The sequence below is a fragment of the Marinobacter sp. R17 genome, assembly GCF_003789045.1.
In the GTDB taxonomy this organism is placed as follows: domain Bacteria; phylum Pseudomonadota; class Gammaproteobacteria; order Pseudomonadales; family Oleiphilaceae; genus Marinobacter_A; species Marinobacter_A mangrovi.
Genome location: NZ_RHGZ01000015.1, coordinates 1 through 57,671 on the forward strand (window position 1 = coordinate 1; position 57,671 = coordinate 57,671).

Annotated in this window: 49 protein-coding genes (1 of these 49 running past the window's edge); 24 read left to right on the plus strand and 25 right to left on the minus strand. The window is 62.3% G+C overall.

Going from position 1 to position 57,671, the window contains the following annotated elements; genetic code table 11:
- Positions 1–186: 186 nt before the first annotated feature.
- The gene (locus EB809_RS11845; RefSeq protein ID WP_123635035.1) at positions 187–465 is read right to left on the minus strand and encodes a peptidylprolyl isomerase; all 279 of its coding nucleotides are present in this window, start codon (positions 463–465) and stop codon (positions 187–189) included.
- A gap of 166 nt (positions 466–631) precedes the next feature.
- On the opposite strand from EB809_RS11845, the gene EB809_RS11850 reads away from it, so the two are divergent.
- The 3 genes from EB809_RS11850 to lpoB are packed head-to-tail and all read left to right on the plus strand — an operon-like array spanning position 632 to position 3,132.
- Complete coding sequence (locus EB809_RS11850) at positions 632–2,104, plus strand: COG3014 family protein (protein ID WP_223807930.1); 1,473 nt, start codon at positions 632–634, stop codon at positions 2,102–2,104.
- Between the two features lie 12 nt (positions 2,105–2,116).
- Entirely contained in the window at positions 2,117–2,521 is a 405-nt protein-coding gene (locus tag EB809_RS11855) for a DUF1425 domain-containing protein (protein ID WP_123635036.1), read from the plus strand.
- Positions 2,518–3,132 carry a penicillin-binding protein activator LpoB gene (gene lpoB / locus EB809_RS11860; RefSeq protein WP_223807931.1) on the plus strand — a complete coding sequence of 205 codons (615 nt, stop codon included), beginning with the start codon at positions 2,518–2,520 and terminating at the stop codon, positions 3,130–3,132. The genes EB809_RS11855 and lpoB overlap by 4 nt, the downstream gene beginning before the upstream one ends.
- Before the next feature lie 11 nt (positions 3,133–3,143).
- On the opposite strand, the gene EB809_RS11865 is transcribed toward lpoB, so the two are convergent.
- Positions 3,144–4,058, minus strand: a complete 915-nt coding sequence (locus tag EB809_RS11865) for a glutathione S-transferase family protein (RefSeq protein WP_123635037.1) — start codon at positions 4,056–4,058, stop codon at positions 3,144–3,146.
- A 227-nt stretch (positions 4,059–4,285) separates the two neighbouring features.
- On the opposite strand from EB809_RS11865, the gene EB809_RS11870 reads away from it, so the two are divergent.
- A complete protein-coding gene (locus tag EB809_RS11870) occupies positions 4,286–4,588 on the plus strand; it encodes an antibiotic biosynthesis monooxygenase family protein (protein ID WP_123635038.1) in 303 nt (100 codons plus the stop codon).
- 88 nt (positions 4,589–4,676) lie between these two features.
- Here EB809_RS11870 and EB809_RS11875 read toward each other — a convergent pair whose 3' ends face one another.
- On the minus strand, positions 4,677–5,288 hold the full coding sequence (locus EB809_RS11875; RefSeq protein WP_123635039.1) for an FMN-binding negative transcriptional regulator: 612 nt from the start codon (positions 5,286–5,288) through the stop codon (positions 4,677–4,679).
- A gap of 92 nt (positions 5,289–5,380) precedes the next feature.
- A complete protein-coding gene (locus EB809_RS11880; protein ID WP_123635040.1) occupies positions 5,381–6,379 on the minus strand; it encodes a helix-turn-helix domain-containing protein in 999 nt (332 codons plus the stop codon).
- Positions 6,380–6,552: 173 nt separating this feature from the next.
- On the opposite strand from EB809_RS11880, the gene EB809_RS11885 reads away from it, so the two are divergent.
- Genes EB809_RS11885 through eat form a run of 3 tightly spaced genes read left to right on the plus strand, consistent with a single transcriptional unit; the run spans position 6,553 to position 10,264 of the window.
- The gene (locus EB809_RS11885) at positions 6,553–7,962 is read left to right on the plus strand and encodes an ethanolamine ammonia-lyase subunit EutB (RefSeq protein ID WP_123635041.1); all 1,410 of its coding nucleotides are present in this window, start codon (positions 6,553–6,555) and stop codon (positions 7,960–7,962) included.
- Entirely contained in the window at positions 7,959–8,792 is an 834-nt protein-coding gene (eutC, locus tag EB809_RS11890) for an ethanolamine ammonia-lyase subunit EutC (protein ID WP_123635042.1), read from the plus strand. The genes EB809_RS11885 and eutC overlap by 4 nt, the downstream gene beginning before the upstream one ends.
- A gap of 29 nt (positions 8,793–8,821) precedes the next feature.
- Positions 8,822–10,264 carry an ethanolamine permease gene (gene eat / locus EB809_RS11895; protein WP_123635043.1) on the plus strand — a complete coding sequence of 481 codons (1,443 nt, stop codon included), beginning with the start codon at positions 8,822–8,824 and terminating at the stop codon, positions 10,262–10,264.
- A gap of 180 nt (positions 10,265–10,444) precedes the next feature.
- On the opposite strand, the gene EB809_RS11900 is transcribed toward eat, so the two are convergent.
- From EB809_RS11900 to EB809_RS11910, 3 genes are all read right to left on the minus strand, one after another.
- A complete protein-coding gene (locus EB809_RS11900; RefSeq protein WP_123635044.1) occupies positions 10,445–11,887 on the minus strand; it encodes an efflux transporter outer membrane subunit in 1,443 nt (480 codons plus the stop codon).
- Positions 11,880–15,056 carry an efflux RND transporter permease subunit gene (locus tag EB809_RS11905; protein WP_123635045.1) on the minus strand — a complete coding sequence of 1,059 codons (3,177 nt, stop codon included), beginning with the start codon at positions 15,054–15,056 and terminating at the stop codon, positions 11,880–11,882. Before EB809_RS11905 ends, EB809_RS11900 begins: the two co-directional genes overlap by 8 nt.
- 70 nt (positions 15,057–15,126) lie before the next feature.
- Positions 15,127–16,302, minus strand: coding sequence for an efflux RND transporter periplasmic adaptor subunit (locus EB809_RS11910; protein WP_123635046.1), 1,176 nt, complete (start codon positions 16,300–16,302; stop codon positions 15,127–15,129).
- A 559-nt stretch (positions 16,303–16,861) separates the two neighbouring features.
- On the opposite strand from EB809_RS11910, the gene EB809_RS11915 reads away from it, so the two are divergent.
- Positions 16,862–17,872 (plus strand): AraC family transcriptional regulator, encoded by a 1,011-nt coding sequence (locus EB809_RS11915; RefSeq protein WP_223807932.1) that lies wholly within the window; start codon positions 16,862–16,864, stop codon positions 17,870–17,872.
- A 48-nt stretch (positions 17,873–17,920) separates the two neighbouring features.
- Here the strand turns inward: EB809_RS11915 and EB809_RS11920 are convergent, their stop codons facing one another.
- Both EB809_RS11920 and soxR read right to left on the minus strand, forming a co-directional pair.
- Positions 17,921–18,583, minus strand: a complete 663-nt coding sequence (locus tag EB809_RS11920) for a DsbA family oxidoreductase (RefSeq protein ID WP_123635047.1) — start codon at positions 18,581–18,583, stop codon at positions 17,921–17,923.
- A 91-nt stretch (positions 18,584–18,674) separates the two neighbouring features.
- Positions 18,675–19,139, minus strand: a complete 465-nt coding sequence (gene soxR, locus EB809_RS11925) for a redox-sensitive transcriptional activator SoxR (protein ID WP_123635048.1) — start codon at positions 19,137–19,139, stop codon at positions 18,675–18,677.
- Between the two features lie 111 nt (positions 19,140–19,250).
- Here soxR and EB809_RS11930 point away from each other — a divergent pair, with 111 nt between their 5' ends.
- From EB809_RS11930 to EB809_RS11950, 5 genes are all read left to right on the plus strand, one after another.
- A complete protein-coding gene (locus tag EB809_RS11930; RefSeq protein ID WP_123635049.1) occupies positions 19,251–19,820 on the plus strand; it encodes an NADPH-dependent FMN reductase in 570 nt (189 codons plus the stop codon).
- 47 nt (positions 19,821–19,867) lie between these two features.
- Positions 19,868–20,248, plus strand: coding sequence for a DUF952 domain-containing protein (locus tag EB809_RS11935; protein WP_123635050.1), 381 nt, complete (start codon positions 19,868–19,870; stop codon positions 20,246–20,248).
- A gap of 206 nt (positions 20,249–20,454) precedes the next feature.
- Positions 20,455–21,483 carry an acyltransferase gene (locus tag EB809_RS11940; RefSeq protein WP_190294883.1) on the plus strand — a complete coding sequence of 343 codons (1,029 nt, stop codon included), beginning with the start codon at positions 20,455–20,457 and terminating at the stop codon, positions 21,481–21,483.
- Positions 21,484–21,600: 117 nt separating this feature from the next.
- Positions 21,601–24,006, plus strand: coding sequence for a fatty acid cis/trans isomerase (locus EB809_RS11945; RefSeq protein WP_223807933.1), 2,406 nt, complete (start codon positions 21,601–21,603; stop codon positions 24,004–24,006).
- A gap of 271 nt (positions 24,007–24,277) precedes the next feature.
- Entirely contained in the window at positions 24,278–25,606 is a 1,329-nt protein-coding gene (locus EB809_RS11950) for a YihY/virulence factor BrkB family protein (RefSeq protein ID WP_123635052.1), read from the plus strand.
- A gap of 16 nt (positions 25,607–25,622) precedes the next feature.
- On the opposite strand, the gene EB809_RS11955 is transcribed toward EB809_RS11950, so the two are convergent.
- From EB809_RS11955 to EB809_RS11980, 6 genes are all read right to left on the minus strand, one after another.
- Entirely contained in the window at positions 25,623–26,567 is a 945-nt protein-coding gene (locus EB809_RS11955) for an HDOD domain-containing protein (protein ID WP_223807934.1), read from the minus strand.
- A 199-nt stretch (positions 26,568–26,766) separates the two neighbouring features.
- Complete coding sequence (locus EB809_RS11960) at positions 26,767–27,996, minus strand: DUF445 domain-containing protein (protein ID WP_123635054.1); 1,230 nt, start codon at positions 27,994–27,996, stop codon at positions 26,767–26,769.
- Between the two features lie 175 nt (positions 27,997–28,171).
- The gene (locus EB809_RS11965; protein ID WP_123635055.1) at positions 28,172–31,321 is read right to left on the minus strand and encodes an efflux RND transporter permease subunit; all 3,150 of its coding nucleotides are present in this window, start codon (positions 31,319–31,321) and stop codon (positions 28,172–28,174) included.
- Positions 31,314–32,585: an efflux RND transporter periplasmic adaptor subunit gene (locus EB809_RS11970; RefSeq protein ID WP_123635056.1), complete on the minus strand. Its 1,272-nt coding sequence runs from the start codon at positions 32,583–32,585 to the stop codon at positions 31,314–31,316. Before EB809_RS11970 ends, EB809_RS11965 begins: the two co-directional genes overlap by 8 nt.
- 146 nt (positions 32,586–32,731) lie before the next feature.
- Positions 32,732–33,475 carry a 16S rRNA (uracil(1498)-N(3))-methyltransferase gene (locus EB809_RS11975; RefSeq protein WP_123635057.1) on the minus strand — a complete coding sequence of 248 codons (744 nt, stop codon included), beginning with the start codon at positions 33,473–33,475 and terminating at the stop codon, positions 32,732–32,734.
- Between the two features lie 18 nt (positions 33,476–33,493).
- Positions 33,494–34,843, minus strand: coding sequence for an adenosylmethionine--8-amino-7-oxononanoate transaminase (locus EB809_RS11980; RefSeq protein ID WP_123635058.1), 1,350 nt, complete (start codon positions 34,841–34,843; stop codon positions 33,494–33,496).
- A gap of 239 nt (positions 34,844–35,082) precedes the next feature.
- Here EB809_RS11980 and EB809_RS11985 point away from each other — a divergent pair, with 239 nt between their 5' ends.
- Positions 35,083–35,571: a DUF2505 domain-containing protein gene (locus tag EB809_RS11985; RefSeq protein ID WP_123635059.1), complete on the plus strand. Its 489-nt coding sequence runs from the start codon at positions 35,083–35,085 to the stop codon at positions 35,569–35,571.
- 214 nt (positions 35,572–35,785) lie between these two features.
- Here EB809_RS11985 and EB809_RS11990 read toward each other — a convergent pair whose 3' ends face one another.
- The 7 genes from EB809_RS11990 to EB809_RS12020 all read right to left on the minus strand — a co-directional run bounded on the left by EB809_RS11990 (position 35,786) and on the right by EB809_RS12020 (position 43,138).
- Complete coding sequence (locus EB809_RS11990; RefSeq protein WP_123635060.1) at positions 35,786–36,532, minus strand: amino acid ABC transporter ATP-binding protein; 747 nt, start codon at positions 36,530–36,532, stop codon at positions 35,786–35,788.
- Between the two features lie 12 nt (positions 36,533–36,544).
- Entirely contained in the window at positions 36,545–37,216 is a 672-nt protein-coding gene (locus EB809_RS11995) for an amino acid ABC transporter permease (RefSeq protein WP_123635061.1), read from the minus strand.
- A gap of 72 nt (positions 37,217–37,288) precedes the next feature.
- A complete protein-coding gene (locus EB809_RS12000) occupies positions 37,289–38,047 on the minus strand; it encodes a transporter substrate-binding domain-containing protein (protein WP_123635062.1) in 759 nt (252 codons plus the stop codon).
- Positions 38,048–38,280: 233 nt separating this feature from the next.
- Positions 38,281–39,150, minus strand: coding sequence for a methylenetetrahydrofolate reductase [NAD(P)H] (gene metF, locus EB809_RS12005; protein WP_123635063.1), 870 nt, complete (start codon positions 39,148–39,150; stop codon positions 38,281–38,283).
- Positions 39,151–39,247: 97 nt separating this feature from the next.
- Positions 39,248–40,642, minus strand: coding sequence for an adenosylhomocysteinase (ahcY, locus tag EB809_RS12010; protein WP_123635064.1), 1,395 nt, complete (start codon positions 40,640–40,642; stop codon positions 39,248–39,250).
- A gap of 206 nt (positions 40,643–40,848) precedes the next feature.
- Entirely contained in the window at positions 40,849–42,039 is a 1,191-nt protein-coding gene (metK, locus tag EB809_RS12015) for a methionine adenosyltransferase (protein WP_123635065.1), read from the minus strand.
- Between the two features lie 94 nt (positions 42,040–42,133).
- Positions 42,134–43,138, minus strand: a complete 1,005-nt coding sequence (locus tag EB809_RS12020; protein ID WP_123635066.1) for an ArsR/SmtB family transcription factor — start codon at positions 43,136–43,138, stop codon at positions 42,134–42,136.
- Between the two features lie 373 nt (positions 43,139–43,511).
- On the opposite strand from EB809_RS12020, the gene tkt reads away from it, so the two are divergent.
- The 6 genes from tkt to EB809_RS12050 all read left to right on the plus strand — a co-directional run bounded on the left by tkt (position 43,512) and on the right by EB809_RS12050 (position 50,479).
- Positions 43,512–45,512: a transketolase gene (tkt, locus tag EB809_RS12025; protein ID WP_123635067.1), complete on the plus strand. Its 2,001-nt coding sequence runs from the start codon at positions 43,512–43,514 to the stop codon at positions 45,510–45,512.
- A gap of 103 nt (positions 45,513–45,615) precedes the next feature.
- Positions 45,616–46,644 (plus strand): type I glyceraldehyde-3-phosphate dehydrogenase, encoded by a 1,029-nt coding sequence (gap, locus tag EB809_RS12030; RefSeq protein WP_123635068.1) that lies wholly within the window; start codon positions 45,616–45,618, stop codon positions 46,642–46,644.
- Positions 46,645–46,697: 53 nt separating this feature from the next.
- Positions 46,698–47,858: a phosphoglycerate kinase gene (locus EB809_RS12035; protein WP_123635069.1), complete on the plus strand. Its 1,161-nt coding sequence runs from the start codon at positions 46,698–46,700 to the stop codon at positions 47,856–47,858.
- Between the two features lie 31 nt (positions 47,859–47,889).
- Positions 47,890–48,954 (plus strand): class II fructose-bisphosphate aldolase, encoded by a 1,065-nt coding sequence (gene fba, locus EB809_RS12040; RefSeq protein WP_123635070.1) that lies wholly within the window; start codon positions 47,890–47,892, stop codon positions 48,952–48,954.
- Positions 48,955–49,173: 219 nt separating this feature from the next.
- Positions 49,174–50,130 carry a DnaJ C-terminal domain-containing protein gene (locus EB809_RS12045; RefSeq protein ID WP_123635071.1) on the plus strand — a complete coding sequence of 319 codons (957 nt, stop codon included), beginning with the start codon at positions 49,174–49,176 and terminating at the stop codon, positions 50,128–50,130.
- Between the two features lie 10 nt (positions 50,131–50,140).
- The gene (locus tag EB809_RS12050; RefSeq protein WP_123635072.1) at positions 50,141–50,479 is read left to right on the plus strand and encodes a chaperone modulator CbpM; all 339 of its coding nucleotides are present in this window, start codon (positions 50,141–50,143) and stop codon (positions 50,477–50,479) included.
- A gap of 4 nt (positions 50,480–50,483) precedes the next feature.
- Here the strand turns inward: EB809_RS12050 and EB809_RS12055 are convergent, their stop codons facing one another.
- On the minus strand, positions 50,484–51,464 hold the full coding sequence (locus EB809_RS12055; RefSeq protein ID WP_123635073.1) for an NAD(P)H-dependent flavin oxidoreductase: 981 nt from the start codon (positions 51,462–51,464) through the stop codon (positions 50,484–50,486).
- Between the two features lie 151 nt (positions 51,465–51,615).
- Between EB809_RS12055 and EB809_RS12060 the strand changes: the two genes are divergently transcribed.
- The 4 genes from EB809_RS12060 to EB809_RS12075 all read left to right on the plus strand — a co-directional run bounded on the left by EB809_RS12060 (position 51,616) and on the right by EB809_RS12075 (position 55,113).
- Entirely contained in the window at positions 51,616–52,347 is a 732-nt protein-coding gene (locus EB809_RS12060; RefSeq protein WP_123635074.1) for a DsbA family protein, read from the plus strand.
- Positions 52,348–52,550: 203 nt separating this feature from the next.
- On the plus strand, positions 52,551–53,102 hold the full coding sequence (locus EB809_RS12065; protein ID WP_123635075.1) for a porin family protein: 552 nt from the start codon (positions 52,551–52,553) through the stop codon (positions 53,100–53,102).
- A gap of 132 nt (positions 53,103–53,234) precedes the next feature.
- Complete coding sequence (locus EB809_RS12070) at positions 53,235–54,233, plus strand: rhodanese-related sulfurtransferase (protein ID WP_123635076.1); 999 nt, start codon at positions 53,235–53,237, stop codon at positions 54,231–54,233.
- A gap of 121 nt (positions 54,234–54,354) precedes the next feature.
- A complete protein-coding gene (locus EB809_RS12075) occupies positions 54,355–55,113 on the plus strand; it encodes a YdiY family protein (RefSeq protein WP_123635077.1) in 759 nt (252 codons plus the stop codon).
- A 7-nt stretch (positions 55,114–55,120) separates the two neighbouring features.
- Here EB809_RS12075 and EB809_RS12080 read toward each other — a convergent pair whose 3' ends face one another.
- Together EB809_RS12080 and EB809_RS12085 are read right to left on the minus strand one after the other, a co-directional pair.
- Positions 55,121–56,065, minus strand: coding sequence for a YbgA family protein (locus EB809_RS12080; protein WP_123635078.1), 945 nt, complete (start codon positions 56,063–56,065; stop codon positions 55,121–55,123).
- A 64-nt stretch (positions 56,066–56,129) separates the two neighbouring features.
- On the minus strand, positions 56,130–57,671 hold the 3' portion of the coding sequence (locus EB809_RS12085; RefSeq protein WP_123635079.1) for a glycosyltransferase. 684 nt of this gene lie beyond the right edge of the window; only the last 1,542 of its 2,226 coding nucleotides appear in the window; its start codon lies beyond the right edge, outside the window; its stop codon occupies positions 56,130–56,132.

Here is a 57,671-nt window from a genome sequence, read left to right on the forward strand (position 1 = left end):
AACTGCATCTTAAGATCCATTACACAAGTCTCTCTCCAGGGCATGGGCGCATCCTCCTTGCCCATACCGTAACTTGTGTCACCCATGTTCCCGGTTTGAGGTGTTACCTATGTTGCCGGTTTGCACAGATGACCTCCCTCTCCCCTGGCGGGAGAGGGTTGGGGAGAGGGGGGAGAATCCGATGAATCAGGTACGGCTGGTCACTTCCAGCAGGTGATAGCCGAACTGCGTCTTGATCGGCCCCTGAACCGTATTCACTTCACCGTTAAAGACCGCCTTGTCGAACTCTGGCACCATCTGGCCCGGGCCGAAGGAGCCCAGGTCGCCGCCGTTGCGGCCGGACGGGCAGTTGGAGTGGGCACGGGCGATTTCGGCAAAATCGGCGCCGTCTTCAATCTGCTTTTTCAGGTCGTTGCACTGGGCTTCGGTGTCGACGAGGATGTGGCGTGCGGTTGCTTGTGCCATGATGAGGTACCTTTTCTCGATCGTTGCTGGTTGAACCGGGAATGCTGCCGCGCCATGGCGCCAGTGGCAAGCGGTTTGTGAACCAATAACGTGGATTGGCTGTCTAGCAACCTGATAAATCGCCCATTTCCCGGAATCAACGCCGAAGGACCCGGATCACCCGAGCATGACGTTTTACTCGAGATCACACCGTTTGCTGGCGGCCCTGGCGCTGATCGGCCTGCTGTCCGGCTGCTCTGTGTTCCAGCAGCGGGACGAGATGGCCCGCTTCAACAGCGCCTACGACCGCGGCGACTACGGGTTGGCGGCCAGCGTCATGGCGGTCAGTGACAAGAGCGATTCCGAGAGCAAGCACGTGTTGCAGTACCTCCATCGCGGCGAAGCGCTCAGGCTTGAGGGAGACTACCAGCCATCCATCGACGCGTTCGACCGGGCTGAAGCTGGCATGAAGTACCTGGACACCGAAGGTTTTGCGTCGGCAGCCTCGGAAAACGTGATGTCGGTGCTGGTGAACGATTCGACCCGCGACTACCGTGCGCTCATGTCCGAAGCCATCCTCGTGAACACCTACAAGGCGCTCTCCTTCCTGGCCCTGGGCAACGACGACTACGCCCGCGTGGAATTCAACCGGGCCGACGATCGCACGCGTCGGGCGGTGGATTTCTTCTCCGAGGAAATCGCCGAGCAGAAACGCGCGCTGCAGAACGACCCGGCCAACGCCCGCACGGTCCAGCGCAGCATCGACAGCGGCAGCATGCGCTCGGTGATCCAGAGCAACTACGGTGATCCTTCTGCCTGGAGCGTCTACCCCGACTACATCGTGCCGGCCAGCACCTATCTATACGGGCTCTACTTCCTCGCGAACGGCGGCTCCGACGTCCAGCGCGCGGTGACGTCCTTGCAGCGAGTATCGGATATGGCGCCGGGCAATGCGACGGTGAAGGCGGATGCGGATCTGGCCGAGGGCCTGGCATCGGGCAATCTGTCGCGGCAGGACCAGCCGGACCGTGTCTGGGTGGTTTATGAAAACGGCCTGGGGCCGGTGCTGGAGGAAGTCCGGTTCGACGTGCCGCTGTTCTATTCCTATCACGGCGATGCGCAGGTCATCCTCACCGGCATCGCGCTGCCACGCTACCGGGACCGGACGGCCGTCAGTGGACACCTGAGCGCCAACGCGCAGACGACCGCGGATTTTGCCCAGATGGGCAAGGTGATTCGTACTGAAATGCAGGAGCGGTTTCCCAGCGTCCTGACCCGCGCCATCTCGGCGGCGGTGGTGAAAGGGCTGATCCAGCACAAGGCTACGGAGTCGTTTGGTGCCGCAGGTCAGCTCGGGTCGATCATCTATACCCTGGCCACCACCCAGGCGGACCTGCGGGGCTGGCAGGCGATGCCCGACCACTGGGAGGTCGCCCGGCTGGAACGTCCGGCGGACGGGCGTGTCGAACTGACGGACACCTTGCGGGGGGATCTGGGAACGGTGAGTGTCCCGGATCAACCCTACACCCTGATCTACGTGAAACGGCCTACCGCGGAAGCGCCGGCTACAGTAATGTTACTGGACCTGCAGGGAAAACGGCCGGGCGAATGCCTGCAACTGAGCGGCGGCGGTACGCCGGCCCGTCCCTGTGCATCCTGACTGGAGGATCTCATGACACGAATGAAAGCCCTGATCGGCATCATCTGCCTGTCGTTTTTAGTGGCGGCCTGCGCCCCGGTGCAGCCGAAACGGGAATACGTCCAGCGGGACGACCTGAAGGTGGACCCGGAGATTCGCCAGTCCGTCCAGGTCCAGGAGTTGCTGGATAAGCGGGTCAGCCTGCCCAGTGGTGGCAGTCTGCTGCGCATCCAGTTCTCGGTCCAGGCCTATCAGGACACCAACATGGAATGGGCGGTCACCTGGTTCGACGAGGACGGCATGGTGGTGCCGGGCGTCGGCGAAGGCTACCGTCCGGTCCGCATCCTGCGGGACCAGACCCGCTTCTTTACCGCGACGGCGCCACAGGAAAAGGCCGTCAGCTACCAGTTGCACCTGCGTGAGGACAGAGCACCATGATGTTGAATGGAACCAGAAGCCTGATGGTGGCCGCCGTGGCCTCGTTGATGTTGTCGGCCTGCGCCACACACACCCGCTATGTGGATCCGGCCGCGGATGATGGTCCTGTCGCGATGACCCTGGATTACCGGGACTTCGAGCGGGCCGCCGACAACGCGGTGCAGGATCTGCTGTCCAGTGGCGCCGTGGATAACCCCTCCGGTGAGCGGTACATCATGGCGGTCAGCCGCATCACCAACGACACCATGCAGCGCATCGACACCGACCAGCTCACCAAGAAAATTCGTGTGGCCCTGCTGCGCTCCGGCAAGGTGGTGACCACCACCGCGGTCGGCGTGGACGGCGCCGAGGACCAGATGAACCAGCAGGCCCGGGAGCTGCGCAACAACGACGAGTTCGACCAGTCCGGCGTGCAGCAGAAAGGCACCCTGAAAGCGCCGGACCTGAGCCTGTCGGGCAAGATCATCCAGCGCAACCATAAAGTCGAGGACGAGCAGCAAGTGGAATACTACTTCCAGCTCAGCCTGACCGACCTCAAGAGCGGCCTGGCCATCTGGGAAAACGAAACGCCGATCATCAAGCGCGGCCCCAACGACACCGTCGCCTGGTAATCGGCGACGTCTCAGGCGGTCTCGAGCGTAAAGCCCTGCCGGGGCAGGTGAATGTTCACCGTCCCCACGCGGGGATGGTCGTGGGCGACGATCCAGCCGTGGCCGTCGTCCGCCACCAGGGTACCGGTGACCGGAATGCGGCCGTAGTCGTCCGGCGTGATGGTGACGGCCTGGCCAATGGCGGCGTTGGCCTGTGATTCCGGCAGCGCGCGGGGCTGGCTCTTGTAGGCTTCGCGAATGGCGGTTTCGGCGCTGATCGCCTCCTCGGTGCCGTGCCCGAAGGCACGCAAACGATCCATCCAGGCCCTGACGCGGGGCGCGTCCTTCAGCACCGGTTTGCCCGCCAGGTCAACCACGAACCAGAGCCCGTGATACGCCGAAAAGTCGGCTACGCACGGTGTATCGCCAAACAGGAAGTCATGGGTCAGCCGGTGCTCCAGATCGGCCACATGCTCCGCCACCCGCTGCTTGGCCTGTTTCGGGTTCGTCGCCCGCACCCGGGATTGCTTACCCATGGCAATACGGTCCTTCAGGAAGCGGTAGGTGTGCAGAATGGACGTGCTGCGCACCAGCTTGAATAGCAGGCCGCCGCCACTGGCAGAGATCACGCAGGCGAGAAAGACTTCCAGGTCCACCACCCGGACGAAGTCCTGAACCTCGGCCGGATGGTTGTCCAGCGCCAGCTCCGGCTTGCCGGCCAGGCGGGCGATTTCGCGGGTAATGGTGCGGGTATCGCAGAACACATCCGCGCCGATCTGGGCCACCGGAATCTTGCGGTAGCCGGAGGCCAGCGGTTCCAGTTCCGGTCGCGGGGGCATCTCCTGCACAGTGACGGATTGCCATTTCAAACCTGCGTAGCCCAGCATGGCCCGGATCTTTTCCGAGAAAGGGGACAGGGCATAGTGATGCAGGATCAAGTCAGACATGGTGTGCTCCGGGGATGGTATGGGTCGATGACATTACACAGGACCAACGCGGGAATCATCCGTTCCCGGGACGGTTTGCCCCGATTTTTGAACGATTCGCCGTTTTTGGCCTGCATTCCCATACGCCGCTATAACGATTGGCGATGACCGATCGTTCGAACACGTCGGCACACTTGTTACAGTGACGCCCATCCACGGACTCAATGAACTCAACAGAGAGGACGCCTATGTACATCGCCATGAACCGCTTCCGCATTGCCCCGGGCAAAGAGGAGGAATTCATCGAAATCTGGCGCAACCGGGAAACCCATCTCGACGAGGTGCCCGGTTTCAAGAGTTTCAATCTGCTGCAGGGGCCAAGCCTCGAGGATCACACGCTGTTTTCCTCCCACAGCGTCTGGGAATCGGAAGAGGCCTTTATCAACTGGACCAAGTCCGAGGCCTTCCGCAAAGCGCACGCCAATGCGAAGCCAGCCAGGGACATCTATCTGGGGCCGCCGCAGTTCGAAGGTTTCAAGTCCGTGCTGTAGCCACGATTGGATTAACCGCTATGGCCCACCGTTGGGCGCATCCGGTCAGCTCTTCCCGGGTGTGCTCGACTTCCGTGTCGAGCGCGACCTAGGGAATTTCCCGGGCCATGGCAAGAGCAGCTTCGCCACCGTCGTTTGCCAGCCCCGCTTTCACGCCTTCCCGGTTCTGCTCCGGCTGGTTCTGACTGGCCTTGGTTTTCCCTTCCAGGCGATCGATGGTGATTTCCAGCCCCACGATCGCCCCCATCATTTTCTCGAGATAGTCCGCCGGCGCGTCGCTCACGGACCAGGCCTCCGGGCGACCCTGTTCGTGGTGGTCGGTGAGGTGGTTCAAGTGCCGCCACAGCCAGTCGGGATCCTGGATTGGCGTGGCTTTTCCATACGCGTGCACCACCTGGTAGTTCCAGGTGGGGACGGCCTTGCCGGTGTCCTGCTTGGTGGGATACCAGTTCGGCGAAATATAGGCGTCCGGCCCCTGGAAAATCACCAGTACATTCGGTGACTCGACAATCTGCTCCCAGACGGGATTGTTGCGGGCCACATGGCATTGAAGCCTGCCGGAAGCGTCCAGGTGGAACGGGATGTGGTTGGCGTCTGGGCCATCCGGGCTGACGGTCACCAGCGTTCCGAAGCCGCGGCTTCGAATGAAAGCCTGTAAACGTTCAGTGTCGGTCTCGGCGAAGTGCTTCGGGGTGTACACAATGGGCTCCCTGACGAATGGCGGTCAGGCGAGTATAGAAAGTCTACGGCTCTCGGTTAAGGGACAGCTGGATGTTTCCAGAGCCATGACAGTCAGGCTGGCGCTGCATGCCTGGCCAGTGTCTGCGAGGGCAACTCGCCGAACAGCTGCTTGTAGTCCGCCGAGAACTGGCTGAGATGGTAGAAGCCGTTGTAACCCGCGGCGTCGGAGACTGAATCGGAACCGCCGGTGCTGAGCATCCGCTTGACCCGATTCAGGCGTGTGACCCGCAGGAACTGCAAGGGGCTGATACCGAGGATGGACTCGAAGCTGTATTGCAGGGTCCGGCGGCTGACGCAGGCCAGTTCGCACAATTCCGCCATGGTCACCGGCAGGTCGCAGGCCTGCTCCACGTAATCCTTGATGCGCTCCACCACCGCCTTGCGGTGCAGATAGCTGGGCGGCACCGCGCCGTTCGGCGTTTCCCGCTCCAGGGTTTCCAGCAGGGCCATCATCAGCAGATCGCGGTGAATGCAGCCGTCGAGGCGCTCCGGGGTGGACTGCACGATCCGGCGGATCAGGTAGCGCACGTTCGTCAGCGTCTGTTCGGGCAGGCGCAGGCGGGCCACCTGACGGGCGTCCTCGGTGGAGATGTCGATGCCCTGGGCGGCAGCCGCCGCCATCAGGTCTTTCTCCCGCACGACGATGCCCAGCATATCGAACGCGGCCGGCGTCACCAGCTCGAACTGGGTGCTGCCGGGCCGGCACAGGATGTCGGTCGCCTCCAGGCTCTGGCCGTTGACCCGGCAATCCTCCCTATTGCTCGGAATACCGAACCAGATGGCATCGGGCCAGACCAGGCACTGCTGGCGCAGGGCGTGGCTGCTGTGCTCGTTATAGACCTGCATGGCACCCAGGTGCAGCTCGTCGATGCGGCCGTAGAAACGGCCGGGGCTGACCTGGTCGTATTGCTGGTCCCAGTTGGTCAGGTTGTCGGCCTGTTCATGGGCATCGTCGGTAATGGCGGTGCACCGAACCGGTGCGACCTTGTCTGTCTTGTGGTGCACGATCACCTCCGAGGGCTCGCTTGCCCCTTCCAGCATGGTCGTCATCTCGTCTCTCCGCCACCGCGCCTTTATGCCTAATGACATGGCACTTTAGTGCCATTTCAACTTTGCCAAATTTCGATAACCCGCCCCGGAGGCCGGCGTTACAGTGAAATGACAGGCAAGTTCCGTTCCCCAGTCGCCGCACCGGTTGGGGAACCAAGACGCAGGACAACGCTATGCAACACACTTATTCCTACACGCTTGGCCCGCGGACCTGGCAGTTCCGGGACCTGGCCGGCCTGATGGCCAAGGCCACGCCGGCCCGGTCCGGCGACCGTCTGGCGGGCGTCATGGCGGCTTCGGCCGAAGAGCGGGTCATCGCCCAGATGTGCCTGGCGGAGGTGCCGCTGAAGACGTTCCTGTCCGCGGCACTGGTGCCCTATGAAGACGACGAGATCACCCGGCTGATCCTGGACACCCATGACGCCGACGCCTTCGCACCGGTCAGTCACCTCACCGTGGGCGACTTCCGCAACTGGCTGCTGGGGGATACCGCCTCCAGCGAGATGCTCACCCGCATCCGCCCCGGCCTGACGCCGGAGATGGTCGCCGCGGTCAGCAAGATCATGCGCAACCAGGACCTCATCCTCGTGGCCCGCAAGTGCCGGGTGGAGACCGCGTTCCGGGACACCATCGGCCTCTCGGGCCATCTGTCAACGCGGCTGCAGCCCAACCACCCCACCGACGACATGACCGGGATCGCCGCCAGCATTCTCGACGGTCTGCTCTACGGCAACGGCGATGCGGTCATCGGCATCAATCCCGCTACCGACAATGTGGCCCAGGCCACGAAGCTGATGCGGATGATGGATGAGGTCATCCAGAAATATGAGATTCCCACCCAGTCCTGCGTGCTGACCCACGTGACCAACACGCTGGAGGCGATCGAACAGGGCGCGCCGGTGGATCTGGTGTTCCAGTCCATCGGCGGCACCGAGGCCACCAACCGCAGCTTCGGTTTTGGCCTGTCCACGCTGAAAGAAGCCCGCGACGCGGCCTTGGGGCTCAAACGCGGCACTGTGGGCCAGAACGTCATGTACTTCGAGACCGGCCAGGGCAGCTCCCTGTCCGCCGACGCCCATCACGGCCTGGACCAGCAAACCTGCGAGGCTCGCGCCTACGCCGTGGCTCGGGCGTTCGATCCGCTGCTGGTGAACACGGTGGTGGGGTTCATTGGCCCTGAGTACCTGTTCGACGGCAAGGAAATCATCCGCGCCGGGCTGGAAGACCATTTCTGCGGCAAGCTGATGGGCGTGCCCATGGGCTGCGACATCTGCTACACCAACCACGCCGAAGCCGACCAGAACGACATGGACAACCTGCTGACCCTGCTGGGCGTGGCCGGTTGTACGTTCATCATGGGCATCCCCGGGTCGGACGACATCATGCTCAACTACCAGACTACCTCCTTCCACGACGCGCTCTACGCGCGCCGGGCCCTGGACCTGCGTCCGGCACCTGAATTCGAGGCCTGGCTGGAGACAATGGGCGTGTTCGACGACGTACGCCGCCACGAACCCAGCGCCGGCGTGCCCGGGCTGTTCGGACCCAGTCTCAAGGGCCTGACCGGTGGAGGTGCCGCATGAGCGATCAACACAAGCCGCCCGTGATCGATAACCCCTGGCGCGTGCTGCGCCAGTACACCGATGCCCGCATCGGCCTGGGCCGCGCCGGCATCAGCCTGCCCACGTCCGAGATGCTCGAGTTCCAGTTGGCCCACGCCCGGGCCCGGGACGCGGTGCATTTCCCCCTGGACGTGGAACCGCTGCTGGCCGAACTCACCGCGCTGGAAGACAAGCACCTCACCGGGCTGCCGATGCGTCTGCACAGCCAGTCGGAGGACCGGTTCACCTACCTGCAGCGGCCTGATCTGGGGCGAAAGCTGTCCGAGGCCTCCCGCAACGAGGTGGCGGCTGCGGCAGACGATGCCGGTGAAGCCTTTGATCTGGCGCTGGTGGTGGTCGATGGCCTGTCGTCCTCCGCGGTGCAGAACAACGCCGTGCCGTTTATCCGCGCGTTCCTGGCGGATCTGGAGCGGGAACCGGTGGATCTCAAGCTGGCCCCCATCACCGTCGTGGAGCAGGGCCGCGTGGCCATCGGGGATGAGATCGGCGGAGCCCTGAATGCCCGGGCGGTGGCGGTCCTGATCGGGGAGCGCCCGGGGCTCAGTTCGCCGGACAGTCTCGGCGTGTACCTCACCTGGAATCCGCGGCCCGGCCTCAACGACGCCGACCGTAACTGCATTTCCAACGTGCGCCCGGCCGGGCTGCGATTTGAATCCGCCAGCCAGCGTCTCCTCTACCTCGTGCGCGAGGCGTTCCGCCTCAAGCTGTCCGGGGTCGGTCTGAAGGATCGGACCGAAGAGGCGGCGGTGGTCGATGCGTCCTCTGATAACAAGAACTTCCTCACTCACTAAACCAATGTAAAGCTTCTCGGAGATAGGCAATGACAACACCCCATGTAGACGACGATTACCTGGCCAAGCGCCAGCTCAAGAAGGGCTCGGCCGGCTGGATCCTGCTGGCGGGCCTGGGCGTGTCCTATGTGATTTCCGGCGACTTCGCCGGCTGGAACTTCGGTATTGGCGAGGCGGGCTGGGGCGGCTTCGCCATCGCCATGGTGCTGATGGCGGTGATGTACTTTGCGCTGGTGCTGTCACTGGCGGAGATGTCCGCGGCCATTCCCGCGGCCGGCGGCGGCTACAGTTTTGCCCGTCACGCGATGGGCGCGACCGGCGGCTACCTGACCGGGCTGGCGGTATTGATCGAGTACGCGCTGGCGCCCGCCGCCATCGTGATCTTTATCGGGGCCGCCGTGGAAGAACTGCTCGGCGTGAACGGCCCGTGGGTCTACGCGCTGTTCTATGCGGTGTTCGTGGGCATTCACCTGGCCGGTGTGGGCGAGGCCCTCAAGGTGATGATGGTGATCAGCGGCCTGGCGGTGTTTGCCATTCTCGCCACGGCCGTCGCGCTGGTGGGTGACTTCGATGCCGCCAACCTGTTCGACATTGCCCCGTCGGCCGCGGCGGGCGCCAGCGATGTGCTGCCGTTTGGCTGGTACGGGGTCTGGGCGGCGCTGCCGTTCGCCATGTGGTTGTTCCTTGCCGTGGAAGGTGTTCCGCTGGCGGCCGAGGAGTCCAAGGATCCAACCCGCGACATGCCCCGCGGCATCATTGGCGCCATGATTTTCCTGCTGTTCACGGCGGTTCTGGTGGTCTTCCTGCTGGCCGGGGCGTCCGGGGCCGAGATGGTTGGCGCGAGTGGCGTGCCGCTGGTGGATGCCCTGAAGGCGACCGGGCAGGGCACACTGGCGACGGTGATCAACGTGCTGGGCCTGGCGGGGCTGATCGCGTCCTTCTTCTCGATCATCTTCGGCTACAGCCGACTGGTGTTTGCCCTGTCCCGGGCCGGTTACCTGCCCAAGGTCCTGTCGCTGACCAGCAAGCGCAAGGCGCCGGTCTGGGCGCTGATTGTGCCGGGTCTGTTCGGCTTCCTGGTGTCGTTGACCGGGGAAGGTGACCTGATCCTGGGCATGGCCGTGGTCGGCGCCACCATCTCCTACGCGCTCATGGCGGGCAGCCACATCCTGCTGCGCCTGCGTAAGCCGGATCTGGAACGCCCCTACAAGACGCCGGGCGGCATGTTCACCTCCGGCATTGCGCTGGCGCTGTCCCTGGTGGCCATGACCGGTGTCTACGCGTTCGATCCGCGCGCCTTCAACTACACCATCGTGCTGTTCGTGATCGGTGCCGTGTACTTCTTCGTCTACGGCAAGAACCACCTGGTGGCCAAGACGGCGGAGGAAGAACTGGCGCTGGTCCTGGATGCGGAGCATGCGCTGGATGAAGAGGGTGAGGCGAGTCCGGAGGTGCGGGCAGCTCAGGCCTGAAAATGTGTTTGAAATGAAAGAGGCCGGCGGGGAAACCGGCCGGCCTTTTTGGTTGGGGAGTCATGTAGCCGACGCTTCAGCTTCGGAGGGCCCGTCAGGGCCCCAGTGTCGGCATATCGGCCGTCCCGAAGGACGGCTCGGAAGCTAAAGCGTCCGCTACATGGCGGGTACCTTATGATCTCAAGCCGGTCCGTCGGACTCCGCCGGTGCTTTTGAGACCGTGGCCTGTTCGGCGCTTCCAGGCGCGCCCGCCAAGGCCCGATACAGATTCACCATCGCCAGCACCGACGCGGTCCGACCCTGTTCCAGGGCGTTCTCGCTGTCCAATTGCTCGCGCTCGGCATCCAGCACCTCGAAGTACCCGATATAACCCTGCTCATAGCGCGTGCGAGCCAGCTGCGCGGCATCCCGGGCGGCGTCCGCGCTGGCGGCCAGTCGCTGGGTCCGCTGCTGGGCGCGTTGGTAGCGCACCAGGCGGTTCTCGGTTTCTTCCAGGGCGTCCAGGATGACCTGTCGGTAGTTCGCCAGGGCCGCCTGGGCATCCGCATCGGCTGCATCGATCCGGGAACGGACCCGGCCGAAGTTCAGGAATGACCAGTCGATGCCGAGGCCAATGGAGCGGGATTCCGCCGAGCCGGTGAACAGGTTACCGCTGTCCAAGGCGACGGAGCCGATCAGCGCATTCAGGCTGAAGTGCGGATACAGGTCCGCTGTGGCCACCCCGATATCCGCCGTGGCGGCGGCCAGTTGGCGTTCGGCGACGCGGATATCCGGCCGCCGGCGCAGGACGTCACCGGGTGTGCCCGGCGGAATCAGCGGCAACGCAGTCGGCAAGGGTTCCGGCGCCGACAGCTGCGGGATCAACTCGCCCGGCGCCCGCCCGGTGAGCACCGCAATCCGGTGCATTTGCACGCGTACGTCCGCTTCCAGTTGGGGCAGGGCGGCGCGGGTGCGTTCCAGTTGCGCCTCGGCGCGGCGGACGTCAAACCGGGTGCTGCGTCCCGCGTCCAGGCGTGAACGTACGATGTCGAGGGAATCCCGCTGGATCTGGACGTTGCCCCGGGCCACCGACAGCTGCTGTTGCAGCCCGCGCAGCTCGAAGTAGCTGGCGGCGATCTCTCCGGCCAGGGACACCTTCAGCGCGTTCACCTCTGAGCCGGCGGCCTGCAGGCGGGCCACTTCGGCTTCGCTGGCGCGCCGCAGCTGACCGAACAGGTCCAGCTCCCAACTGGCGTTGGCGTTCACCTCGTAGAGGTCGATGTTGGCGTCCGAGCTGCCCGAACGCTCGGCAACGGACAGGTGCTGTGACGCCGCCGAAGCGCTCGCCCCGATCTCGGGCAACTGTTCGGCCTTGCTGCCGCGGACCAGGGCATCGGCACGCTGGTAGCGGGCCAGGGCGGCCTGCAGGCTCGGGTTGTCGGTCAGGACATCCTGGATCAGCGACGCCAGCAGGGGATCGTCAAAGCCACCCCAGAAGCGGGCCTCGTCGGCCGCCGAGAAGGCGGCCGTGCTGTCGGATTCCGTGAATTGCTCCGGCGCCTGCACATCTGGCGCCTGATAGTCGGGGCCGACGGCGCACCCTGCCAGCAGCAGGGGCGCCAGGGCCAGGAAACGTTTACGCATGGTGGTCTCCGGTCTGGTGAGTCAGAGCAGGCGGTTCAACAGCCAGCGATTTGCCACTGAGCAGGCGCAGGCCCACGTAGAACACCGGGGTCAGCAGCAGGCCGAACAGGGTGACGCCGATCATGCCGCTGAACACGGTAATGCCCATGGTGTTGCGCACTTCGCTGCCGGCGCCGGAGGCCAGCACCAGCGGCACCACGCCGGCGATGAAGGCCACCGAGGTCATGATGATCGGGCGCAGCCGCAGGCGGCAGGCTTCGAGCGCGGCGCTGATGGTGTCCATGCCTTCCATCTCCTTCTCGCGGGCGAATTCCACGATCAGGATGGCGTTCTTACAGGCCAGTCCCATCAGGACCACCAGCCCCACCTGGACGAACACGTTGTTGTCACCGCCGGTGAGCCAGACGCCGAACAGCGCGGCGAGCAGACACATGGGTACGATCAGGATGACCGCCAGCGGCAGCACCCAGCTCTCATAGAGCGCAGCCAGCACCAGGAACACCAGCAGGACGGCCAACGGGAAGACGATCATCGCTGCGTTGCCCTGGGTGATCTGCTGGAAGCTCAGGTCCGTCCACTGGATGTCCATGCCCCGGGGCAGCGTTTTCGCGGCGACCTCAGCGACCTTCTCCAGCGTCTCGCCGGAGGACAGGATCGACGGATCGGACTGGCCGATCAGGTCGGCCGCCGGGTAGCCGTTGTAGCGGATGACGGGATCCGGACCGAAGCTGCGCTTGAGGGTGACCATGGAGCTTAGCGGCACCATCTCATTGCGGTCGTTGCGCACGAACAGGTGCTCCAGGTCGCTGACGTCGTCCCGGTAGGGCGCGTCCGCCTGGGCCACCACGCGGTACGTGCGGCCGAACAGGTTGAAGTCGTTCAGGTACAGCGAGCCGAAGTAAAACTGCAGCGTGCCGTAGAGTTCGTCCAGACTGACACCCTGTGCCTTGGCCTGGCGCCGGTCCACGTCCGCATCCAGCTGCGGTACGTTGGCCTGGTAGGAGCTGAACGGATAGCTCAGTCCGGTCTGTTGGCTGAGGGTGCCGGCGAGCTGGTTGGTGGCGTTCTGCAGTGTGCCGTAGCCCGCGCCGTTACGATCCTGCACGTACAGCGAGTACCCCGAACCGGCGCCCAGGCCGAAGATCGGTGGCGGCATGAAGGTCACGGCAAAGCCTTCCTTGATGCCCGCCAGCTTGGCGTTGATCTCGCCGGCGATCTGCTGGGCGGTCTTGTCCCGCTTGTCGAAGTCGTCGAACAGGATGAACACCGTACCGATGTTGGGCGTGTTGGTGCCCTGCAGCGCGTTGAAGCCGACAAAGGCCGCCGCGTAGGACACGCCGTCGGTGTCCATGGCGATGTCGCTCACTTTACGGGCCACGTCTTCGGTGCGGTCCAGCGACGCGCCTTCCGGCAGGCGGATACTGCCCACCAGGTAGGTCTTGTCCTGGGTGGGGATGAACCCGCCGGGCACCTGGTTGAACAGGTAGAAGGTACCGCCCAGCATCGCCACGTAGATCAGGAACACCAGGCCGCGGGTACGCAGGCTGCGCTTCACGAAGCTCTGGTAGCCGTGGGCACTCCGATCGAAGAAGCGGTTGAACGGCCGGAACAGCCAGCCGAACAGGCGGTCGATCAGGCGAGCCGGGAGATCCTTGGGCTCGCCGCGGCTTTTCAGCAGCGTGGCGGCCAGCGCCGGCGACAGGGTCAGCGAGTTGATTGCGGAGATCACGGTCGCAATGGCGATGGAGGCGGCAAACTGGCGGTAGAACTGGCCGGTGATGCCGTCCAGGAACGCCATGGGTACGAACACCGCACACAGCACCAGACAGATCGCCACGATCGGTCCGCTCACTTCGCGCATGGCCTGGTGGGCCGCTGCGATGGGCTTGAGGCCTTCCTCGATGTTCCGCTCGACGTTCTCCACCACCACGATGGCGTCATCCACCACGATGCCGATGGCCAGCACCATGCCGAACAGGGTCAGGGTGTTGATGGAGAAGCCCAGCACCGACAGCACCGCGAACGTCCCGATGATCGACACCGGCACGGCCAGCAGTGGAATCAGCGATGCGCGCCAGGTCTGCAGGAACAGGATGACCACCAGCACCACCAGGCCGACCGCTTCCAGCAGGGTGGAGATGACCGCTTCGATGGAGCTGCTGACGAACACGGTCGGGTCATAGGCCACTTCCCAGGTCAGGCCCTTGGGGAAGTTGTCGTCCAGTTCGGCCATCTTGGCCCGCACGGCGGCGGACACTTCCAGCGAGTTGGAGCCCGGCGACTGGAAGATCGGCAGCGCCACCGCCTGCTTGCCGTTCAGCAGCGCCCGCAGGGAATCCTGGGAGGCGGCGAGCTCGGCCCGGCCGATGTCACGCAGTCGCACGACGCGGCCGTCATCGTCGGTCTTGATGACGATGTTCTCGAATTCGTCGGCGGTCTTCAGGCGCCCGTGGGCGTTGATGGAGATCAGGAAGTCGTTCTTGCCCGGCATCGGCTGGGCACCGATCTGGCCGGCGGACACCTGGATGTTCTGCTCGCGCACCGCCTTGGCGACATCGCTGGCGGTGATGTTGTGGGCGGCGGCCCGCTGCGGGTCGATCCACAGGCGCATGGCGTAGTCGCCCGCGCCGAACAGGCCGGCTTCGCCGACGCCGGGAATCCGGGCCAGCTCGTCACGGATGTGCAGCACCGCGTAGTTGCGGATGTAGGTTGCATCGAAGGTGTTGTCCGGCGACAGCAGGTGCACCGCCATCATCAGGTTGGGCGACTGCTTCTTGGTGGTCACGCCCTGGCGACGCACGTCTTCGGGAAGCCGGGGCAGGGCCTGGGTCACCCGGTTCTGCACCTGCACCTGGGCCCGGTCCGGATCGGTGCCGAGCTTGAAGGTGACGGTCAGGGACAGGGTGCCGTCACTGCCGGCGACGGATTTCATGTAGATCATGTCTTCCACGCCGTTGATGGATTCCTCCAGCGGCGTGGCGACGGTCTCGGAGATCGTCTTGGGATTGGCGCCCGGGTAGCGCGCGGTGACCTGGACGCTGGGCGGCACCACATCCGGGTACTCGCTCACCGGCAGGCCGGGAATGCTGATCAACCCCACCACGAAGATGATGATGGACAACACCGACGCAAAGATCGGCCTGTCCACGAAGAAGCGGGAAATATTCATGCAAAGTCTCCCTGGGCCCACCCTCAAAGAGGGCAGGCCAGTTCCTGTTCAGTTACGGAAAGTCGGGGTATTACTGGGCGCTGGCGACCTGTGCCTGCTTGCGCTGGTCTGGCCGCATGGCCACCTGTTCCGGGGCGACGGGCATGCCCGGCATCAGGATTTTCTGCAGGCCGTTGACCACCACGCGCTCGCCGGGCTTGAGGCCATCCTTTATGACCAGCATGCCGTCTGAACTCCGGCCCGGCTCGACATAGCGTCGGCTGGCGGTGTTGTCATCGCCCACCACATAGACGTAGCGACGATCCTGGTCGGCCATCACGGCTTTCTGGTCCACCAGCAGGGCCTGGCTCAGGTCGGCGACCGGCATCTGCACCCGGGCGAACTGACCGGGGCGGAACTGGCCGTCCGGGTTGGCCATGACGGCGCGGTATTGCAGGGTGCCGGTGCTGGCGTCCAGCTGGTTGTCGACAAAGTCCAGGGTGGCGGTGTGGTCGAAACCCGGTTCGCCTGCGAGGCTGACCTTGACCTGCGGCGGGGTGTCGCCATCCAGCCGGCCCAGGTTGTTCAGGGCGGTCTGTTCGTCGGTCTCGAAGTACACGTACATCGGATCCACGGAGACGACGCGGGTCAGCAGGGTCTGGTCACTGGTGGCCAGGTTGCCCCGGGTGACGTACGCCCGGCTCACGCGACCGTCGATCGGCGCGCGGATGTGGGTGTATTCGAGATCCAGCTTCGCGCTATCCAAAGCCGCCCGGGCGGCATCCACATTGGAGCGGGCTTCGGCGAGGGCGGCCTGGCGCTGGTCGAACTCCTCCCGGGAGATGGCGTGGCCATCCAGCAGGAGCTGGGCGCGATCGGCTTCGCTCTTCGCCAGCTTCAGCTGGCTTTGGGCGCGGCCGAGATCCGCGTTGGCGGCGTTCACGCGTGCCTGGTAGGGGCGGGGATCAATCTGGAACAGCAGGTCACCCTGCTTGACCATTTCCCCTTCCGCAAAGGCGACCTTGTCGATGTAACCGCTGACCCGGGGGCGTAAGTCCACGCTTTCCGGTGCGGCGATGCGGCCGGTAAATCCGTCCCACAGGGTGATGGGCGCCGGCTCCACCTGGGCCACGTCGACGGCGGGTGGCGGCGGTGTCGCGGCGGCTTCCTCGCTGTGGGCGTCGCAGCCGGCCAGTCCAACGGTCATCATAAGAATGACGAGCAGGGTCAGGCCGGTAATACGGGCTCCTTCTTTAAATGAGTCCATCAGGTGTTCTCTCCTGGTATATGGATGTTTTCCAGCAAACGTCGCGGGTTGGCACTGACTGAGTCACCCGGCTCTGTCCTTTCTTGGGGGTGCCACTACTGGCGGGGACAGTGATCGGGGATTTCATCGAAGGTGTGAGGTTACTTTAGGGGCTGGGGCAAAAAGGCGGTATCCAGTTCCTGCGACTTGATTGCCTGATTCTGTTTTTGGTTATCGTTGCTTATGTGAATTTTATGGTGAGCTATCGCCGGAGTCCGGCGCGCAAGCTTTGTGCGAGCGGATCTTTTTATGGGCGTTACATGCACAATGTTGCATGCAGATGACTCTTTTAAGAGGGTTTTAAGACGGATGTCCCGAGGTGTGGGTGGCTCGTGCAAATTAAAGAGGATCTGGCTATAAACGTGCAGGATCAGGCAAGCGCTGTTGCCTATTTGCCTATTTCTGTTGGGTGGTTGCCTATTTCTGTGAATCTTGCTCAATAAACGCTCATCCGCCTTGCCGTCCCGGTATACTGGATTTCGTTTTTTGGCGATGCCACCGACCGGCAGGAGAATGCACCGTGCCCAATTTCGATCTTGCACCATCCGTCCAGGACCAGAATCTCGATTTTTCGTTGAACACGACCACGGGCCTGGATCCCGAGCTGGAGCGACTGCGTCTGAAGCTCGTCGACAACATGCTGCGGGCCACGCCCGTAGACCGCCAACTCCGCAAGACGGCCATTCCCGGACTGGAGATGGTGGGGTCCGATTCCTCCACCAGTTGCGTGTCCTCGGTTTACGATCCATCGCTGGCCTTTATCGTCCAGGGCAGCAAAACGGTGAACTTTGGAGATCGCGAGCTGGTCTACGGCCCGCTGTCCTATCTGGTCTCGTCCGTTCACATGCCGGTACTGGGGCGGGTGCTCCATGCCTCTAAGGAGGAGCCGTACCTGGCGATGAAGATCACCGTCGATCCACAGGAAGTCAGTAACCTGGTCCTGGAAATGGGCAGTCAGCTCCCGTTGGACGCGGCCGCCGAGGCTTGTCCGGAGGCCAGCTGCGGTCTGTGTCTGGCACGGATGGATCTGGGCATGCTGGATGCCGTCACCCGGCTGACCAGCCTTCTGGATACACCGCAGGACATTGGCGTTCTGGCCCCGCTGATCCGGCGCGAGGTGATTTACCGGGCGCTGATTGGAGAAATGGGCGCGCGCATGCGTAAGTTCGCGGTGGCGGATTCTCAGGTCCACCGGGTGTCGCGCGTCATCGACGTGCTGAAAGACCGGTTTACTGAGAGCCTGCGGGTCAAGGATCTCGCCGGCGAAGTGAATATGAGCGAGTCGGCGCTGTTCCACACCTTCAAACAGGTCACGAGGATGTCGCCCCTGCAGTTCCAGAAAAAGCTGCGTCTGCACGAAGCGCGCCGGTTGATGCTGTCGGAGGGCCTGGAAGCGGCGACGGCCAGTTACCGGGTGGGGTATGAGAGCCCGTCTCACTTCAGCCGTGAATACAGCCGGCTGTTCGGGGCGCCGCCGCGGGCCGATGTCATCAAATTGCGTGGCGAGCAGCGGACCACCGCGCTGGCTTGATGGAACAGGGCCCGCCAGGGGCGACGACACCGCTGACGGGTCAGTGCACTACACCGGAGAGGTTTCGATCCGGTCTTCGGCAATTTCACGAAAGGCATTGACCAGGGTGTCCGGTTCCTGGGCACCGGCGATCAGGTAGCGCTGGTTGACGATAAACGCCGGCACGGCGGTGACACCGGCCTGCTGATAGCGCTCTTCGTCGGCCCGAACGGCAACACCGTACTCGTCGGAGTCCAGAACCTGGCTGGCCATCTCGCTGTCCAGCCCCACAGCTTCCACACAGGCCCTCAACACCCCCTTGTCGGAAATGTTTTCCGCGCGGCCGAAATAGGCCTCGAAGAACGCCAGCTTGAGTTCGGTCTGACGGCCTTGTTCGCGGGCCCACTTGAGCAGGCGGTGGGCGTCGAACGTATTGCGGGAATAGCGTTGCTGCAGGCCGCTGAAATTCAGACCAAGCGCCTCGGCAATGGTCATCATCTGCGCCTGGTTGGCCTCCATGTCTTCCGGGCTGCGGCCGTATTTGCGGCTCAGATGTTCCAGAATCGGCTCACCGTCCCGCGTCATGTCGGGATTCAGTTCAAACGCGTGCCACTCGATGGTGAAATCCAGCTCGCCCGCAAGCTGCTTCATGGCCTGCTCCAGACGTGCATAACCAATCGCACACCACGGACAGGCGACATCCGACACGATGTCGATCCTCATGGTTTTCATGGTGTTACTCCTGATGCTGAGAAATGTCAGTGCGAAGAGTCAATAACTCATGATACCGACAAGTGAGCTTTTGTTCATCTTTTGATCAGTCTCAGCCGTCGGGATCCAGCAGGCGTGGTCCGCTGCCGTCTTCCGCCAGGGCGTCGGATGGATTGCGCAGCCTGCAGGCGTCGACCGAGAGGCAGCCGCAGCCGATGCAGTCGGTCAACTGGTCCCGCAGGCGGGAGAGTTTGTCGATGCGGTCGTCGAGTTCGGCGCGCCATCGATTGGACAGTTGCTGCCAGTCGTCGGCGGTCACGGTGCGACCTTCCGGGAGCGTCTCCAGCGCGCCGGCGATTTCCGCCAGGGGGATGCCCAGACGCTGGGCCACCTTGATCACGGCGATACGCCGCAGGATATCCCGGTGATAACGGCGCTGATTGCCGTCGGTTCGCCAACTGTGGATCAACCCTTTCTGCTCGTAGAAGTGCAGGGCGGAAACGGCCACCCCGCTACGGCGGCTGACCTCGCCAACGCTCAGCGGCTGGTGACGATTGATCGGTTTAATGGTCGGCATAACAAGCCTTAATGAGTGATGGGCTTTACCTAAAGTTTACTTGAGGTCTTAGGCTTCTTTCCAACCTGGCGCTCACAGAGCGCGTGTAACCGCAACGAAAGGAGCAAGGCGATGACTGCAACACTGCGTATCGGGGTGATCATGGGAAGCGTCCGGGAGGGACGCCTGTGCGATCGGGTCACGGCCTGGGTGGTCCGCACCCTGCAGGGCGAAAACGGCATACAGCTTCGGGTCATTGACCCCCGGACGGCGTTGCCCGCTGTCGAAAACGGCGGCGGCAAATCGACAAAGGCCTTGAAACAGCTGCTCGCGGGTATGGACGGCTTCATTGTGGTCACGCCGGAATACAACCACAGCTTTCCGGCTGCCCTGAAGCAGCTGATCGACTCGGCCTACGACGAGTGGCAGACGCGTCCGGTGGGGTTCGTCAGTTACGGCGCCATGTCCGGTGGCATCCGCGCGGTGGAGCAGTTACGTCAGGTTTTTGCCGAGCTTCATGCAGTGACCCTGCGCGATGGCGTGGCATTGACCGACATCTGGAGCCGGTTCGATGACCTGGGCGAACTGATCGAGCCGGGTCGGACTGACGCTGCGCTGCGCCGGATGGTGTCGCGACTGCGCTGGTGGGCCATGGCCACCCGTGATGCGAGATCGGTCGAGCCCTACGACCAGGTTGGCTGACGGCGTCCGGCGGGACAGAGGGGATTGAGACAAAGGGGGAATCACGAATGGAAGTCAGGCACCTGTATCGGGTGATCAGCGCAAAAGGCTGGTGGAAAGCGCATCGCAGCGGTGTCATCGAGCCCTGTCAGGCGGACCGTCGAGCGGGCTTGATGCATCTCAGCACCCGCGATCAGGTGGAAGCGGTGGCCGTCCAGCACTTCAGCGCCAGCGAGTTTCCCGTCGTGGTCGAGCTGGATGTGGATCATTTCCGGGACGATCTGCATTGGCAGGCCCCGACGATGTCGTTGCCCGGGGGCTCGCCCATGCTGCGCGGTTCCTGCATCGACATGGGGTGGGTGAGTGGTCTTCACCTGCTGCTGTTCTCGGAGCAAAACGGAAACCCCCGCTGCACCATGAAGGCAGAACGACTGGACTGGGTTCTATGAGGCGCAGATATGTCGCTGAAGCCTGTATACGGACGCGCGATATATTCGCCCCGGCGGATCCCTGACAAAATAATGGGCTTTATCTCGCAGGATCCCTTCGAACGCCGCCAAGACGACGTGAAAGCGGGGCCTGCCTGTCTTGAATGCGCCGTTGGACGGGGTTCGCTGTGCCTCTGGTCTGACGCATGCCAGCCTCAGGGACGTGCATGCCACACAAAGTCTGGATCGACTATCTCCGCGTTATCGCCATCGTGGCGGTGATCGCCATTCATGTCAGCACGGTTTTCTACAAGCAATACGGCGTCATCAGTGACGTTGACTGGTGGTTTGCCAACCTGATGGATGCCGCCAGTCGCTTTTCGGTGCCTTTATTCGTGATGGCGTCCGGCGTCGTGTTGCTGGGGCGGGCGATCGAGCCCCCTGAATTCCTGCGCAAGCGCGCCTGGCGGTTGCTGCCACCGATCATCGTCTGGAATCTGGTGTACCTGGTGTTGGGCTACTTCCTGTGGAACCCGGATCACCGCTCCCTGCTGGCGCTGACCGGTACCATGATCCGCGCCGGCCACAGCTACGGCCATCTCTGGTACCTGACGATGTTTGCCTGCCTGATGCTGTTTGCGCCGTTCCTGAACCAGTACATCCGGGGCGAGAAACCAGGGCTGGCGGATTTTGCCGCCCTGGCAATCCTGTTCTTCGTCTTCGCCGCCCTGGACCAGGGCTCACTGCTGGTCAAGGCTGTGGTGGACTCGGACATCACCTGGTACGCCGTGTTTCCGCTCTACATCCTGTATTTTGTCGGCGGCTACGTGATCGACCGTTATCCCGAACGCTTCCGGTTTTCTCCGGCCACGCTGTGGGGTGTGGTGGTGACGACGGTACTGGTCGGCGCCGGTCTCAATGCGGTGCTTTATCGGGGGTTCGGGATCCATGAGGACTTCCTGATCCTGAATAATCTGGGCCCGCTGGTCATCCTCTGTACCTTCGCCATCTTCATATTGCTGCGCCAACAGGCGGAGCACCTGAAAGCGCGCCCGGGCATCAGTGCCTGGTCGGATGCGTCTTTCGGCATCTATCTGATCCATCCGCTGCTGATTTTCGCCACCATGCCGCTGTCACGCTACTTCGAGGGCATGCTGTGGCTGTTCATGGTGCTGGATGTCGCGGTCGTGGCGGTGTTGTCTTTCGTGATCATCCGCATGCTGCGGCGTATGGCCTGGTTCCGCCAGATTTCCTGAAACCGTCGATAGGTCACGCTAACGTCCTGATCCTGTCGCTTTTCCCCTTTATAATGAGCGATCTGTCAGCCGGGCACGTATGACTGGTCGTGCCATTTTCCGGGAAAAGGATGTCATATGCGCCGTGCCCACGCTCGCCCACGTACCCTGTTCTCCGTCATGCTGTTGGTGGTTGTGTCGATGCTGGTCTACGCCTGCAGCCAGGTGCCGACCTACGACAACCCGAAACCGCTGGTCGCCGTGAACCAGACCTACGACTACCAGAAAGACATCCGCCCGATCTTTGAAGCCAAATGCATCGCCTGTCACGGGTGCTACGATTCCCCCTGCCAACTCAAGCTGACCAGTGCCGAAGGGCTGGATCGCGGGGCATCGCCGTTGCCGGTCTACGACGGCGGTCGCCTGGAAGACATGGCGCCCACCCGGCTGGGTATCGACGCGCTGACCACTGCGGACTGGCGGCGTAAAGGGTTCTTTTCGGTGTTACACGGTAACGTCGACGGGGGCGCCCTGGACGCCCGGGATACCTCGGTGCTCTACAAGATGCTGGAACACGGGCGCCAGCATGCGTTGGCACCGAATAGCCGGATACCGGACAGCGTGAAGATGGGCATGGGCCGGCCCCTGAGCTGTCCGACCCTGGAAGGCTTTGACGATTACGCGGACGCCAATCCTCATGGCGGGATGCCGTTTGCCGCGGCCGGTCTGACGGATAAGGAATTCCACACCCTGGAGACCTGGATCGAAGAGGGCGCCGTAACGGACGCACCGGACTTCAACCCCAGCCAGGCGGAACAGGCGGCGGTCCAGCGCTGGGAAACCTTCTTCAACCAATCGGGCAACCGGCACCAACTGGTGTCGCGCTACCTGTTCGAGCACCTGTTTGCCGCGCACCTGTACTTCCCGGACATCTCGGGCCGTCATTTCTACGAGCTGATCCGGTCCTGGACGGCGCCGGGCGAGAAGATCCTGCCGGTGAATACGGTACGGCCGAACGGCGATGCCGGGGCTCCGGTCTACTATCGTCTGCGGCCGATTACCCGCTCGATCGTGGCCAAGACCCACATCACCTATCCGCTCGGCGACACCCGCATGAAGCGCTACCAGTCGCTGTTCTTCGACACCGACTGGCAGGTGAAGGACATGCCCGGTTACGACTACGCCGACCGCGCCAACCCCTTCGAGACGTTCGAGTCGATTCCGGCGAAATCCCGCTACCAGTTCATGCTCGATGACGCGGAGTATTTCGTGCGCAATTTCATCCGCGGGCCGGTTTGTCGCGGGCAGATCGCGACGGACGTGATCCGGGATCAGTTCTGGACGGTGTTCGAAGACCCGGATCAGGAAATCTACGTCAACGACGCAGACTATCGCCGCAAGGTGTCGCCCTTGCTGGGGCTGCCCGGTCAGGACAGCGATCTGCTGGCGCTGGGGCCGCAGTGGCTGGACTACAAGGACAAGCGTAACGACTACCTGAAACAGCGTCAGGCCGAATACGCCAAGCGCCGGGCCGGCGGCGCCACGCTTGATGAGATCTGGGACGGCGACAACTGGAACCGGGACGCGCTGTTGACCATTTTCCGCCATCACGACAGCGCTTCAGTGCGCCGCGGCCTGCACGGCCAGGTGCCGCGTACCATCTGGGTGATGGACTATCCGCTGTTCGAACGCACCTATTACGAGCTGGTGGTGAACTTCAACGTGTTTGGCAGCGTGTCCCACCAGGCCCAGACACGGCTGTATTTCGACCTGATCCGCAACGGCTCGGAGGACAACTTCCTGCGCTTCGTGCCGGCCGAGTCGCGTCAGCCGATCTACGACCACTGGTACCAGGGGCTGGCCAAGATCAAGGACGCGATCACCTACACCGGCCTCGATACCGAGACGCCCACCATGCTGGACTACAGCAGCGTGGAGAATCTGGGCGACGAGCGGGCCATCATGCGGCGTTTTACCGAACTGCTGTCGCAGCGCGCCTCGCGTGTGATGGGGCCGCCGGATACCCTGAACCGCTGCATGTCGGACGATGACTGTGATCGCTCCGACCTCAGCCCCTCCCAGCGCCGGGCGGAAGCCATCCTGCGACCGCTCGCCCGCGAGACCGGCGCCACATTGCCAGCGATCAAGTTCCTGCCGGAAGTGACCTTCCTGCGGGTAACGGACGGTGACCAGCGCTGGATCTACACGCTGGTCCACAATCGCATGCACGAGAACGTGGCCTTCATGTTTGCCGAGGAAAGTCGTCTGCTGCCGGAGGAGGACACGGTTTCAGTCATGGACGGCACACTGGGCACGTACCCCAACTTCAGCTTCGACGTCCCGCTGTCGGATCTGGATGTGTTCGTCTCGGCGCTGGAGCGGGTCGAGTCACCGGATGCGCTGCACGACCTGGCCGCCCGTTGGGGTGTTCGCCGGACCAGTCCGAATTTCTGGGGCGTGGTGGCGGACTTCAAGGCATACGTCGAAGAAACAGAGCCGTCCCAGGCGGGGATTTTCGATGTGAACCGGTACGAGAATCTTTAGGCGCGCGCCTTAACGGTGATGCCCGGGGGCGGCGGCATGGAGTCCAGGCCCGGGCCCCGTGCTCGACGGACGTTGAGTCCTGGCGGGCATTCAAGTTGGCCCGGGTTTTTTGATAACGCTCTGTTTTCCCAATGGTTGTCGCGGGACGCATTTCTGCACAACGCAAAAATGCGCCATACTGAAAGCTGATATCGTCTTGTCGTGCGTACCTTGTTTCAGTCGGTGAGGTGTGGCCGGCGAGACGTCGACTTCAGGAATCAAGGGAGCATCCGTGAACCTGTCGGAATTGAAGGAACGTATCAAAGAGGTGGAAGAGTGGATTCTCGCCAATCCCAATCCACCGCGGCATTGGCCCTGGACCTGGCTCTATCGAGCGGGCCGTACCGCCTATGCCGTCACCCGGGATGTGATCAACGGTCAGCTGACGCTCCATGCCATGAGCCTGGTCTACACGACGCTGCTCAGTATAGTGCCACTGCTGGCCCTGAGTTTTTCCGTGCTCAAAGCGTTGGACGTGCATCAGCGCATCCAACCGTTGCTGTTCCAGTTCTTTGAGCCGATGGGACCGCAGGGGATTGAGATGGCCGAGAAGATCCTCAGTTTCGTCGACAATATCAAGGTCGGGGTGCTGGGCTCGGTGGGGCTGGCCATGCTGGTCTATACGGTGATCTCTCTGGTCCAGAAGACCGAGCGGTCTTTCAACATGATCTGGCGGGTGCCCCAGATGCGCTCGCTGACCCAGCGTTTCAGCAACTACCTGAGTGTGATCACGGTTGGGCCGCTGCTGATCGTCTGCGCCATCGGCATTACGGCCACCATTTTCTCTTCCACCTACGTCCAGGCACTCATGGCGGTGGAACCGCTGGGCTCACTGATCCTGTTTGCCAGCCGCTTTACGCCGTTCTTCCTGGTGGTGATGGCCTTTACGTTTGTGTACATCTTCATCCCGAATACCCGTGTGAAATTCCGCTACGCTGCGATTGGCGGGCTGGTGGCAGGCGTTGCCTGGCAGGCTGGCGGGATGCTGTTTGCCTCATTCGTGGCCGGCTCCGCCCGGTACGCGGCGATCTATTCGAGCTTTGCGATCGGTATTGTCCTGCTGATCTGGCTCTATCTGAACTGGTTGCTGCTGCTCATTGGGGCCAGCATCGTTTACTACCTGCAGAACCAGCAGGCCGTGTCCAAGCGGTATCGAGTCCGCTATTCGCCTGAATTGCAGGAGCAGGTGGCTCTGGTGCTGATGTGGATGGTCTGCAAGCCCTTCAGTGAGGGTCGGCCGGCGCCCCAACAGGAGAAGCTGGAGCACCTGATGGCGGTGCCGGCGGACATCACCCGTCGCGTCAGTGACAAACTGATCCGGGGCGGATTGCTCAATCTGGCCGGTAGCGGCGGCGACTGCCTGCTTCCCGGTCGAGCACTGGACCTGATTACCATCGACGACATCCTGCAAACCGTGCGGGCGGATGAAGATCACCTGACGCGGCGATTGCCCCAGGTGCTGCCGCCGGAGCTGCATGCCCACTACAGCCGGGATCCCCGCACCATGTCCGAGGTGTTGCACCAGTCACCGGTCCCTCAGGACCTGGAATCCCGCACCTGACAGGCGTCAGCCGGCGTCAGGGATGAGGGGCCTCGCGGAGCATCGTCAGCAGGGCCGTGCGGATTTTGACGAAGGTCGGCTCGTCCATCTGCAGCGCGCGTAACAGCTGGTCTTCCGGCAGGTTCCGTTGGTGGGCATGGCGCAGTACTTCCCGGGTTCCCAGGATGATGCCGTCGTTGATGGGCGTATGCGGTCCGTTGGGAGCCGGACGCTCGGCAGTCATCAGGTAGGCCTGGTATTGCGGTGGCAGATCCCAGCGTACTGACAGCAGTCGGGCGACGTCCCACTCATGGTTTCTCAGGGCCGTACGGATGACGGCCGGTTCCGGCAGAGCGGCCTGATCCTGGCCCCGGTAGATGCGCGTTACCTCGCGGCGAAGCGTGATGTAGGCCAGCGCCGGCACCAGGGTGACCAGGAAGAAGGCGTTGCCATCCGCACCCTGCGAGCGAGCGATCAGTTCGGCTGCCCGTGCGCAGGCCAACCCCCAACGCCAGGCCCGTTGTGTAAACAGCGCCTCCTGGTTGGAGCGGGCGGTCATCATCGGGCGCATGACGGCGGCGGCGGCCACGCTGCGCACGCCATCCAGTCCCAGCAGGAAAATTGCGTGTTCGACGGACTCGATCGGCTGGTCGCTGGGCCTGAAAAACGGGCTGTTGGCGACGTGCAGGAGCTGCTCGGTCAGGGCCGGATCGCCCAGGATGATGTTGGCAAGTTCGTGGCGGCTGATGTCTTCCGCGGACAGCGCCCGCATGAGCATGGGCAGGACGGCCGGCTGGCGGGGCAGTTCCATGAGATGGCCGTCATCCAGGCGCGACTGCAGCTGGGTCAGGATCCCGGGGGCATCGGGCGTATCCCGCTGCAACTCGGCGGGTGAGGCGTCCAGTAGCCAGCAGAACAGGTGGTTCTCAAGCTGGGTGAGGGCGCCACGGGTGGGTTCCTCGTCCGCTGGATCGGTATTCACCGCATTCAACAGCCCGCTGTTCTGGCGGAGCCCTTCAGGCGGGTTTGCAGGTTTTGGTTTAAGCCATTGAAACAGGCGCCACATCCCGACGGCCTCAAGCAGTTGCGACTCTTTCCCAAGCATAGCACCGTGAAAGGCGTCACGTTTTAAAAGCGTAGGATGTTGCTACACAACTTGGTGTGTTTGCAAGGCGCCGCGGCTAGAACAACTGCTCCCCGAAGACGAAAACGAACTGAGCGACACCGGCGGCAAAGCCCAGCGCGGCACCCACCAGGATCAACTTGATCTCATCCTCCTGGAAACAGGGGCGCAGCAAATCCTGGAATTCCTCGGAGCTGAGCGCCACCATGCGCTCGACCATGATGCTCTCCACCGCCTCGGCCCGATCCTTCTCAAACACGGGGTTGTTGAACGATGAGGAGGAAATCTCCAGAGCCTTCTCGCCCACCTGGTTCTTGAGCGTGGCAAAGCCGGTCGGGCCGAACGCCATCTGGGTCAACGCCTTGGCCATGCCGGCGGTTTCGTCCACCAACGGTTTGATGTGCTTGCGCACCATGTTCTTGGCGCGATCGCCGTTGGGGCCGTTGAGCACTGCATTGATGATGTTGCCCACGGTCAGGATTTCATGGGTGACGATGTAGCAGAAGGATTCCGCCACTTCCCGCTGGCGCTTGAGGAACAGACCCTGCAGCCGGATCGGGCCCACCTTGCGCTCCCGCAGCGGGCGGAAGATCACGTTCAGCGCGATCCAGTTGGTGGCCCAGCCGACCAGCAGGCCAAAGAACGGCAGGACCCACCAGGACTGGTAAAAGTACCAGACCGCCATCTGCACCAGTCCGAACAGGAAGCCGAAATAGAGGCCGGAGTTGACGATGAAGCGAAATTCCTTCTCGCCGCACTCCAGGAAAATACGGTTGAGCAGTCGCTTGTCCGTCGCCAGCTGCTCGATGACCATGCCCTTGATGTCCAGCAGGCCCTCGATGTTGAGCGACAGGTCGTCCACCAGATTGTCCACCAGCTGCGGTGTGGAACGGCGTACCCGGTCGTAGACCATCTTGCGGGCCGAAGCGGGCAGGTTTTCCCAGAATGTCGGGTACTCCCGCAGCATGAGCTCGTCGACGTATTCTTCGGTGCGGGGCTCCACCGTCTGGATCACGTATTCGGCCAGGACCTGCGGGTCGATCTGCTCAAAGATTTCGCGCACCGTACCGATCTTGGAAATGGTGGCGTCCACGCTCTTGGCGGCCATCTTGCGCGCCTTGGAAGGAATGATGCCCTGCCAGCCCCAGATGGGCCGCACGCCGATGAATTCCAGCGGATAGAACGTCATCTTGATGGCCAGCCAGTTGGTGACCCAGCCGATCAAGGCGGCAATAACGGGGATACTGAGGTATTGCCAGAATTCGGTGCTGTGCAGCAATTCGCTCATGCGTACGACTCGTTTGGTCCGTTATCGTTGTGGTCCAGGGCAAGGCATTTCGGTGGTGCCATCGCGGTGCTTCATCCTTGGCGGTGGGTCACCGGGCGGGGATGCGCTCTGGCATCTTCTGCATCCGCCCCAAAAGTGTCAATGACGCTGGCGCAGGAACGTGCGGTCAGCACGATCAAAGCGTTTCGCCGTGTGCCGCTTCGGTGGGTTTGCTCCGGAGTCGTTCGGTCGCCCCCTCGATCAGCGACAGCAACACCGGCACCACCAGCAGGATCAGGAAGGTCCCGGTGGCCAGGCCGAAGGCAATACTCACCGCCATGGGAATCAGGAACTGGGCCTGCAGCGAGGTCTCGAACAGCAGGGGCAGCAGGCCGCCGATGGTGGTCAGGGAGGTGAGCAGCACCGCCCGCAGGCGTTGGCAGGAGGCTTCCACCAGCGCTTCCCGTGCCGGCATCCCGCCCTCGCGCAGCTCCTGGTAGAAGGTCACCAGGATGATGGAATCGTTGATGACAATGCCGGACAGCCCGAACATGCCAAACAGCGAGAGGATGGTCAGGTCGATGCCCAGCAGCAGGTGCCCGAGAATGGCGCCACAGAGCCCAAAGGGAATCGCAATCATCACCGCCAGCGGCCAGGTGTAGGCGGCGAACACCCAGGCCAGGATGATGTAGATCATCGCCAGGCCGATCAGGGCGCCCGAAGCCATGTCCTGGCCCGTCTCGCGTTGCTCTTCGGCCTTGCCTTTGAACGTGGTGCGCACGCCGTACCGGCTCTGCAGTTGGGGGATGGCCTTCTGCTGAAGCTCGGCCAGCACCTGGTTGGCGTTGGTGATCTTGTTGTCCACGTCCGCGGTGACATGGACGCCAAGCTGACCGTCGGTATGGCGCAGCAGGGCCAGCCCGCGTCGGGACTCGAGGTTGATCACGTTGGCCAGCGGCGTGGTATCGCCAGACGATGTCACAATGGGCAGCGTGTCCAGGGTGCGCTGCAGGTCCCGCTCCGCCTTGGGCAGCATGATACGGACTTCCACTTCATCGTGGCTGTCGTAGAACACTTGCAGGAGCTGGCCGTCCAGGGCGGCGCGCATCTGGCGGCCCACGTCGTCGATGGTCAGCCCGAGGCTCTGGGCCAGAGGCGTGAGCGTGAAGATATACTGCTGCTTGCCCCAGGGCAGGTCGTCGAGAATGTCCGTCAGTCCCTGGTATTGGCCCAGGCTGGTCTTGAGGGATTCGGCGGCCTGCTTGAGGGTGCCGGCATCGGCGCCGGTGATGAAGATATCCAGCGGTTTGCCCGGCGGCCCGCCCTGGGGGCTGGTGATCGACAGCTGCTCGATGCCGGCCCGTTTGGGCAGGGCGTCACGCCAGGCGGCAATGAACCGGGGGTTGCGGATCTCGCGGGCGTCCGGCTCGGTCAGTTCCACCGACACCATGGCGTACTGCTCGCCCCGTTCGGTGGAGCGGCCGCCGTCAAACGAGCCGCGGTTCAGCTCCAGCACCGCCATTTTCACCAGCGGATTGTCCTTGCCCAGTGCATCGCTGGTTTGCCATAGCGCGTCTTCCATTTGCTGGCCATAGGCCTTCACCGTTGACGGCGGTGTCCCGGCAGCGAATTTCACGCTGGCGACGATGCGGGTGGATTCCGGCGTGGGGAAGAAGGTAAAGCGCACGTGGCCCGAGGCCACCAGTACCACGCTCAGTGCGAGGGCGCAGCCGGTTCCGACCAGAACCGTGGCGCGGTTTCTCAGACTCCACTCTGCCATGGGCCGGAAGGTGTGGTCGCGGAAGCGGTTGAAGGCCCGGTCCAGTTTCTGGCGCAGCGGGCCTTCCTCGCGATGATGATGCTTGTGGAACGACGCGCGCAGGTGTCCCGGCAGGATCAGGAAGCTTTCGATCAGCGAGGCGATGATCACGCAGATCACCACGAACGGAATGTCCTTCAGGATCTGGCCGATGATGCCGCTGACCATCATCAGGGGCAGGAAGGCGGCAATGGTCGTCAGGGACGAACTCATGACCGGGACCAGCATGCGCCGGGCGCCCCCTTCGGCGGCCTGCAGGGATCGCTCGCCTTTCTGGTAGTGGGTCATCGCATCCTCGGCCACCACGATGGCGTCGTCCACGATGATCCCCAGCGCCATGATCAGCGCGAACAGGCTGACCATGTTGATGCTGCCGCCGTTGAGCCAGAGGATGGCGAGCGTCCCCATGAACGAGATGGGAATCCCCGCCGCCACCCAGAAGGCGATGCGGCCGTTGAGGAAAATGAACAGGATGCCCACCACCAGGATCAGACCGCTCAGGCCGTTCTTGAGCAGCAGGTTGATGCGGTCGACGATCAGCTCGTAATTCTCGTCAAACGTGATCAGTTTGACGCCGTCCGGCAGCGAGGGGCGGGTGTCTTTGAGCCAGTTGAGCATGATGTCCGCGGAACTGAGGGCGTCGCTCGTTTCGGCCCTTTGCAGTTGCATCAGCACGGCGGGCTGGCCCTGGTAGAACACCTCCACCGCGTTGTCCTTGGGGCGCAGACTGATGTTGGCAATGTCGCCCAGGGTGAGGCGGCGGCCGTCGGCGGTGGTCATGATCGGCATGCGGCTGAATTCGGCGGCCGTTCGGCCCTTCTCCAGGCTGCGGATTTCCCGCGCGGATTCTTCCTCGCCCACAGTGCCGGCCGGAATATCCTGGCTCTGACCCAGGATCCGCTGGCCCAGCTGGGGCAGGGACTGGTGCAGCTCGGCGATGCGGTCGCTGCCCACCTCGATGGCGATTTCCCGATCCGGCAGGCCGGTCATTTCCACCTTGGCCACGCCACGGTTGAGCAGCTCATCTTCAAACCGGTAGGCCAGTGGACGCAGGGCTTCCAGCCGCACCGGGCCGGTCAGGATGACGCTGGCGATGGCCTCGTTGCGGATGAACTTGCTGATTTCCGGGCGCTCGGCATCGCTGGGCAGGTTGCGGACCAGGCCGACTTGCTCGTTGACCTGATCCAGCGCGATGCCCATGTCTGAGCCTTCCTCGTACTCGATGACGATGTTCGAGTAGCCCAGCGAGGAGGTGGAGCGCATCTCCTTCACGTTATCCAGGTTGCGCAGTTCCTGCTCCAGCGGGGTGGTGATGGAGCGGGCGACGTCCTCGGCGCTGGCGCCGGGCCAGACCACGTGCACGGTGATAAAGTCGGTGGCGAAGTTGGGGAAGAACTGGCGGTTGAGGCCGGTCAGCGCGTAAACGCCGGCCAGGACCATGATCAGCATCAGCAGGTTGGCGGCGACCTTGTGCCGGGCGAAACGACCCAGCAGGTCCTGGCGATGCTCGCTGCGCGGATCAGCCATTGTCCGGTGCTCCGTCCATGACGCTGACCTTCAGGCCCGTAATGGCATTGGGAAGCTGGGTTGCAAGGATGCGATCGCCGTCCTGCAGTTGGTCCGTGCGAATCAGCAGGAACTGGCGGTCCTGCTCGAAGCGGTCGCCCATCACCTGCACATCCATCGATTCCAGACGACCGTCTTTCACCCGGTACAGGGTGTGCTCATCGTAAAGCGAGGCCACCGGCACGGAGAACAGGTTCGGTTCTTGGGGCAGCTCGAGGGAAATGTCCAGTGTCCGGTTCAGCGCCGCAGCCGGGGCGTCGTCCGTGAAACGGAACAGTCCGTCCATGCCGCCCGCACCGCTGTTCACCTGTCCGGACAGGCGCGTCAGGTGGAGCTTCCGGGAGGCACCGCCCAGGCGCGTCGTGGCTGTCAGTTCTTGATCGTTCGCCAGGGCCTGTTGAATCGTGACGATGCGGTTCATGGGAATCTGCGCTCGGACTTCCAGGTCGTCGCTGGCATAGAGGCTGACCAGCGGCTCGCCGGGCCGGACCCGTTCGCCGGGGCTGACGTCGATCTCGGTGATGGTGCCGTCGAAGGGCGCGTGGATGCGCGTGCGGCCCAGATCGAGCCTGGCCTGAGCCAGCAAGGCATTGGCGCGGTCCAGTTTGGCTTGTAGGGACTTCAGGCGGCTGTCGTGATTCGCCACCGCAAGCTGGCGGTTGACCAGGGAAATCTCGGCGCCCTGCAGGGCTTCCCGGGCCTGATCCAGGCGGGTCTGGCTGTTGAGGTTGGATTCGGACAGTCGTTGCTCGCGATCCAGCGCGCGCTGGGCCAGGGCCACCAGGGACGTTTCCCGCTCCAGCAGTTTTTTATCGGCATCGTACTGGTTGCGCTCCTGGGCAATCTGGCTTTCCAGTTCCGCCACGTCGGCCTGACGCTGATCCACCAGCAGGCCGACCTCGTCGTCCTCCAGCTCCAGAATGATGTCACCTTTACTGACGTGCTGGCCCTCGAGATGGACCAGGCGAGCGACATCGGCCGTCACAGCGGCGCTCAGCGTGGAGCGGAACGGCGTTTCCACCCGCCCCAGCAGGCGCAGTTGCGGCGAGCGGCTGGCGGATTGGACGACGGTCGTCTGGATCGGCCAGGCCTTTTCTTCCGGGTTGCTCTCCGGAGGCGTCGGGCGCAGGGCGATCAACAGGCTGGCGATACCGATGGCCACGAGGACCAGCAGGACAGGGAGCAATCGCCGCCGATTGAAGCGGAATCGAGTGGATGCGTGCACGGCCTGAACTCTCTATGACCCGGGTGATGCCCGGGCTGTTTTTATGGTGTCTCAGTGATTGGACTCTTTGTGTCCAATACGCCGCATTCTAGAGGGTTTTGCTCGCCGCCGCATGATCGGGCGCAAGGGATATCGAATATTTGTCGTTAGCTGTGATGTTGCTGGCCGTCGCCCCACAGCCAGTGGCATATGGACAGTGCCGCGACCGGGGCGGTTTCCGTGCGCAGGACACGCGGGCCCAACGCGGCCGCGATAAAGCCGGCCTGCTCGGCGGCGGCGATTTCCGATTCGCTCAATCCGCCTTCCGGTCCGATCAGCAGGGCCAGGCGAGTGGGCGTGGCCAGGCCGGTCAGCGACTGTTCCGTGCGGTGATGCAGCACCAGTCGCAAGTCGTCCTCGCCGGTCGTGACAAACCAGTCGTCCAGCGTCATCACCGGTTCGATGGTCGGCACCATCGCGCGACCGCACTGTTCGGCCGCGCTGATCGCCACCTGCTGCCAGTGGCGCAGGCGCTTGTCTTCCCGGTCGCCCTTGAGTTTGACCTCACAGCGCTCGCTGACCAGCGGGGTAATGCGGTCGACGCCCATTTCCACACTCTTCTGGATGGCGTAGTCCATGCGGTCCCCCCGGGACAGGACTTGACCCAGATGCACTCGCAGCGGCGATTCGGCGGCGTTGGCGACCGGCTCACCGACCCGAACCTGCACCGCTTTCTTGCTGACGTCGGTCAGGGTCGCCGGGTAGTCGTAGCCATCGCCATTGAACAGCTCGATCGCCTGTTCCGGCTGCATACGCAGGACGCGGCCCACGTGGTTGGCCGCGTGGTCATCCAGCTCGACGGTCTGGCCGGCGGCCAGGCTTACCGGTGAGTAAATGCGGGGAATTCGCATGAGGGAGCCTCTGATGCCTCAGTCCTGGGTCGCGATCTCGATGCCTTCCGTCGCCACCTGGGCCAGATGCCGGATCTGCTCTTCCGTGATCACGTAAGGCGGCATGAAGTAGATCACGTTGCCGAGCGGCCGCAGCAGCGCCTGACGGGTCAGGGAGTGACGGTAGACCCGGATGCCGCGACGCTCCTGCCAGGGGAAGGGCGTCTTGCTGGCCTTGTCCTTGACCATCTCGATGGCCAGGGTCATGCCGTGCTGGCGGATGTCGCCCACATGCGGGTGATCGGCCAGGTGCGCCACGGAATCGGCCATGCACTGGGACAGACGGCGGTTGCTCTCGATGACGTTGTCGTCCCGGAAAATATCCAGCGTGGCCAGGGCGACCGCGCAACCGATCGGGTTACCGGTGTAACTGTGGGAATGCAGGAAGGCCTTCATGGTTTCGTAGTCGTCGTAGAAGGCGTCGTAGACGTCATCGGTCGTGAGCACCACGGACAGCGGCAGGTAACCGGCGGTCAGGCCCTTGGACAGGCACATGAAATCCGGTGTGATGCCGGATTGCTCGCAGGCGAACAGGGTGCCGGTGCGGCCGAAACCCACGGCGATCTCGTCGGCGATCAGGTGAACGCCGTACTTGTCACAGGCTTCCCGCAGCTTGGTGTGGTAGATCGCGTGGTGCATGCGCATGTTGCCGGCGCACTGGATCAGCGGCTCGACGACGACCGCGCAGATCTCGTCGTGGCGTTCGGCCAGGATCCTGTCCATCGCCTCGAACTGGCGCAGGGCATAGTCTTCCCAGCTTTCGCCGTCCTCGCGGTTGAACGCATCCGGCGAGGGCGCGGTGATGACTTCCATCAGCAGCGGTTCGTAGGTGTCCTTGTAAAGCGGCACGTCACCGAGGGCGAGGGCGCCCAGGGTTTCGCCGTGGTAGCTGTTGCCCAGGTTGACGAAGTTTTTCTTGCCCGGTTTGCCGTGGTTGCGCCAGTAGTGATAGCTCATCTTGAGCGCGGCCTCGATGGCGGAGGAACCGTTGTCCGCGTAGAAACACTTGCTCAGGCCGTCAGGGGTGACTTCGATCAGTCGTTCGGAGAGATTGACCACCGGCTCGTGTGTGAAGCCGGCCAGCATGGCGTGTTCCAGTTGCTCGGTCTGCTCGCGAATGGCGGCGTTGATCCGCGGGTTGGCGTGGCCGAACAGGTTGACCCACCAGGAGCTGACCGCATCGATATAACGATTCTCTTCAAAGTCTTCCAGCCAGACGCCTTCGCCGCGCTTGATGGGAATCAGCGGCAGGCTCTCGTGATCTTTCATCTGGGTACAGGGGTGCCAGACGGTCTTGAGGTCCCGCTTGACGATGTCGGCGTTGCGCATGGTGCTCTCCTCTGACGGCTCGGGGCAGGCGGGGCGTGTGAGCGGTCCCTTTGTTATGGCCCCGGCAACGAAAAATTCGGATTCGCAATGATACTGGTGCCGAGGGGGTGGGGGCCAGCACACAGCATTAACCATATGGCTATGCTGGCCAATCTGCCCCATCCCGGGTCACCCGCGGCCAATGGCCAGACAGTCGCCGTCGTGGAAGATGGAGCGAACGATAAGACAGGAGACACAGCATGAAGTTTGACGTGGTGCACCCGTACGATGCGAGTCTGGATACCGTGCTGGGTGCCTTCTTTGACGAGCAGCACATCCAGGACAAGAACGATCGCCTGGGGCACCGGAATGTTCAGGTTCGTGAGCTCAAGTGCGACGACACAGCGGGCAAGATTGTGGTGGAGCGGGAAATGACCACGTCGGTCAAGGTGCCCGGTGCCCTGGCCGGTTTTCACCGGGAGTGGAATGCCGTTCGCCAGGAAGAGCACTGGTTCCGTAAAGATCAGGGTGAATGGCACTGCGAATTCCGCGTCAGGATCGACGGCGTGCCCGCCAAGATCCAGGGCAATATGCAGCTCAAGGGCGCGGGCGAGGCCTGCACCAACCATGTGTCGCTGGACGTACGCTGCGAAATCCCGCTGCTGGGGAAGAAGATCGCTCAGTTTCTGGTGGAAGATACCCGCATCAAGATCGAGCAGGAATACGACGCCACGCGGGGCATGCTCTGAGCATTCAGAGCACTCCAGAACATATTGGCAGACGTAGGTTGGGCTGACGCAGGAAGCCCAACAACCGAGGTCATCGCGAATCCCCATATCGTCGCAACCCTGGGCGGCAGGCACAGTGTTGCGTTGGGCTTCCTGCGTCAGCCCAACCTACGAGTCGCTGAAGCAAAGAAGGGAGCCGATCGGCTCCCTTCTTTGATTTCTCGACAAGCAGTCGTCAGTGCTTCAATACCCGTGACAGGAACGACTGCGTGCGTTCGTTCTGCGGGTTGTCGAAGACCGCTTCCGGCTTGCCTTCCTCGACGATCTGACCGCCGTGGATGTAGATGACGCGGTCCGCCACTTCCCGGGCAAAGCCCATTTCGTGGGTCACGACCATCATGGTCATCCCTTCCTTGGCCAGTTCCCGCATGACGTCCAGCACTTCGCCGATCATCTCCGGGTCCAGGGCCGAGGTGGGCTCGTCGAACAGCATCAGGCGTGGCTCCATCGCCAGGGCGCGGGCAATCGCCACCCGTTGCTGCTGGCCGCCAGAGAGCTGGGTCGGGTACTTCTCCGCCTGGTTGGCGATGCCGACCCGGTCCAGCAGCTTCATGGCGATGTCGGCTGCGGCGGATTTGTCGGTGCTTTTCACCTTCATCGGCGCCAGCATGATGTTCTCCTTCACCGTCAGGTGCGGGAACAGGTTGAACTGCTGGAACACCATGCCGACTTCCTTGCGGATGGCTGCGAGGGACTTCTGGTTGCCGCCCTTGGGCTCCAGCGGCTGCTGATCCACCACCAATTCGCCGGATTCATACTCTTCCAGGCCGTTAACGCAGCGGATCAGCGTCGACTTGCCCGAGCCGCTGGCGCCGATGATCACCACCACTTCGCCGGATTGGACTTCAAGATCAATATCCTTGAGGACATGGTGATCGCCGAAATACTTGTTCAGGCGCTGCATGCGCACGATCTTTTCCATGGTCAGCCTCCGTCAGCTCGATGCCAGTCCGCGACGCTCAGCAAAGCGCAGCAGGAACGACAGGGTCAGGGTGATGGCGAGATACAGCAGGGCCACCATGAAATACACCTCGAACGCGGTGAAGGTGGTCGCGATGTAGATCTGGCCCTGACGGACCAGTTCGCCCACACCGATGACGGAGAACAGGGACGTGTCCTTGATGCTGACAATCGCCTGGTTGCCCAGCGGCGGAATCATGCGGCGCAGGGCCTGCGGCCAGACTACGGACCAGAAGGTCTGTGAGCGGGACAGGCCGAGCGATACGCCGGCTTCCGTCTGGCCCTTGTCGATGGACTGCACGCCTCCGCGGACCACTTCGGAAATATAGGCGCCGGAGTTCAGCGCAATCGCCGCGATGCCCGCGGTCAGCGCGTTGATCGGGCCGCCGACGATGTCCGGCAGACCGTAGAAGATGAACAGGACCTGTACGAGAATCGGGGTGCCCCGGAAAATCTCGATGTAGGCGGTCGCGGGCCAGCGCAACAGGCGGTTGCGGCTGAGGCTGGCCAGACCCATGAAAATCCCGATGAGGAAGCCGATCAGCAGGCCACCAAAGGAGATCAGCAGGGTATAGGGGATGCCTTTAAGCAGATAGGGCACCGAGCCAAAGGCGGCGCTCCAATCGAATTCAAAGCCGGATGCCACGGTTCGTTTCTCCAGTGTCTAAACAAAAAAACGCAGGGTACCGCGAGGTACCCTGCGCTGTTTTCATTGGATTTACTGGTCCTCCGGCATCGGGCCGAACCACTTCTCGTAGATGTCCTTGTAAGTACCGTCTTCCTTCATGCTGGCCAGGGCGTCGTTGACCTTGTCCAGCCACTTGCTGCCACTCTTCAGGGCGATGCCGTACTGCTGGCCTTCGTACAGTGGGCCAACGGTGGTCACGCGATCCTTGCCCTTGGTGCGGGCGAAGTAGCCCACGTTCGGGGCGTCGTAGAACACCGCGTCAACGCTGCCGGACATCAGGGCCATGTACATGTCGGCACTGCCGGGATACGGCGTCACGCCGTCATCGTCATCGATGTTCTTGGTCAGGTAGTCGTAGCTGGTACTGCCGATCTTGGTGCCGACTTTCTTGCCTTCCAGGTCGTCGACGGTCTTGATGGAGTCGTCGCCTTTCTTGATCAGCAGGCGCAGACCGGAATCGTAGTACGGGTCGGAGAAATCGACGATCTGCTCACGCTCTTTCGTGATGGTGATGCCGGCCAGGGCAATATCCACATTACCGGTCTGCAGGGCCGGGATAATGCCGTTGAAATCCATGGTGTTGAGTTTGTAGTCGAAGCCCGCGCGCTTGGCGACTTCAGCGAGGATGTCCATGTCGAAGCCGACCATCTTGCCGGAATCCTGGTCCATCATCTCGAACGGGACGAAGCTCGGGTCGGTCACTGCGCGCAGGGTCTCTGCGCTGACCATTGTGGTGCCCAGGGTCAGGGCGAGGGTCGCACTCACGGTCTTCAGCCATTTGGCGCTCATAGTTCCTCCTGGTTTCTTTTTTTGGGGATCTGATTTTGCTTTTGGCAACGACGTCACGAGACCGCAAGTCTCGCGATGGACGGGGATTTCTCCCAATCAGAATAGTTTAGACCATGGCGGCAAAGGGTATGGAAAGTCAATTTTGAAGACATCGACTGAAGTCGTATTGACGGTTTTTCTGGCAGGAAAATTGCCCGGCCATGGAGGCCCGGCCGGGCGCAGGATAGCGACGATCAGAACGCGATCTTGTCGCGCTGGGCCAGGCCCAGATTGTGCCAGATGCTCACGCTGGCGTTGGCCTGGTTCAACGTGTAGAAGTGCAGGCCGGGAGCGCCTGCGTCCAGCAGCTTCTCACACATGCGCGTGACGATTTCCTCGCCGAACTGGCGGATGCTCTCGCTGTCGTCGCCGTAGGCTTCCAGCTGCTTGCGGATCCAGCGGGGAATTTCGGCCCCGCACATCTCCGAGAAGCGCGCCAGGTTGGTGTAGTTGACGATGGGCATGATGCCCGGCACCACCGGAATCGTGATGCCCATCTTCTCCAGCCGGTCGATGAAGTAGAAGTAGCTGTCGGCGTTGAAGAAGTACTGGGTGATGGCACTGTTGGCGCCGGCGTCCACCTTGCGGGCGAAGTTTTTCAGGTCTTCCTCGGCACTGCGCGCCTGGGGGTGAAACTCCGGGTAGGCGGCCACTTCGATGTTGAAGGTGTCGCCGGAATGCTCGCGAATGAAGCTCACCAGTTCGTTGGCGTAGCGCAGTTCGCCGGCCGCCCCCATGCCCGAGGGCAGGTCACCGCGCAGGGCGACGATGCGGTTGATGCCGTTGTCCTTGTACAGGTCCAGCAGCTCGGCAATGCTCTCGCGGGAACCGCCCACGCAGGACAGGTGCGGAGCGGTGGAGATGCCCTGTTTATGCAGGCTGAGCACCGTGTCGATGGTGCGGTCGCGAGTCGAGCCGCCGGCGCCAAAGGTTACGGAGAAGAAGTCGGGATTCACTTCGGCCAGCTTGTCGCGGACGACCTGGAGTTTTTCCTTGCCCTGATCCGTCTTGGGCGGGAAGAACTCGAAGCTGAAGCGTCGCTTGAACTGTTTCTGGGATTCCATGGGATTGCTCTGTCACTGTCGGCGCAGCCCGCGAGCCGCGCCGTACTTCACTGTTGGGCAGGCGGGCGCCGCAGCACCCGCACTCCGTGGGACCGGATCAGTACTTGTAGGAGTCCGGCTTGTACGGGCCTTCCACATCAACGCCGATGTATTTGGCCTGCTGCGGCGTCAGCTTGGTGATGGTGCCACCGAAGCCTTCCACCATGGCGCGGGCCACTTCCTCGTCGAGGTGCTTGGGCAGAACCTGGACGTAAACGCCTTTCGCACGGGCGTCTTCCGGCAGGTCGGCAAAACGACGCTCGAACAGGTGCATCTGCGCCAGGACCTGGTTGGCGAAGGAGCCGTCCATGATCCGCGACGGGTGACCGGTGGCGTTGCCCAGATTCACCAGGCGGCCTTCGGACAGCAGGATCAGGTAGTCGCCGGCGGCCTTGTCACGGTGGATCAGGTGCACCTGCGGCTTGATCTCTTCCCACTCCCAGTTCTTGCGCATGTAGGCGGTGTCGATCTCGTTGTCGAAGTGGCCGATGTTGCAGACCACGGCGCCCGCCTTGATGTTCTTCAGCATGTTGGCGTCGCAGACGTTGACGTTACCGGTGGTGGTGACCAGCAGGTCGGTGTTCTGCAGCAGGTCGCGGTTGATGGCGGCCTCGGTGCCCGTGTTGATGCCGTCAACGTAAGGAGAGACGACTTCAAAACCGTCCATGCACGCCTGCATGGCGCAGATCGGGTCGGCCTCGGTGACCTTCACGATCATGCCTTCCTGGCGCAGGGAAGCGGCTGAGCCCTTGCCGACGTCGCCGTAACCGATGACCAGCGCCTTCTTGCCGGACATCAGGTGATCGGTCGCGCGCTTGATGGCATCGTTCAGGCTGTGACGACAACCGTACTTGTTGTCGTTCTTGGATTTGGTGATGGCGTCGTTGACGTTGATCGCCGGCACTTTCAGGGTGCCTTCACGCAGCATTTCCTGCAGGCGATGCACGCCGGTGGTGGTCTCCTCGGTAACGCCGTGGCAGTTGGCCAGGATGTCGGCGTATTTCTCGTGGAGCAGGGCCGTCAGGTCGCCGCCGTCGTCCAGGATCATGTTCGGCTCCCAGCCGTCCACGTCTGCACCCACGGTGCGCTCGAGACACCAGTCGTACTCTTCATCGGTTTCGCCTTTCCAGGCAAAGACTGGAATGCCCTGAGCGGCGATGGCCGCCGCGGCGTGATCCTGGGTGGAGAAGATGTTGCAGGAAGACCAGCGAACCTCGGCACCCAGCGCCACCAGCGTCTCGATCAATACCGCGGTCTGGATGGTCATGTGGATACAGCCCATGATCTTGGCGCCGGCCAGCGGCTGCTCGCCCTTGTACTTGTTGCGCAGGGCCATCAGTGCGGGCATCTCGCTCTCGGCGATCATGATTTCCTTGCGGCCCCAGTCGGCCAGGGAAATGTCACGGACCTTGTAGTCCTGGTTGGTATTCAGTTGTTCAGCCGGTGTGCTCATTGTCTGTGCTCCTGGTTCTGGTGACGTTGCCGCGACAATCGCCGCAACGCGATGATTCGTTGTTGGCTCCCCTCTCCCCTGGAGGGAGAGGGGCCGGGGGAGGGGGGGGGATTCGAACGGCAGAGTGGCCTGCTCCCCCCTCTCCCCAAACCCCTCTCCCGCAAGGGGCGAGGGGCTTTAACAGGGTGTGGCTAAAGCGCCGGGAATCAGATACCCGCAGCATCCTTCAGCGCGGCGGCCTTGTCCGTCTTCTCCCACGGGAAGGCGGTGAAGGTCTTGCCGCCGACGGTCATCTCGAACGGCTCGCGGCCGAAGTGGCCGTAGGCTGCAGTGGCGCGATACATCGGGTGCAGCAGATCCAGCATGCGGGTGATCGCATACGGACGCAGGTCAAAGTGCTGGCGGACCAGCTGGACAATCTTGTCTTCCGCGATCTTGCCGGTGCCGAAGGTGTTGATGGAGATGGAGGTCGGCTCCGCTACGCCGATGGCATAGGACACCTGGATCTCACAGCGATCGGCGAGGCCGGCCGCGACGATGTTCTTGGCCACGTAACGGCCGGCGTAAGCGGCGGAACGGTCGACCTTGGACGGATCCTTGCCGGAGAATGCACCACCACCGTGACGGGCCATGCCGCCGTAGGTGTCGACGATGATCTTGCGGCCGGTCAGGCCACAGTCACCCACCGGGCCGCCGATCACGAACTTGCCGGTCGGGTTGATGTGGAACTTGGTGTCCGCGTGCAGCAGCTCGGCCGGCAGCACGTGCTTGACGATCAGCTCCATCACCGCGTCTTTCAGGTCCGCCTGGCTGACGTTCGGGTCGTGCTGGGTGGACAGGACCACGGCATCGATGCCGGTCACGCGGCCGTTCTCGTATCGGCAGGTGACCTGGCTCTTGGCATCCGGACGCAGCCACGGCAGCAGGCCGTTCTTGCGCGCTTCGGCCTGGCGCTCCACAAGGCGGTGGGCGTAACAGATCGGCGCCGGCATCAGCACGTCGGTTTCGTTGCTGGCGTAGCCGAACATCAGGCCCTGATCGCCGGCGCCCTGGTCTTCCGGCTTCTGGCGGTCGACGCCCTGGGCAATGTCGACGGACTGCTTGCCGATGATGTTGATCACACCACAGGTGTCGCCGTCGAAGCCGACGTCGGAGGAGGTGTAGCCAATGTCCTTGATCACCGAGCGCACCAGGTCTTCCAGGTCGACCCAGGCGGAGGTGGTGATCTCGCCGCCGACGATCGCCACGCCGGTCTTGACCATGGTTTCGCACGCCACGCGGGCGTTGGGATCTTCGGTCAGGATGGCGTCCAGAACCGCATCGGAAATCTGGTCGGCCAGCTTGTCCGGATGACCTTCGGACACGGACTCGGACGTGAAGATGCTGTAGTCAGACATGCTTGCGAATTCCTTTTTGTTCAGGCGGCTTATCGCGCCGCAACATGTTGATGAAACAAAGGGTTTAAACAACGTGTGGTTGAAGGTTACGCCATCACTGGCTTTCCGGTTTCCGGAATTCACGAACCTGAATCTGGAAACCGTTTCTCAATCCGATAAAGAGGGTTTCACCGGTCTCCAGACCGGCATCACGGGCCCAGGCGCTCAGATCTTCGGGTTCAAAGCCCAGCCAGAGATCGCCACAGTTGGCCTTGGCCCAGTTCTGGTCGTGGCTGCACAGATCGCTGATGACGAGATAACCGCCATCGCGCATCAGCGCCGCCGCGTCCACGAAAATGTCCGCCGGACTCGGGACGTGGTGGAGCACCATGTTCGCAACCACCAGGTCGAAGCCACCGGTGTGTGTTGACCGGAGACGGTCGGCCGTCCCTTCGATCAGCACCACATTGCCCAGGCCGGCATCGTCGCAACTGGCCTGCGCCTTGGACAGCATGTCGCGGGAATTATCCACCGCCACCACCTGCTCGCTGACCCGGCTCAATTCCGCCAGGAAGGCGCCTTCCCCGGGGCCGATTTCCAGGCTGGTCCGCCAGCGCTGTCCGGCGGCCTTTTGCTCGATCAGACCGGTCACAGGCTCGGCATACTGGTCAAACGCCGCAATCAACTCCTGCTGCTCCCGGAATTGTTCGGCATGCCGGGCAAAGAAGGCCTGGGACTGATCCGCCCGTTGGTCGCGGATTTCCTGGATGCGCTCGCTCAAATGCATGGGCAATACCACCTGGTCCACCAGTTCGAACACCTGATGCACCGCGCGATCGGCCAGGGACTCCACATTGGAGCGTAGCGGCCGCCGGTAGAAAATCGCGTTACCTTCCCGCTGCGGCTCCAGCAGACCCGCCTGGCTCAGCACCTTGAGGTGATGGCTCATGCCGGACTGGCGCATCTCGAAAATGCGGCTGAGTTCCAGTACCCCGAACGTATCCCGCTGCAGTACCCGCAGAATCTCCAGGCGCAACGGATCGCCGCTGGCCTTGAGAACCGGCGCCAATACATCCAGCGCAGCCGGCTGGTCGGCGGAGAGGGGGGCGATACTGTTCATGGGGTGCAGTTTAGGTGCTGTTCAAAATAGGATCAATAAATATATCAAAAAATTTTGATATAGGTCTCGAAGGGGTCGGGGATCGGCTCCGGCCAACACGTTCAGATTGCCGCTGGCGATCCCGTCGTGTGTTTCTTTATAAGCGTTCAGGCAGGCCTATTTCCAAAGCTTTCCGACACTTCGATGCCAACCTTGGCAAATTCCTTTACGCGGCGTTTGAATCTTTCCCGGAATTTCCCGGGGATGCATTTGCCCATTGCCTGCCTAATCGGCGAAAATATGCGCCTTCTAGATTTCGGGCCCGGGTTCCGGTGCGGCCAACGCCGTACTGGAGTCCGCTTTGAAAGCCGTTGTATACCCTGGAGATAACTGAATGCCGTCCCGTAAAGATCTTGCCAACGCCATCCGCGCACTCAGCATGGATGCGGTCCAGAAGGCCAAATCCGGCCACCCCGGTGCCCCCATGGGCATGGCAGATATTGCCGAAGTGCTCTGGAACGATTACCTGAGCCATAACCCGACCGACCCGCACTGGGCCAACCGGGACCGCTTCGTTCTGTCCAACGGCCACGGCTCCATGCTGCAGTACTCCCTGTTGCACCTGAGCGGCTACGATCTTTCCATCGACGACCTGAAGAACTTCCGCCAACTGCACAGCAAGACGCCGGGGCACCCGGAATACGGCTACACGCCGGGCGTTGAAACCACCACGGGGCCGCTGGGCCAGGGCATTGCCAACGCGGTCGGTTTCGCTGTTGCGGAAAAGGCGCTGGCCGCCCAGTTCAACCGTGACGGCCACAACATCGTCGATCACTACACCTACGCGTTCCTGGGCGACGGCTGCCTGATGGAAGGCATCTCCCACGAAGTCTGCTCGCTGGCCGGTACGCTGGGCCTGGGCAAGCTGATCATGTTCTATGACGACAACGGTATCTCCATCGACGGTGAAGTGGACGGCTGGTTCACCGACGACACGCCCAAGCGCTTCAATGCCTACGGCTGGCAGGTGATTCCGGACGTCGACGGCCACAACGCCGAGGAAGTCCGGCGCGCCATCGAAGAGGCCCGTGCCAACACCGATCAGCCCACGCTGATCTGCTGCAAGACCATCATCGGCTTCGGCGCACCCAACAAGCAGGGCACCGAGAGCTGCCACGGCGCCGCTCTGGGTGAAGACGAAATCGTCGCCACCCGCGAGAACCTGGGCTGGAACCACCCGGCGTTCGAGATCCCGGACGACATCTACGCCGCCTGGGACGCTCGCGAAAAGGGCGCCGCAGCCCAGAAGAGCTGGAACGAAACCTTCGCCGCCTACAAGAGCGCGCACCCGGAGCTGGCCGCCGAATTCGAACGCCGCGTGAAAGGCGATCTGCCGGCGGACTTCTCCGAGAAGGCGGACGCCTACATCAACGAGCTGCAGGCCAAGGGCGAAACCGTGGCCAGCCGTAAAGCCTCGCAGAATACCCTGAACGCGTTCGGCCCGATGCTGCCGGAACTGCTGGGCGGCTCCGCCGACCTGGCCGGCTCCAACCTGACCATCTGGAACGGCAGCAAAGGCATCAACAAGGAAGACGCCAGCGGCAACTACCTCTATTACGGGGTGCGCGAGTTTGGCATGGCCGCCATCATGAACGGCATCGCCCTGCACGGCGGCTTCGTACCCTACGGCGCGACCTTCCTGATCTTCATGGAATACTGTCGCAATGCCGTGCGCATGGCGGCGCTGATGAAGCAGCGTTCCATCTTCGTGTTTACCCACGATTCCATCGGTCTGGGCGAAGACGGCCCGACCCACCAGCCGATCGAACAACTGGCGACGCTGCGGGTCACTCCGAACATGCACGTCTGGCGTCCTGCCGATGCGGTTGAATCCGCGGTGGCCTGGAAAGCCGCGCTGGAGCGCAACGACGGTCCGTCCTCGCTGGTCTTCTCCCGCCAGGGGCTGCCGCATCAGGATCGTACCGCGGCGCAGGTGGCGGATATCGCCAAGGGCGCCTACGTCCTGTCCGACAGTGACGGCACGCCGGACCTGATCCTGATCGCCACCGGCTCCGAAGTTGGCCTGGCCCAGGACGCCGCGGCGCAACTGCGTGAGCAGGGCCAGAAAGTCCGCGTCGTGTCCATGCCGTCCGCCGAAGTGTTCGAAGCCCAGGATGCCAAGTACAAGCAGCAGGTACTGCCGCTGGATGTCACCAACCGCATCGCCATCGAGGCGGCGGCTGAGGACTACTGGTACAAGTACGTCGGCCTGGACGGTCGCATCGTTGGCATGAGCAGCTTTGGCGAGTCCGCACCGGCCGGTGACCTGTTCAAGTTCTTCGGATTCACGGTCGACAACGTGGTCGCCGTGGCCCAGGACCTGCTGGATAACTAAGTCGTCACGATTCAGTTAAAAATCATCGTTACGATTCAAGTAAAATACAGTCGTTGGGTTGCCCTTCGACTGTATTTTTTCATCCGGGAGACGCCACTACGTCATGGCATATCGTCTGGCAATTAATGGCTACGGCCGCATCGGTCAGTGTGTTCTGCGGGCCCTTTATGAGAACGACTATCGCGATGCGCTGCAGGTGGTCGCCATTAATGAACTGTCCGATCTCGAAACCATTGCCCACCTGACCCGCTACGACTCGACCCACGGCCGATTCCGCGGGGACGTTAACAGCAACGGCACCGGTCTGGTGGTCAACGGCGACGAGATCCAGGTCCTGCGGGCCAGCCATCCGGCGGAGTTGCCCTGGTCGTCATTGGACGTGGACCTGGTGCTCGAATGCACCGGGGCGTTCAGCGATCGCGCGACGGCCCAGCATCACCTGGACGCCGGTGCCCCGCGATTGCTGTTTTCCCAGCCGGCGGAACCCGATGTGGACCGGACGGTGGTGTATGGCATCAACGAGCAGGACCTGACCTCGGACGACCGCATCGTCTCCAACGCCTCCTGCACGACCAATTGCGTGGTGCCGGTGATCAAGGCGCTGGATGACGCGTTCGGGGTGGAGCAGGGGGCCATCACCACCATCCACGCGGCCATGAACGACCAGCCGGTGATCGACGCCTACCACCACAACGACCTGCGGCGCACCCGCAGTGCCCTGCACAACATCGTGCCGGTGGATACCGGTCTGGCGCGCGGCATTGAGCGCTTGCTGCCCAAGATGAAAGACCGCTTCAGTGCGGTAGCGATGCGGGTACCGACCCTGAACGTGTCCGCCATCGACATGACCGTGAACGTCTCCGAAAACACCGATGTGGCGACCGTGAACCGGATCATCCGGGAGGCCGCAAAAGGCTCTCTGGACGGCATTGTCGGCTACACCGACGAGCCCCTGGCCAGCGCCGATTTCAACCATGACCCGCGCTCCGTCATTGTCGACGGCGGCCAGACCCGGGTCAGCGGCGGTCGCATGGTGAAGGTTCTGTGCTGGTTCGATAACGAATGGGGGTTTGCCAACCGCATGCTGGACGTCAGTCGCAGCTGGCTGTCCCGCTTCGTCGAATCCCGATAACCACTAAAAACGTTTTGACGCCTTTATCAACGCTTTGAAAAAAGGAAAGTTTCATGACGATCAAGAAAATGACCGAGCTGGATCTCGCCGGAAAACGCGTCCTGATCCGTGAAGACCTGAACGTCCCGGTTAAGGACGGCAAGGTGAGCAGCGATGCCCGTATCCGCGCGTCCCTGCCGACCATCAAGGCGGCACTGGAAGCCGGTGCCAAAGTCATGCTGATGTCCCACCTGGGTCGGCCGGAAGAAGGCGTCTATGACGAGGCGTCGTCCATGAAACCGGTTGCGGAGCACCTGGGCGGCTTGCTGGGCCAGCCGGTGCGCCTGATCAAGGACTACCTGGACGGCGTTGAGGTTGCGGACGGCGAAGTGGTCCTGTTCGAGAACGTCCGTTTCAACAAGGGCGAAAAGAAAGACGACGAAGCCCTGGCCCAAAAGTACGCGGCCCTGTGCGACGTCTACGTGATGGACGCGTTCGGTACGGCTCATCGGGCCCAGGCGTCGACCCACGGCGTCGCCAAATTCGCCCCGGAGGCGTGTGCCGGCCCACTGCTGGCGGCCGAGCTTGACGCGCTGACCAAGGCGCTGGAAACCCCGAAAGCCCCGGTTGTAGCGATTGTGGGCGGCTCTAAAGTGTCCACCAAGCTGGACGTGCTGAACGCCCTGTCCAAAATCTGCGACCAGATCATCGTTGGCGGCGGCATCGCCAATACCTTCCTGGCTGCGGCCGGTCATCCGGTGGGCAAGTCGCTGTGCGAGCACGATCTGATCGACACCGCCAAGGACATCGCCAGCCGCGTGAAGATTCCGCTGCCGGAAGATGTGGTTGTCGCCGGTGAGTTTGCTGAAGACGCTAAAGCCACCATCAAGTCCATCGACGAGGTGGGTGAAGGCGACATGATCCTGGACGTCGGCCCGAAAACGGCGGCGCACTTTGCGGAGCTGCTGAAGTCCGCCAACACGATTCTCTGGAACGGTCCGGTCGGCGTGTTCGAATTCGACCAGTTCGGTGAGGGCACCAAGGCCCTGGCCAACGCCATTGCCCAGAGCGACGCCTTCTCACTGGCCGGCGGCGGCGACACCGTGGCGGCCGTTGACAAGTACGGCGTGAGTGACAAGATTTCCTATATATCGACGGGCGGTGGCGCCTTCCTGGAGTTCGTGGAAGGCAAAACCCTGCCCGCCGTCGCGGTGTTGGAAGAGCGCGGCGCGTAATCCGAATCAATTCTTCGAGGAGATTTATCCAATGGCCCTGATTTCAATGCGCCAGCTGCTGGACCACGCCGCCGAGTACGGCTACGGCGTGCCGGCTTTCAACGTTAACAACCTGGAACAGATGCGCGCCATCATGGAAGCGGCCGACAAGACCGATTCCCCGGTCATCGTCCAGGCCTCTGCCGGTGCACGTAAGTACGCCGGTGCACCGTTCCTGCGCCACCTGATTCTGGCGGCGGTGGAAGAATTCCCGCACATCCCGGTGGTCATGCACCAGGATCACGGCACCAGCCCGTCCGTATGCCAGCGCTCCATCCAGCTGGGTTTCAGCTCCGTGATGATGGACGGCTCCCTCGGTGAAGACGGCAAGACCCCGACCGACTACGAGTACAACGTCGACGTCACCCGTCGTACCGTGGAAATGGCCCACGCCTGTGGCGTGTCCGTGGAAGGCGAGCTGGGTTGCCTGGGCTCCCTGGAAACCGGTCAGGCCGGTGAGGAAGACGGCATCGGCGCGGAAGGCACCCTGGATCACAGCCAGATGCTGACCGACCCGGAAGAAGCCGCCGACTTCGTCAAGAAGACCCACGTGGACGCCCTGGCCATCGCCATCGGCACCAGCCACGGCGCCTACAAGTTCACCCGTCCGCCCACCGGCGACATCCTGGCGATCGACCAGATCAAGAAGATCCACGCCCGCATCCCGGACACGCACCTGGTCATGCACGGCTCCAGCTCCGTGCCCCAGGACTGGCTGCAGATCATCAACGAGTTCGGCGGCGAGATCCCGGAGACCTATGGTGTGCCGGTTGAGGAAATCGTTGAAGGCATCAAGCACGGCGTGCGCAAGGTCAACATCGACACCGACCTGCGTCTGGCGTCCACCGGTGCGATCCGTCGCTTCCTGGCCCAGAACACCGCCGAGTTCGACCCGCGCAAATACCTGAAGGAATCCGTGAAGGCCATGAGCGAAATCTGCATGGCCCGCTACGAAGCCTTCGGCACTGCCGGCAACGCCAGCAAGATCAAGGCGATCAACCTGGAAGAGATGTTCGGGCGCTACGAGCGCGGTGAGCTGGATCCGAAGGTGAATTGATCCTCCTGTTGCGATGATTGAAAGCCCCGGGCGCTTCACGGCCCCGGGGCTTTTTCTTTGCTGATTCATTGACCCGCATCAATCCCGCCCCCTATGCGAACAAGCCCTCATCACCGGATACTTGTATTCCGCTGATTCGGAACAATTATTGATCAATAAACAAATCGACTACGCTTGCATGAGGTAAGCGCAGACTCATCCGGAGGGTGCGAATCCAGTATGGAATTCAAGGACTACTACGCGACATTGGGCGTCAAAGAAGACGCGTCGCCCGATGAGATCAAGAAGGCCTACCGCAAGCTGGCGCGCAAGTATCATCCCGACATCAGCAAAGAGGACAAGGCCGAGGACAAGTTCAAGGACGTCGGCGAAGCCTACGAGGTGCTGAAGGATCCGGAGAAGCGCGAGGAATACGACCAGCTGCGCAAATACGGCGCCGGCCGCGGCGATCATTTCGAACCGCCGCCCGGCTGGCAGAGCTCGTCCCGCTTTGGCGGTGGCGGTTACACCGAAGCCGATGCCGGCCAGTTCAGCGATTTCTTTGAGTCCATCTTTGGCGGCGGCGGTCGTCATGGCGGCTTTGGCGGATTCCGTCAGAACATGCGCATGCGCGGCGAGGACGTGCATGCCAGGCTCGCCCTGTTCCTGGAAGAAGCCTACAACGGCTGCGAAAAGCAGGTGAGCTTCGACGTCACCGAGTCCGACAGTCAAGGCATGCCGTTGCGGCGCAACAAGACCTTGAAGGTGAAAATTCCCGCGGGCATGTCCCAGGGTCAGCACATTCGCTTGAAAGGCCAGGGGGCTCCGGGATTTGGCGGCGGCGAGCCGGGTGACCTGTTCATTGAGGTGGAGCTGGCGCCTCACCCGGTCTTTACCGTCGAAGGGCGTGACCTGATCATGAAGCTCCCGGTGACACCCTGGGAGGCGGCGCTGGGAGCGGAGGTCACGGTGCCGACACTCGGCGGCAAGGTGAAGGTCAAAGTGCCCAAGGGCGCCACCGCGGGTAAGAAGCTGCGTCTGAAAGGCAAGGGGCTGCCCGGCAAGACGGCCGGCGACCAGATCGTGGTGCTGCAGATCGCTGTGCCGCACAAGCACACCGACGACAGCGAAGCCCTATACAAGCAACTGGCTGAGGCGGAGAAGGGATTCAATCCCCGCGCCCATCTGAAAGTGTAACGGAGCATCGATTGTGAAGACCGAAACAAGCTATCAGGTGGAAATACTCGACCAGCGCACCCGGTTTACGCTGCGGGAAGTGTGCGAGCGCAGCGATGTGCATGCGGAGTTTGTGGTCAAGCTGGTGAATTACGGGGTGATTGCGCCTATCGACGAAGGTCCGGCCAGCACCTGGGCGTTCGATGCCATGGCGCTGGCCCGCCTGCGCAAGGCCCAACGCCTGCAACGGGACCTGAAACTGAACGTGCCGGGCCTGGCCATGTCCCTGGATTTGCTGGACGATGTCGAGCAGCTGCGCCGGGAGGTGGCCCGGCTGAACCAGCAGCTGCGTCAGTTTATGGAAGACTGACCCATCAGGCGCTGAAGTACCGGGCGCTGAGCTGCGTCATGGCGTCCCGGTACTCGCCGCGGAGACGGCCAATCAGTTCTTCGACTGTCAGCACATCGTGAATGGCACTCACGCCCTGGCCGGCGGACCAGACCGTTTTCCAGGCCCTGGCCTCGTCGTCCACGGGCTTGAGCTTCTCGCCGTAATCGATGGCGCCGGGCTGGTTGAGCCTGTCCATGGGATAGCCGGCCGCTTCCAGGCTCTGGCGCATGAAGTTGGCTGGAATGCCGGAGACCGCCGGCGTATGGATGATGTCGCCGGAAACCGCCTCCAGAATCATTTCCTGATAGGCCTGATCCGCCCGGGATTCGCCGGTATTGATAAAGCGGGTGCCCATGTAACCCAGATCGGCGCCCATGGCCTGGGCGGCCAGCAGATCTTCACCGCGCGACAGGCAACCGGCCAGCAGGATGGTGCCGTCGAACACGTCCCGGATTTCCTTGACCAGAACCATTGGATTGGTGGTCCCGGCATGGCCACCGGCTCCTGCGGATACCGCGATAATGCCATCGACACCGGCCTCGGCGGCTTTCCTGGCATGCTTCTGGTTGGTGACGTCGTGGAACACCAGCCCGCCGTAGCTGTGTACCGTATCCACCACATGGCTGGCGGCACCGAGGGAGGTAATCACGATCGGTACCCGATGCTGCTTGCACAGGGCCAGGTCGGCTTCCCAGCGTGGGTTGGTGCGATGCACGATCAGGTTTACGGCATAAGGAGCGACGACGCGGTTAGGCTCGGCCTCACGCAGCCCTGAGAGTGTGTTGTTCATCTGGATCAGCCAATCCTCGAAGCCCTTGCTGGACCGTTGGTTGAGGGCCGGGAAACTGCCCACAATGCCCTGGCGGCAGCATGCCAGTGCCAGCTCCGGTCCGGAGATGAGGAACATGGGTGCGGCGATCAGGGGCAGGCTGAGCTGATCTTTCAGCGTGGCAGGTATGGGCACGGGGCGATCCTCTTATTATGCTTGTGGCGCAGGTCAGAAGGGGACGTTACCCCAACCTGTGCCGGTCGTCTATTGTAGCGGATAGCCGGTGGTGTAAGCTGGTTTCCAGCGGAAGACACGGGATAGGAACCCGAATAAGGAGACAAGAAAAATGGGTGAGGCAAAACGGCGTCAGGCCACAGGGAAGCGCAGTCCTGTTTCGGAGCGCAAGCACCATCGCACGTTGTTGTTTGGCGCGGCTGCCGCTGTCGGGGTTCTCGTCCTGATGGCGTTGTTGTGGTGGGTCACGCAACCACCGGGGGCGGGCTCTGACGAGCTGCCCGTGGCGACCAGCAATCGACCTTTCCCGTCCACGTATGATGCCGTCGGCGTCTCCATCGGTGCAGCCGATGCGCCCATTGTGGTGCGCGAATTTGCCGACTACCAGTGTCCGGCCTGCGCCCGATTTGCACCGGCCTCGGAGAAGCTTCGCGACACCTACGTGAAAGAGGGCAAGGTGCGCCTGGTGTTTTTCGACCTGCCCCTGCGCCAGCACAAGAACGCCATGCCCGCGGCCCTGGCTGCCCGCTGTGCCGCCGACCAACAGGCGTTCTGGCCGATGCAGGACAAACTCTATGACAGCCAGTTCGACTGGGAGGGCCTGTCCGATCCGGTGCCCGCCTTCACCCGCTATGCCGATGAGCTGGGGCTCGACAGCCGTCGCCTGTCCCGCTGCATCGAAACCGACCTGCACCGGGATGTGATCAACCAGAGCGTCGGCGTCTCCCAGAAAATGAAAGTGGCCAGCACACCGACCGTCTACGTGAACAACATCCGCCTGACCCGCCCGGGCTGGGCGCAGCTGGATGCGGTGATTAAGCGGGAACTGTCCGGGCAGCCGTAGTCGTTTCCGACTGGCAGCGCCCCCGGAGACTATATCTGTGGCACTACATTCTGTGGTTTGGACCGACAGCTTTTACGTTCTATGACGCTTGTTGGCTGGCGAGTTCCCGTCGCCTTGAATACCATAACCGCGATTTCGTGACCCGTACCGTTAAGAGTGGGGCATGAAACGATACATAAGGTATTCAACGATAAGGATCAGTCATGAAAAAAAGCGCTATCGCTGTGCTGGCAAGTGTTCTCTTCTCTGGACACGTGCTGGCTGATGACGCCCAGCCCAAGGCCTATCTGGGCCTGAATTACCTGGCGGCTCAATATGAAGAAGACGGCGTTGACGATACTCTGGATCTGGGCGCCATCTATGTTCAACTGGGTGCGCAGATCAATCCCTACCTTGCTGGCGAACTTCGTGTTGGCTCGGGTGTGACCGACGATTCCACGACCATTTACGGAGTGGATGCGAGTCTCGAGCTCAAGAACCTGTTCGGCGGCTATCTGAGAGCGGGGATTCCCACCGGAACCTTGATTTACCCATACGTAATCGCGGGTTTTACACGTGCGGAACTGGAAGTGAGTGCCTCTGACGGCTATTACAGCGCCTCTAACTCGGATTCCGGATCAGATGTCTCATACGGTGCCGGTATCAACCTGAATATCACCGACAACGTTGCGGCCAATATCGAGTACATGCAGTACTACGATAAAGACGGCGTTGAAATTGCCGGCCTCTCCCTTGGTGGTCAGTTCAAGTTCTGATCTCTGCCGTGAAGGCACCGTGATACATCGGTGTCTTCCGCAAGACTCTTCTTTCTCCTGTGTGCATTGGTTAGAATTCGCCCTCTGTTAACCCATGCTCCGGATTTACGGTCCGGCCCGCAGGAGAAGAAAATGAACGATGTTGTTGTCTGCGCGTTGTATAAATTCACCGCGCTGGAAGATTATGAGCGTCTGCGCGATCCCCTGCTGACGCTGCTCAATACCCACGATGTTCGCGGTACCCTGCTGCTGGCCTGCGAAGGCATCAATGGCACCATCGCCGGTTCCCGCGCCGGTATCGATGCGGTCAAGGACTGGCTGGCTGAAGACAGCCGTTTCGATGGTGTCGATTTCAAGGAATCCTTCGTCGATATCCAACCCTTTAAACGCACCAAGGTGAAGCTCAAGAAAGAGATCGTCACCATGGGCGTGGAAGATATCGATCCCCGCCGTACCGTCGGTACCTACGTCGACCCCAAGGAATGGAATGCACTGATTTCCGACCCTGAGGTCGTGCTGGTCGACACCCGCAACCAGTACGAAGTGGAAGTCGGCACCTTCCGCAATGCCGTCAACCCGACCACCGACACCTTCCGGGAATTCCCGGAATACGTGGCCCAGAACCTGGACCCGCAGAAACACCGCAAGGTCGCCATGTTCTGCACCGGCGGTATCCGCTGCGAAAAGTCCACCGCGTTCCTGAAGGAGCAGGGCTTCGATGAGGTCTATCACCTCAAGGGAGGCATCCTGAAGTACCTGGAAGACGTACCTGAAGAGGACAGCCTCTGGGAAGGCGAGTGTTTTGTGTTTGACGACCGTGTGACCGTTAACCACAAACTCGAGCGGGGCGGCTACGATCAGTGCCACGCCTGCCGGCGTCCCATTACCGATGCGGACAAGGACCGGCCCGAGTACGAGCAGGGCGTCAGCTGCCACCAGTGCATTGGCGACCTGACGCCCGAGCAGCGCGCCCGGTTTGCCGAGCGCGAGAAGCAGATCCGTCTGGCCCGTCAACGCGGCGAGTCCCACGTGGGTGGTGAAGCCGCCGCCGTGATTGCCGAACGCAAGGCCGCCAAGCGTGCAGAGCGTGCCCGTCAGGCCGAGCAGAGCCGTCAGGGTGAGCAGGGCTGATCTGCCCTGATTGTGTGCCTGTCTCGGCTATCGACTTTTCCTGGCTGTCCCCCATCGTGTTTCATAGGCACGTTTGGTGCATAACCATCAAGTACGATGAAAGGTGACGAAAGGAGTTGGCATGCGAGTGAGTAAACAGGTTCTTCTGGCGACGGTCGTGGCGTCAGCATCGCCCGTCGCCCTGGCGGAGGATGCCGGAGTGCCCTGGAAAGGCGAGGGTGAATTGGGTGTTCTGATCACCGAGGGCAACAGTAAGTCCACCAATATCAACGCCCGACTCGCCCTCAAGCACGAAGTGGAGAAGTGGCGTAATACCATGGAGTTGCGCTCGGTTTATGCAGAAGCCGAGGACGATGAGACCGGGGAAGACGAAACCACCTCCGAGAAATACAACGCCCAGGCCGAAACCAACTACAAGTTTGATGAGAGGCAGTTCTGGTTCCTGCGGGGCGCCTACGAGGATGACCGGTTTTCCGGCTACGATTTCCAGTCCTCTGCCAGTACCGGTTACGGTAACCGGGTCTGGGAGCAGGGTGAAAAATCGTTTCTGGAGCTCAAGGCCGGTGCCGGTTATCGCTACAATCTACTCCAGGAACCGGACGAAAATGGTAACGATGCCGAAAAAGGGACCATCCTGCGCTTCGCCGGAGCCTTCAACTACGCGCTGTCTGAAAACGCCCTGTTTATCCAGGAGCTGAGCACGGAAGTGGGGGTCCAGGATGGCAAGGCCACGTCGGAATCTTTAACCGCACTGCAGGCGAATGTCGTCGGCAACCTGTCCATGAAGCTCGGCTATCGCGTCAAGCACGAGTCTGAAGTGCCGCCGGGTACCGAAAAAACCGATACCGAAATCTCTCTCGCCCTCCTGTACGGCTTCTGATCACCGTCTAGATGGTGTTCCTCAGGCCCAGCTCCTCCGGGTAAGGAGCCATGTATTCCTGCCGGTCCAGGTATTCCCCGGGCTGGCGGCGATGGGCCATACGCAGTAACGACATGGGCACGATCAGCGGAACCTCCGAACGCTGATAAGCGTTGATCTGCTCGCTGATCTCGGCCCGGTCACTGGCGCTCAACGTCTCCCGCAGGAAGCCCATCATGTGCTGCATGACGTTGGCGTGGGCGCCCCGGCTGATGTGCTTCTTCATGGTGCTCATGAACAGCTCGATGTAACGGCCGGCCACCACGTCCACAGGTTCCTGCTTCTGGTTAGCGATCAGCCGGCCGAGTTCCCGGTAAGAAGGCTCGCAATGGGCCATCAGCTGGAATTTGTGGCGGGTGTGGAACGCCACCAGGCCGGCCCGAGTAAAGCCTTCGCTCTCCATCCGTTTCCAGTCGTCGTAGGCAAAGACCCGCTCAATGAAGTTTTCCCGCAGGTGGCTGTCGTGCAGCCGGCCTTCTTCTTCCACGGGAAGCAGGGGATAGGCGTCCATCAGCGCCTCCGCAAACAGGCCACGCCCGTCCCGGTGAATCGTTCGGCCCTTGTCGTTGTGCACCTTGATGCGTTCCATGCCGCAGCTGGGCGATTTGGCCATCAGGATATAGCCACGAAGATCGTCCAGGCCGGGCAGGGCGCTCCCGATCCAGTCCTGCATGGCATCCGTGTGGTCTTCGGTCCCCTTCGATTCGATCAGACGAACGGCATCGCCGTCCTGGCGTAATTGAATGGCGGGGCGGGGCGCGCCCAGGCCGGCTTCCAGTTCCGGGCAGAGCGGTCGGTAGTCAAAGTAGCGGGCCAGCACGCCGGTGCAGAAACGAGAGTGCTTGTGACCGCCGTCGTGGCGGACGTTTTTGCCCAGCAGGCAGGTACTGATACCGACGGGAATTTTGCTCATGATGTGCCAGCCCCTTTCAACGATTGCGTATGGAGAACTGATACGTGGTCCGGCCTGCAGCCGATCAGCGGCCTTTGCGTTTGTGGTAGTCGGCCAGCACCGTGGCGTAGATCCCTTCCACGTCGTAGGCGAAGTGATCGATGGAATAGTCCCGGGCGAAGGCCAGGGCATTCTCGGACAGGCGTTGGTGCAGTTCCGGATCATCCATCAGGCGCTGCACCGCGCGGCGCCATTTCTCCCGATTGCGGGGCGTCTTGAACCCGTTGTAGTCATCCCGGACCACATCGTCGATGCCGCTGGAACGGACTGCGACCACCGGCATTGCCGCGGCCATGGCCTCCAGGATCACCATGCCCTGGGTTTCCGAGACCGAGGCGAACAGGAAGGTATCGCCCAACTGGTAGTAGGTCGGCATGTCGTCCGGCGGGACGGCGCCCACGAGAATGAAGGTGTCGGAGAGCTTCAGGTCGTCGATTTTCTGCTGCAGGCGCTGGCGCTCATGGCCGTCGCCGATCATCAGGAACCGGAACGGGCGCTCACTCTTCGCTTTCAGGCTGGCGATGGCCTCAATCATGAAGTCGATGTTCTTCTCGGTGGACAGGCGCGAGACGCTGACAAACACGTGCTCGTCGTCGTAAATGTCCAGTTTGCGGCGCAGCCTGGCGACGTCTTCATCAGACACCTGCTGGAAACGCTCGAACTCGATCCCGGTGGGTTGCACGAAGGCGAGGGATTTCACGCCGATCATGCGCAGGTATTCCTCCGCCGAATACGTCGGCACGATCACCACGTCACACTTGTTGGCGAAGCGTTTGATCAGCGCGTGGGAAATCAGGTTCCGGAAGATCTTGCCGGGCAGCGGCACGAAGTGGGCGTAGTGCTCCAGCCGCGTGTGGTAGGTGTAGACCGCCGGCACCTTCAGGCGCCGCGCCATCCACAGGCCCAGTGAGCCCAGCCAGAAGGGGTGGTGCAGGTGAATCAGGTCGGGCTTGAAGGCACGCACTTCCCGGCGGATTCGACCCAGGAAAATGTTCGCCAGCCGGAACTCGCTCTGGGCCCCCATGCTCACCAGCGACGGCACTCGCAGTACGTGGTCCTCATCCGGTTTCTGGTCGCGGTAGCTGGGCGCCACGATGCGGACCGGGTGCTTCAGGGCTTCCAGCCCCCGCCGCAGACGCTCGATCGACAGGGGCACGCCACCGATGAACGGCAGGTAGTTGTTGGTGAACATGACGATGCGCAGGTGTTTCTCGCGCCAGGGGGACGGATCCAGGTCGAAGTCCGGGTAGTAGTCCCGGTCCACGAAAATCAGCGAGTAGAGCTTGATGGTGATCAGCCCCAGGATGCACAGGAACAGGATGAAATTGACATAGCCCACGTAGAACAGCGAGTGGATAAAGAACCACAGGCTTTCCAGCTGTTTGAAAATCGGGTGCTGGCCGATGTCCAGCCGTTCCAGCGTGGTGTTGATGCCCTCCGGTGACACGTCCACACGAACGAAGTGATAGAAGCTGGTGTCGTTGTTCAGCACCAGCCCACCGGCACCGCCGGTGATGATGTAGCGGGTCGGGCCGTGGCGCTGCTCGGAATACAGCGGCAGGTTGGC

Bases quoted from the DNA above. Each gene is read 5' to 3' on its own strand.
- soxR (WP_123635048.1), bottom strand. From the start codon at position 19,139: ATGCCGACCATTAAACCGATCAATCGTCACCAGCCGCTGAGCGTTGGC.
- EB809_RS11940 (WP_190294883.1), top strand. From the start codon at position 20,455: ATGCCACACAAAGTCTGGATCGACTATCTCCGCGTTATCGCCATCGTG.
- eutC (WP_123635042.1), top strand. From the start codon at position 7,959: ATGAGCGATCAACACAAGCCGCCCGTGATCGATAACCCCTGGCGCGTG.
- EB809_RS12080 (WP_123635078.1), bottom strand. From the start codon at position 56,065: ATGAGCAAAATTCCCGTCGGTATCAGTACCTGCCTGCTGGGCAAAAAC.
- EB809_RS11930 (WP_123635049.1), top strand. From the start codon at position 19,251: ATGACTGCAACACTGCGTATCGGGGTGATCATGGGAAGCGTCCGGGAG.
- EB809_RS11965 (WP_123635055.1), bottom strand. From the start codon at position 31,321: ATGGCTGATCCGCGCAGCGAGCATCGCCAGGACCTGCTGGGTCGTTTC.
- EB809_RS11905 (WP_123635045.1), bottom strand. From the start codon at position 15,056: ATGAATATTTCCCGCTTCTTCGTGGACAGGCCGATCTTTGCGTCGGTG.
- fba (WP_123635070.1), top strand. From the start codon at position 47,890: ATGGCCCTGATTTCAATGCGCCAGCTGCTGGACCACGCCGCCGAGTAC.
- EB809_RS11865 (WP_123635037.1), bottom strand. From the start codon at position 4,058: ATGTCTGACTTGATCCTGCATCACTATGCCCTGTCCCCTTTCTCGGAA.
- EB809_RS11985 (WP_123635059.1), top strand. From the start codon at position 35,083: ATGAAGTTTGACGTGGTGCACCCGTACGATGCGAGTCTGGATACCGTG.
- EB809_RS11990 (WP_123635060.1), bottom strand. From the start codon at position 36,532: ATGGAAAAGATCGTGCGCATGCAGCGCCTGAACAAGTATTTCGGCGAT.
- EB809_RS11870 (WP_123635038.1), top strand. From the start codon at position 4,286: ATGTACATCGCCATGAACCGCTTCCGCATTGCCCCGGGCAAAGAGGAG.
- EB809_RS12035 (WP_123635069.1), top strand. From the start codon at position 46,698: ATGACGATCAAGAAAATGACCGAGCTGGATCTCGCCGGAAAACGCGTC.
- EB809_RS12075 (WP_123635077.1), top strand. From the start codon at position 54,355: ATGCGAGTGAGTAAACAGGTTCTTCTGGCGACGGTCGTGGCGTCAGCA.
- EB809_RS12000 (WP_123635062.1), bottom strand. From the start codon at position 38,047: ATGAGCGCCAAATGGCTGAAGACCGTGAGTGCGACCCTCGCCCTGACC.
- EB809_RS11900 (WP_123635044.1), bottom strand. From the start codon at position 11,887: ATGCGTAAACGTTTCCTGGCCCTGGCGCCCCTGCTGCTGGCAGGGTGC.
- EB809_RS12045 (WP_123635071.1), top strand. From the start codon at position 49,174: ATGGAATTCAAGGACTACTACGCGACATTGGGCGTCAAAGAAGACGCG.
- EB809_RS11845 (WP_123635035.1), bottom strand. From the start codon at position 465: ATGGCACAAGCAACCGCACGCCACATCCTCGTCGACACCGAAGCCCAG.
- EB809_RS11855 (WP_123635036.1), top strand. From the start codon at position 2,117: ATGACACGAATGAAAGCCCTGATCGGCATCATCTGCCTGTCGTTTTTA.
- EB809_RS12070 (WP_123635076.1), top strand. From the start codon at position 53,235: ATGAACGATGTTGTTGTCTGCGCGTTGTATAAATTCACCGCGCTGGAA.
- EB809_RS12020 (WP_123635066.1), bottom strand. From the start codon at position 43,138: ATGAACAGTATCGCCCCCCTCTCCGCCGACCAGCCGGCTGCGCTGGAT.
- EB809_RS11885 (WP_123635041.1), top strand. From the start codon at position 6,553: ATGCAACACACTTATTCCTACACGCTTGGCCCGCGGACCTGGCAGTTC.
- metK (WP_123635065.1), bottom strand. From the start codon at position 42,039: ATGTCTGACTACAGCATCTTCACGTCCGAGTCCGTGTCCGAAGGTCAT.
- EB809_RS11880 (WP_123635040.1), bottom strand. From the start codon at position 6,379: ATGACGACCATGCTGGAAGGGGCAAGCGAGCCCTCGGAGGTGATCGTG.
- EB809_RS11960 (WP_123635054.1), bottom strand. From the start codon at position 27,996: ATGAGCGAATTGCTGCACAGCACCGAATTCTGGCAATACCTCAGTATC.
- tkt (WP_123635067.1), top strand. From the start codon at position 43,512: ATGCCGTCCCGTAAAGATCTTGCCAACGCCATCCGCGCACTCAGCATG.
- EB809_RS12065 (WP_123635075.1), top strand. From the start codon at position 52,551: ATGAAAAAAAGCGCTATCGCTGTGCTGGCAAGTGTTCTCTTCTCTGGA.
- EB809_RS11975 (WP_123635057.1), bottom strand. From the start codon at position 33,475: ATGCGAATTCCCCGCATTTACTCACCGGTAAGCCTGGCCGCCGGCCAG.
- EB809_RS12060 (WP_123635074.1), top strand. From the start codon at position 51,616: ATGGGTGAGGCAAAACGGCGTCAGGCCACAGGGAAGCGCAGTCCTGTT.
- eat (WP_123635043.1), top strand. From the start codon at position 8,822: ATGACAACACCCCATGTAGACGACGATTACCTGGCCAAGCGCCAGCTC.
- EB809_RS11920 (WP_123635047.1), bottom strand. From the start codon at position 18,583: ATGAAAACCATGAGGATCGACATCGTGTCGGATGTCGCCTGTCCGTGG.
- EB809_RS11980 (WP_123635058.1), bottom strand. From the start codon at position 34,843: ATGCGCAACGCCGACATCGTCAAGCGGGACCTCAAGACCGTCTGGCAC.
- EB809_RS11935 (WP_123635050.1), top strand. From the start codon at position 19,868: ATGGAAGTCAGGCACCTGTATCGGGTGATCAGCGCAAAAGGCTGGTGG.
- lpoB (WP_223807931.1), top strand. From the start codon at position 2,518: ATGATGTTGAATGGAACCAGAAGCCTGATGGTGGCCGCCGTGGCCTCG.
- EB809_RS11945 (WP_223807933.1), top strand. From the start codon at position 21,601: ATGCGCCGTGCCCACGCTCGCCCACGTACCCTGTTCTCCGTCATGCTG.
- gap (WP_123635068.1), top strand. From the start codon at position 45,616: ATGGCATATCGTCTGGCAATTAATGGCTACGGCCGCATCGGTCAGTGT.
- metF (WP_123635063.1), bottom strand. From the start codon at position 39,150: ATGGAATCCCAGAAACAGTTCAAGCGACGCTTCAGCTTCGAGTTCTTC.
- EB809_RS11910 (WP_123635046.1), bottom strand. From the start codon at position 16,302: ATGGACTCATTTAAAGAAGGAGCCCGTATTACCGGCCTGACCCTGCTC.
- ahcY (WP_123635064.1), bottom strand. From the start codon at position 40,642: ATGAGCACACCGGCTGAACAACTGAATACCAACCAGGACTACAAGGTC.
- EB809_RS11850 (WP_223807930.1), top strand. From the start codon at position 632: ATGACGTTTTACTCGAGATCACACCGTTTGCTGGCGGCCCTGGCGCTG.